We start from the raw sequence: 57,671 nt of genomic DNA, 5'->3' as shown, positions 1-57,671 counted from the left end.
GTAGGGTTTTTCCCAAGCATATAGCCAGAAAGTAAAGACATAAAGATATCTGGTGTAAATCCAACCACAGAGATAATACCTACCACAGTTCCGGTCAAATTTTTCGGTGTTTTTGCTTCTTCAATAATGGCAAAATACAGTCCTCGTAAGGAATAGGTTCCAATCACCATCATAAAAAATGTAGCCATAGAGAATCCAATCGCTTGATGTTCAAACCAACCAAAACCTAAAATCAAGGAGGCTAGTGTCATCAAAGAAAAACTCACCAAACTTAGCTTTGAAGCCATATACTTATCGGCAATCCAACCAATAGTAATAGCGGCAATAGGACGCATCCATTGCACTGTTACGCCAAAATAAGAAGCTTCTTGTAAATTAAAACCCCAAACATCTTTGGCATAAGTAGCATAAGTTCCTGTTAGTTTGTAAGCAGAATATGCACAGACAATAATCAAAGAATGGAATATAATTTTAGGTTTTGTCAGCAACGAAAAAACCTGTCGAGCATCAAAATGTACTGACGTTTTTGTGTCATTCTCACGAACGTGGGAATCCATTTCTTTCTGATGAGTAGATTCCCGATTACTCGGGAATGACAAAGAATCATGTGTAGAATTAGGAATAGCTTTCCACACAAAAACAGCAACTAAGAGCGCAATAAAAGTCATGAATCCAATAATATATTGCATGGTCACAACTTTGTCAGCATGTGTTACTGTCGACATATCTTCTGGAAAAAAGAGCAATGGAATAAAAGAACCAAACGTGGCTATTAGTGCAGCAAAAGCACCCCGTCCGCCATCCAGAAGACCAAAAGAAATTCCTTGTGTATGCGTGTCTCCCCAATCGCGAGTAGCTTTGATCAAAGCTGCCCAAAAGAGTAGAATTGTAGACACTCCCCAAAAACCATATAAAAATTTGAGCGCAAATACAGAGGGAATGGTCATCATCCAAATACCGCCTAATGCTGTACAGAAAATAGAGATGGCAATGAGTTTTCTAGCCTCCCATCTGTCTGCAATAAACCCTCCAAAGAAGTAGGAAATTAAAGCGGTGATTCCGTAAAAAGCTTGGACTTCACCTAACTGAGCATCAGAAACCAAAAAAGCTTCTCGAATAATAGGTTTAAAAACACGAATGAGAATAAAAGGTAATAAGAAGATTGCTTCACCTGCAACAATGAGTGCAAACATGGATAAAGCTTTATTTTGTTTCTTCAAGGAAATACTCATTAAAAGGTCAGTGAATCAATGCTACAAGATATCAATAAATACTTGTAATCATTACAACATTGCTCATTAATTCATTCAGGCATTCTTAATCATTACACCAGCGCTTCCATCAAAATCGTTACTGGATGTTTTGCTATTCGCTCTGTGCCGTCAAAGATTTGATGTCGGCAACTGGTTCCAGCAGCAGCAATAATAGTGTCTTTTGGTGTATTCCTTACTTTAGGAAACAAAGTGTCTTCACCTACTTGCATGCTTACGTTGTAATGCTCTTTTTCATAACCAAAAGATCCGGCCATTCCACAGCAGCCAGTGTTCATGATGGTAGGTTTGTAGTTTTTAGGAATGTTGAGTAATTGGAAACTTGCGTGTGTACTAGATAAGGCTTTTTGATGGCAGTGACCGTGAATTTTAATGGCTCTTTCTTGAGTAGTAAATAAATTTACATTAATCTTTCCTAGTTCAAATTCTTTACTTAAAAATTCTTCAATGGTAAATGTATTTTTTGCAATTTGCTGCGCAGCATCTTTATCGTTGGCCAAACGTAAATATTCATCTCTAAATGTTAAAATAGCCGAAGGTTCTACACCAAGTAAAGGCGTTTCTTCTGAGATTAACGTACTAAAATGACTTACGTTTTCGTTAGCCAATTCTTTGGCTTCTTTTAAAAATCCTTTCGAAATAAAACTACGACCACTTTCTTTATGTTGAGTGAATTCAACTTTGTACCCTAGTCGCTCTAACAAGATAACAGCATCCTTACCAATTCCCACATCGTAATAATTGGTAAACTCGTCACAAAACAAGTATATAGTTTTTTGATGTTGAGATGGACGTTTTTTTGCAAACCATTTTTCTAATGTAGTAGAAGCTAATTTTGGAACACTTCTTTCTGTTGCTACACCCATGATTCTTTTTACCAAAGATGTATTGAGAACTAGATTAGTAAGAGCAGGAGTAAGGCTTCCTAACTTGTTGTATTTAACGTTGTTTGCAAATAACTTGCTTCGGAAAGAATATCCGTTTTCTTCTTGATATTGATACAAAAATTCAGCTTTTAAAGCAGCCACATCTACATTACTAGGACATTCGCTAGCGCAGGCTTTACAGCTTAAACAGAGATCAAAAACCTCTTTCAGTTCTTGGTGATCGAATTTATTTACCTTTTCAGAATTTGTTAAAAATTCACGTAACGCATTTGCTCTAGCTCTTGTGGTGTCTTTTTCGTCTTTTGTAGCACGGTAACTTGGGCACATTGCTCCTCCAGCTGATGCAGGTTTTCTGCAATCTCCTGATCCGTTGCACTTCTCAGCCAAACGTAAAATACCTTGATTGTCAGAGAAATCTTGAATGGTTTCTATCTCAGGTTCTTGTCTATCGATTTCATAACGTAAACTTTCATCCATAGCAAAAGCCTCAGTTATCTTTCCTTGATTGAATACATTATTAGGATCAAAAGCTTTTTTAATACGTTTTAAAAGTTCATAATTTTTTTGGCCGATCATTAAGGGAATGAATTCAGCACGAACAATTCCATCTCCATGTTCTCCACTAAACGAACCTCCGTATTTTTTAACGAGTTCGGCTGTCTCTGTAGTAATCTTCCTGAATAGATCTACGTCTTCCGATTTTTTCAAATTTAAGATAGGACGTAAATGCAATTCACCAGCTCCAGCATGCGCGTAATACACTGCCCTTTGCTGGTGTTTTTCCATAATTAGAGCAAACTCTTCAATATAGCTAGGAAGATCGTTTAAATCTACTGCAGTATCTTCTATACATGCCACTGCTTTTGGATCTCCAATCATATTTCCTAAGAGGCCTAAACCGGCTTTACGAAGATCAAAAAGGCGTTTGATATCACTTCCAGCTATTTTTGGATGGTGATATCCAAAACCATTATTTTCAAGGTCTTGAATAAGTTTGTCAGCTAATAAATGAGCTTCTTCAATGGTATCAGTAGAGATTTCTAACATCAAAACAGCTTCTGGATCTCCTTTGATGAAGAATCTGTTTTTTGCTTGCTCTCGATTGTTTTTTGTACAGTCTAAAATTACCTTATCCATTAACTCACAAGTATATAAATTGTGATTCATGGCTAAGACAGTAGCTTTTAAACTTTCGTCAACACTTTCAAAATGAGAAGCTACAATAACACTTTCTGAAGGTTGTACAGTGTCTAATTGTAAAGTAATTGCAGTTGAAAAAACAAGTGTTCCTTCACTACCAGATAGTAATTTTGCAACATTGACGGTGTTGTTTTCTCCACCAAAAAGATTAGAATCTAAAAGCTCATCAACAGCATACCCAGTATTTCTTCTATGAATAGAAGCTTTAGGGAATTGTGAGTGTATCTCTTGTTGAATAATCTCTTGAGAGAGTTCTTGATATAAAGACTTGTATATTTTTCCTTCTAGATTGTTTTCGCGAGTTTTTGCTTTGAATTCTTCTGAACTTAGTTTTCCAAAAGAAACTTGACTTCCATCACTAAGAAGGCCTTCAATTTGAAGAACCTTATCTCGTGTAACTCCATACTTAATTGAAGTGCTTCCAGAAGAATTGTTTCCTACCATTCCACCTATCATACATCGATTGGAGGTTGAGGTATTTGGACCAAAAAACAAACCAAAAGGTTTTAGAAATAAATTTAATTCATCACGAATAACACCTGGTTGAACTGTGATAGTCTTGTTGAGTTCATCAAAAGCGAGTATTTGAGTAAAATACTTAGAAACATCTACAACGATTCCTTCTCCAACACATTGACCCGCTAACGATGTTCCTGCTGTTCTGGGAATCAACGTAATTTTATATTGTTGAGCAAAACGAATAAGTTCTTGAATGTCTTCAATTTCTTTTGGATAGGCTACTGCTAATGGAATCTTTCTATAAACAGAAGCATCGGTAGCATACATACTCTTGTGTAATGCATCATAAAAAAGCTCTCCGGTTAAAGTAGATTGTAGACTTTCTAAAATTGTTTTGTCAACCATGTTATTCAATTGGTACGTTTCGCTGAAAACCAGTATCGAAACAGATAAAAGAATCTGTTCCAGCTACTCCAGAAATCAGATGCACTTTATCGTATAAAATTCTCTGCAAATGTTCGTTATCTTTTGCAAAAATCAAAATAAAAATGGCATAGTTTCCAGATACATAATTACATTCAACAATTTCACTAATCTTGTGAAGTTCTTTCATGACACTTTTTGCAAAACGAGCTTCACGTAATCTGATACCAGTATAGGACTTAGTCTTGTACCCCAGTTTTTTTTCGTCTAAAATGAATTCTGCTTTTTTAATAACTCCTTCTTGAGTTAATTTTTTGATTCTTTGATGCACTAAAGAATTAGAAACATTTAATTCTTCAGCAATTTGTGAGTAAGCTTTTCTAGCATCAGCCCTTAGATGTGAAAGAAGTTGTGTATCGATATAATCAAATTGACTTTCCATAAAACAGATTTTAAATAGGTTGAAACAAAAATACCGTTTTTAAGATTAATAAAAATTAAATTGACATAAAATAAATGTATATGTGATTAAAGTGGTTGTTTAATAATGATTATAAAATCAAATCAATTTATTTTTGCAACGTAAATTATTTTAATTTAGAATGACAACAACACAACTTTTTGACAAATTGTGGAATGAATACACCCAACGTACTCCTTCTGCAGAAAAAATTAAGAATCTATTTCTTAAGGAAGGCAACTCGGTTTACAATGATCATGTTGCTTTTAGAACATTTAATGACCCTCGTGTAAATATTGATGTTTTAGCAACTCCTTTTTTAGAAGCTGGATATGTAGAATGTGGAGAATACCATTTTGAAAAAAAGAAATTGTATGCAAAACACTTTGAACATAACACAGATAGAAATGCTCCAAGAGTTTTTATTAGTCAATTATTAGTAGAAGAGTTTTCTACATCGCTACAAAGAGAAGTAGAAAATATGATTGATAGTATTGATCTAGAAAATTTGAACCCTAGTGAATTGGTTTTTAAAGGGCGTTTGTGGGAAACTCCAAGTTATAAAACTTACAATGAGTTGTTAGAAGAAACAGAATATGCAGCTTGGTTGTATGTAAATGGTTTTTGCTCAAACCATTTTACTGTTGATGTGAATAGATTGGACACATTTTCTTCTTTAGAAGAAGTGAATGAATTCCTAAAAATGAATAGTTATAAAATGAATACATCTGGAGGAGAGATCAAAGGAACTCCAGAACAAATGCTAGAGCAATCGAGTGTATTGGCAGACAAAATTCCTGTTGAATTCCAAGAGTTAACAAAAGAAATAACTTCTTGTTATTATGAGTTTGCTTACCGACATCCGATGATTACAGGAGAATTATATTCAGGATTTATTGCTGGTTCAGCAGATAAAATATTTGAAAGCACAGATATGAAATTGCAAGAAGTATAATACTTCAGAAAAAGGAAATTTAGTTTAAGCGTCATTTCAAACTTTAAGGGGGAGTAGAAATGATGCTTTTTTATTTTCTGAATTTACATTTGAACATTTCTTTCTTCAGGAAATGGAGCTGGAATTTCTTCAGTGTCTTCATCTAACATTTCACGAAGATTGATTTCTATACCTCTTGAAATTGTAGAGATAGGAACATCATTAGCAGTTCCTTCAAAAGGATTTTCTCCAACACGCGGAATTCTTTCCATCAAATGGAATGCCCAGGAAACACAAATACAAAAAGGAATAGTTAGCCAAACAAAATGATTTGCAATCCAAGGGTAACTTACAAGAAAATTATCACCTATTTCTGCAAACTCACTAATAATTCCAAAAGGCATCAATATTAAAAACAAATTGGTAAGATAATAAGCTAAGCTACTAAACTGTCTTGGATAGGGGAAATTTTTGATTCTTTCAGATTTCCCTTGGTGTGTAAACAATTCTTCCAATACATTCTCTAATTCTAAAAAGGCAAAACCCCAAATAAAACCTTTGTCTTTTAATTTCTTAATATGAGCAGATTGTAAATATAAAAGTGCAGTTTGCTTATTGCCTTTGCTTAAAACATATTCCTTTTCTTCAGCACTTAAGTACATACTTAAATTATCTTCTAAGCTTGAAATTCTTTCAGGAATATGGAGCATTTTAGACCATTCTCTATTGGTACGATGTTTCATTGCTGTTTCCCAACTTTTGCGTTGTCGCATGGCATAGCGAAGAGCAGTTAGCCATGCTATATGTCTGTAGATAAGAATTCTTTTTTCTTCTTTTAACTCATCTTCAGACATGGGATTTTCTGCATGTTCATTACTTATCATATCTTGAACTTTCATTCCCCAAGTTCTAGAGGAATTTACAATGGCTCCCCAGATTTTTCTAGCCTCCCAAATACGATCATATGCCGAATTATTAAGGAATCCAACCATAAAAGCCAAGGCAGTACCTATCAAAGCAACTGGAGTCCATGGAATACTTAAAAAAGTGAAATTAAAAATCTCGTATAGAGAAGTTATAATAGTTGCATAGATAAAAAAAAGAATAATCTCCTGACGAGACCATTTTAACATATCAGAACTTGAATACCTGTTTTTGGTGAACATAGAGTGTGGTTATATATTCAAAAATAATGGTTTTCTTTTTAAATGTAAGATTTACAAACAGATAAACAAATCACGTTAAATAGTTATACAGATATATAGGATGAATGTGATTTTAATATATTTGTTAGAACCAAATTCTAAATTCCCAATGAAAAATTTTCTGACTGTATTTTTGTTGTTGATGATAACGTTCTCATTGTCAGCACAAAAAGTAGATTTACGTTATTATATTCCAGGAGACGAGAGATACAATACCAACATTCCAACACCTAAAGAAGTTATTGGTCATGAAGTAGGAGAATGGCATATTACTCATGATAAGCTTGTAGAGTATATGAAAGCCTTAGCAGCTGCTTCTGATAGAATTACCATAGAAGATCGAGGAAAGACCTTTGAAGGTAGGCCTATTCTATTATTAACTATTACTGCACCAGAAAATCATCAGCGATTAGAAGAGATACGCAAAAGACATATTGCAGCAACAGATGATTCTTCTATAGATGTGACGAATGATCCGATTGTAGTGTATCAAGGTTTTTCAATTCACGGAAATGAGCCAAGTGGTTCTAATGCAGCTTTAGCAGCGGCTTACTACTTAGCAGCTTCGTCGAAATCCTCTACGGAAAATTTACTAAAGAATACAGTAATTCTTTTTGATCCATCTTTTAATCCAGATGGTCTACAACGTTTTGCTTATTGGGCAAATACAAACAAAAGCAAGAATATTAATCCAGACCCTAATGATCGTGAATATACAGAGGTTTGGCCAAGAGGAAGAACCAATCACTATTGGTTTGATATGAACAGAGATTGGTTGCCAGTACAACTGCCAGAATCAAGAGCTAGAATTGCAACTTTTCATAAGTGGTTACCAAATATCTTAACAGATCATCATGAAATGGGATCAAATTCTACTTTTTTCTTTCAACCAGGAATTCCTAGTAGAACACATCCATTAACACCTCAAATGAATCAGGATTTAACCAGAGAGATTGCAACATTTCATGCCAAAGCATTAGACAAAATAGGATCTCAATATTATTCTGAAGAAAGTTTTGATGATTTTTATTACGGGAAAGGTTCTACATTTCCTGATATCAATGGAAGTATTGGAATTTTATTTGAGCAAGGAAGCTCAAGAGGTCATGCACAAGAAACTAGTAATGGATTGCTAACATTTCCATTCACTATTAGAAATCAGTATACAGCAGCTATGTCTACATTGGAAGCTGCAAAGAATATGCGTGTAAAGATTTTAAAATATCAACAAGATTTTTACAAAAAGGCAAGGAGTGAAGCTTCAAAAGCAAAAGCAATTGTTTTTGGTGATTCTAAAGATGCTGCCAAAACATACCATTTAGCGGAAGTTCTGAAAAGGCATAATGTGAAGATTCATGAGTTGAAATCTGACTTTACTGCCAACGGAAAACGATTCAAAAAAGGATATGGCTATGTAGTTCCTATGAACCAAAAAAATCAACGATTGGTGAAAGCAATGTTTGATGTAAGAACTAAATTCCAAGATAGTTTGTTCTATGATGTTTCTGCATGGACATTTAATCACTCTTTTGGAGTTGATTATGCCGGAAATGTAAGCATGAACAAAGCTGGAGCAGAGGTGAAGAAGTTAGAGTTTAAAAAAGGAAACGTAAGTGTTAAGAGCGATCTAGGGTATTTGATGCCTTGGAATGAATACTACACACCAAAAGCACTGAATGCAATTCTGCAAAAAGGACTTCGCGCCAAAGTTTCAATGAAGAATTTTAAAAATGGTGGAACAGCTTACGAGTATGGAACTATTTTTATTCCTGTTCAAAATCAAAAATTAAATTCTAATGAATTATATAGATTCTTAAGTAAAGTAGCTGATGAATCTCATTTGCAAATAAACGGTGTTAGTACCGGATTGAATGATGGAATTGATTTAGGAAGTAATAATTTTAGAAACATCAGAAAACCTAAAGTAGCTATGCTGGTTGGTGGAAATATCTTTGGAAACGATGCTGGAGAAATTTGGCATTTGTTTGATCAACGCTATGATATGCACGTAACTAAATTAGATATGAGTTATTTTAATCGTGTAGATTTAAGTAAATATACCACTATCATTGCTCCAAATAGTTATAGCATGAGTAAAGCATCTGCTGATAAATTAAAAACTTGGGTTAGAAATGGTGGAGTTCTTATTGGATACAGAAATGCTGCGAATTGGTTGAATAGTCAAAAATTCATGAAATTAGAGTTGGAAAAAGCAAAAATAGATACGGTAAAGAACGTGTCTTTCGAAGATAGATCAAAACAAAGTGGAGCTCAAGTAATTGGAGGCGCTATTTTTCAAGCAAATATAGATCGTTCACATCCAGTTAATTTTGGATATAAAAACGATAAGATTGCAATGTTTAGAAATACTACAGTATTTATCAAACCTGATAAGAAAAGTTATAATAATCCAATTCAGTATACGAGCAACCCATTATTAAGCGGTTATATCTCTAAAGAAAATTCCAAAGTAATTAAGAATACGCTTCCTTTTAAAGTACAAAGAATGGGTAGAGGTAGAGTAATGATTTTTACAGACAATACGAACTTTAGAGCTTTCTGGTACGGAACGAATAAGTTACTCATGAATGCTGTTTTCTTTGGAAATCAAATGTAATTGAAAGAGTAAGAAATAAAGAATAAAGATATTCCGCGAACATTCAACATTTTTGAAATGGACGCGGAATTTTTTATGTAACAAATTCAGTTCTAAAACGTCTTTTAAGTGTACTAACCAACAAATAAGCTATGAGTTTTTTACGTGTATTATTAGCAATTCTATTCCCGCCTTTATCAGTTATAGACAAAGGTTGTGGCTCTTTTTTCATTGTTTTTTTACTAACACTATGTGCTTGGGTTCCAGGAGTAATAGGTGCTTTGGTAATTTTGAATAATCCGAAGAGATAAAAAGTTATACAATGATCAGTTAACATTGTTCATTGTTCACTTCAAATGGTTAACTGATTTGCTCTCCGTTTTTTATTTCTCTTGAAGCTTGTAGTAAAACCACATGTCCTTCATGATTGTATACTCCCAAAACAAGACATTCACTCATGAAATTGGCAATTTGACGAGGCTTAAAATTTACAATAGAAGTCACTTGTCTGTTTAGTAACTCTTCTTTTGTATATAAATCAGTGATTTGAGCGCTCGATTTTTTAATACCCAAATCTCCAAAATCAATTTTTAATTGATATGCAGGCTTACGAGCTTTCGGGAAATCATTTACTTCAATAATCGTCCCTACTCGAATATCTACCTTAAGAAAGTCTTCAAATGTAATTTCCTCAGTCATTATTTACTTAATTTTTTTACAACCCACAAAGGACCTATTAATAAGAATTGCAAGTCTTTGATAAAGGAAGGTTTTTTTCCTTCAACTTTATGACCGTAAAATTGACCAATCCATGCTACAACAAAAATGAGAATAGAAGCATAAAGTAAGTTTACATTATTACCTAGCCAATAATTTCCAATAATTGCTAAAAGGATAAAGAAAATCATCTGAGCAAAGTACCAGAAACCTAAGCGCAAATAAAAAATAGAAATTAAAATCCCTACAACTACGGCCCAATTCTCAAGAAGCGGGTTGTACAATCCAAAAGTATCTTCTAAAAAACCAGTTGGAATACTCATTAGCAAACCAATAACACTAAAGAATATTGCAGGAACACAGATGTAATGAATAAGTTGATTGGTATGATTTTGATGACTTACAGCATATTCATCAAACCATTCTTGAGCAGTTTTCATTTTGCGGAAATTTGGTTTCTAAAGATAGAAATTATTTCCAACCTTTTCGAATCAATAAATGTTCTATGTGTGCGTAATGGTGATTGCAATGCCAAGCATAAATACCAATATTTACAAGTAAAAGAACAGCTTCTTTGCTTTCAGGATGTATAAATGTTTTTTTTAGGTCGCTATCAGATAAACCTCTTAATAAATAAACCAATTTGGCATGTACAGCTTTTAGGTGTAAAATAGACATGTTTATAGGCCCTGTTTTGGTATCAAATAATTCGGCCCAATCAGCTTCATTGTAAGCTTTAATTAAAGGGTTTTCTTCGGTTAATGCCCATTTGAAACGAATGTAACTATTATGATGACTATCTGCGCAATGATGAACAACTTGTCTAACCGTCCAGCCACCATCTCTGTAAGGAGTTTCAAGTTGTTCTTCGGATAAATCTTTTACAAGGTTTTCTAATCTAAGGGGAAAATCTTCTAAAGTTTGAATCCATTTTTGTTTGATGTCTTCTGTAATTTCCTCTGGAGAAGTGAAATGACCAATAGGATATCTTAAGTCTGTCATTTTAGTTTTTAGTTAGTCGTTCTATTTGTCGTTTTGAACTTCTGTTTTCTGGGTTAATAGCTATCGCTTTTCTGTAGTACTCTAAAGCTTTTACAGTATCTTTTTCTCTTCTATAAGCATCACCCATACTGTCATATGTATTTGAGCTTTTTGGATACAGAGCAATATTTATTTTGAATACTTCTTTAGCTTCTTCTAATTTATTTTCTCTTAGATAGTTGTAACCTAGACTATTTAAATATCTTTCTCTTATTGTACGATCTAGAGAATCTCTTTTTTGAATGGCTAAATATCCTTCTAAAGCCTTATCATACTCCTTGTTTTTGAAATATTCGGCAGGAGTTTTTTGTCCTTCTTCTAGTTTTGAAAAACTAAATTTCTTTCCCTCATGTTCTCTTTTTGGAGCAAGTTCGATGTGCATTTTTGGTTTTGAAACAAAAACCAATTTTTCATTCATCTCTTTTAGATAGAAAGAACTGTCGTTTGCTTTAATAGGAGTCATTTCTTGATCACGCCATTTTACCTTCATTATGCCATCAGTAAAAGTAATATCAATAGCTTCATCTGAATTAAATAAATACCTACCCTCGGTGGCTTTTATAAAGTCTGGGGAGTTTTTTGAATTCCCACAGGATATTAAAAGGAATATACTTAAAAGGTAAAATAAGCGTTTCATATGTAAGGTTTAGTTGTTAAAAGTAAACTTTTGTTTGTAAAAAGAAAAGTCGTTTCACAAAGTGAGACGACTTTTTAGTTGGTTTTGTTACAATTGAATTTAAATCAATTGTTATAGAGTGAATTGAATTTAAGTAGAATTCATCTGGAGATGACTATTCTACTTTTTTTCTTAAGAGTTTTTGTCTAACACACAAGGTAATATGACTCCGTTTTCAGAGTTAAGATTTACAATGTTTTCAGAAGATCCTCTAAACATTCCAGCTCCAAATGATCTACCATTAAAAAAGAGATTATATCCAACAAGATGAATGTCTTCTTTTCCTTGTAGTGTAAACTTTTGTTGATTTATATAGGGTTGAACCATATAGTTTTTCCATTCATTCTTTACAATGTTTTCCCAAAACTCTTTAGAACATTTATCCTTGATGTACATATCAACTCCATTTCCACCACTGTTAGGTTTTAAAATCCAGTTTTCTGTTGTATTTATGAGGAATTCACGATCCTTTGCATCATGAATGGTATAAGATGGAGTTAGATAATTCTTTAAAAACATATAATCATCAATATTTGCATAGCTTCCCATCACTTCTTCATTAAATAAAAGAGCGAGAACTCTTTTGTCATGTATTAGAATAAGAGTTCTTACATCATTAATACATCTTCCGCTTTTAATAATGGCTCTTAATACATCTTTCTCGAAATTTTTTAACTCATCACGATCTATATTTAAGAAAAACTGACGAGCAATTTGGTCACCAGCCATAACTTGGCCTTCTTCGAACTTGAGATCTTCAGGACTAACACAAATCATTTTTACTCCCTTTTTATCTAATTCTGTTTTGAGATAATCGAGCTCTATTCCCATTTTGTCTTTTTGAATAAAAAAGATAGGTTCTTCAATATCATACCTACTTGTGAGTTCTTTTAAAAATTCATTCTGCTCAGGAATTGAACTCCAGTTTTCATTAACATTTGAAGCGAGATTGTCAACAGTAGAATTCAAATAATTGCTTAACATCCATCCATTAATGGGATATCTACAGTCAATTTCACATATTCTAGCTTGGCCAGTTGTGTCATAAATAAAATCTGGACGATACATTCCAAGTTCAAATGGTGTTCCTTCAGTCATTGAAAGGATTTCTTGAAAATCATCATCCAACTGATAGACTTCTTGAATCCTAGCATCTCTATAGTAGTTATAAGCTACCATGACCATGATTGAATTTAGAATACTACATAAACGTTTAGTATCTTCTAAATACTGCAGATTAATTAGAACAGGAGAGTTTACAAATATATCTTTCTCTTTATAGGGAACTTTATTTGCATATTTTTTTAGCCCATTTAGTAAATCTTTATGGGGAATTTCTTGTTGAGAAATAGTAAGGACGGGTATCTTTTTTGTTTTTTGTTCAGTCATAATTATTTAGTAGACAATTTTTTCAAGCCAGTATGTTTTTAATTAGTTGATTCTCTAATGTGTTTATTAACTATGGTTTAACTATAAATTAAATTAACGTATTAATAAAAATTTTTCTTGATTAGAGATTTGTTTTAAAAATAAAAACATAGATGGAAGTTTATATAGGTGTTTTTACCTGTTTTATAAGAAAGTAATGTTAACTGTTTATAAAAATAAACTATTTGTTTTTTGTAGGGTCTAAAAATAAAAGTTAAAAGAAATCAGATGAATTTAAAAACAATATTACCTTATTTTTTAGTTTCAATACTTACAATTAGTTGTAGTTCTACTTCTGAAGAAATTATAGATGATAGTATAGATGACTCAGATTTAATTGTAAATGCAAGATCAAATATATTATTAGTTATTGCAGACGATTTAGGTAAGGATGCAATGCCTAATTATTCGGAAGGTACCATTAAACCTAATATGCCAACTTTACAAAGCCTGATTTCAGCAGGAATTACATTTGATAATTTATGGTCTTACCCAGTTTGTACTCCTACTAGAGCTTCTATTTTAACGGGTAAATACGGATTTAAAACAGGGGTTTTGGAAGTAGGGGATGTGATTTCTACTACTGAGACTTCATTACAACAGTATATAGATAATCAAACAGGTAATGAATACGCTACAGCAATTATTGGTAAATGGCATTTGTCTAATACTATTGCTGATCCAATTACTATGGGAATTGATTATTATGCGGGCATTTTAAATGGAGGAGTTCAATCTTATACTAATTGGAATTTAGTAGAAAACGGACAATCGAATAATTCAACAGAATATACAACAACAAAATTTACAGACTTAGCAATTGATTGGGTTGGAAATCAAAGTAAGCCTTGGTTTTTATGGCTTGCATTTAACGCACCACATACGCCATTCCATTTAGCTCCAACTAATTTGCATTCTCAAGGAAACCTACCAACTGACCAAGCTTCTATAGATGCAAACCCTATGCCTTATTTTATGTCTGCTATTGAAGCTATGGATAGTGAATTAGGAAGATTCCTGAACAGTCTTCCCAGTGAAGAACGAGCAAATACAATTATCATTTTTATTGGAGATAATGGTACGCCAAATCAAGTTGCACAATCTCCTTATGCTGCTATGAGAGCAAAAGGATCTATCTATCAAGGAGGAGTGAATGTTCCTATGGTTATTTCCGGAGTAGGAGTAAATAGATTTTCGAGTAGAGAATCTGCTTTGGTTCATACGACAGATTTATTTGCTACAATCGCTAACATTGCTGGAGTTTCTGTTGGAGAAATTGAAAATAGTGCTAGCTTTTATGATCTATTAAACGATGAAGATGCCAGTCAACGAGAGTTTGTATACACAGAGCGTTCGAATAACGGAGTTAGTTATGCAATTAGAAATGCTGATTATAAGTTAATTGTTCATGAAAATGGAACTCAAGAATTCTATCATTTAACAATGGATGCTTATGAAACTAACAATCTTATAGGAACAAACTTGAGTAATGAGGCAATAATGGCAAAAACAGCTTTAGAAGCCGAAGCAGCTATTATTAGGCAGTAATTGGTTATCGTTCTATAATAGTAGTTGGAGAGTCTTTTTCACCTACATAAAATACTAATATTTCGGCTGCAGAATTTCCAGTATTTTTCCCAAAATGTCTCTCATTGGAAACTTCAACCAAAACATCGCCTGCTTTGATTATTTTTTCATTTCCATCTTTATCAGTAATAGTTAATTCCCCCTTAGTTAAGATACCAGTTGTAATCACCGGATGAATATGCCAAGGAAGTTGAGCTCCTGAAGGAATGACAATTTTAGAAATAGTAACTTTTGTTTGTCCGTTCAATACCGGAAGTGGATTCCCATTCCAACTTTTAGTAGTTTCTAATAGAATTGTTTTCTCTATTTTTTGAGGAGTATTTTCTTGACAAGAAAAAAATAGAGTAGAGGTGATCAAAAGGATTGAAAAAGATTTCTTAAGCATAAGAGTTTAAATTATTAATGAGACAAAGTTAAAAAGAAAGCCCTTAGATATTTTCTAAGGGCTTTCTGCTATAAAGTAAATTTTGATAATTTATTTAACGTTCATTAATTCAACGTCAAAAATCAATGTCGCATTAGGAGGAATAACACCACCAGCACCTCTTTCTCCATAAGCTAGATTAGAAGGTATTACTAAACGAGCTTTATCACCAACTTTTAATAATTGAATTCCTTCATCCCATCCAGCAATTACCTGTCCAACTCCAATAGCAAAATCTATTGGTTGTTTTCTTTTGTATGAAGAATCAAATACGGTTCCATCTAATAGTTGACCTTTGTAATGAACAGAAACCATAGCTCCTTTAGTGGCTTTTTTTCCTTCACCATTTTGAAGAATTTTATAACGTAAACCGCTAGGAGTTTCATCATATCCTGCAGCTACTTGATCCAATAATTCTTGTTGTTTTCTGATCTCTTCTGCTTCTCGTTCAGCTCTAGCTCCTTCAAAAGTTCTAAAAGCTTCAACAGCATTCCATTGTGCTGCTTTATCGCCAACTCGTATAATTTCTACAGACATTTCATCTCCCTGCGTTACAGCATCAACTACATCTTGACCTTCTATAACACTTCCAAAAACAGTGTGCTTTCCATCAAGCCATGGAGTAGCAACATGTGTGATAAAAAATTGAGATCCGTTAGTTCCTGGACCTGCATTTGCCATTGATAATTTCCCTGGAGCATCATGCTTAAGATCTGAATGAATTTCATCATCAAATTGGTATCCTGGGTTTCCCGTTCCTGTTCCTTGTGGACATCCTCCTTGAATCATAAAATCTGGGATCACACGGTGGAATTTTAATCCATTGTAATATGGAGTTCCTTGAGGTTTTGCAGAGTTCTCTAAGTTTCCTTCTGCTAAGGCAACAAAATTTCCAACTGTTCCTGGTGTTTTTTCATGTTCTAAGCTTACTAAAATATCTCCTTTTGGAGTTGCAAACTTTGCGTAAATTCCGTTATTCATGAGTGTTTATTTTCTTGATTTATAGTTTCTGGGTGGTTTCCAGAATTAATTATTTTTAGCGTTTAACATTGAAAAACTATAGGTTAATCCAACGTTGATGTTTGATGAATTTACATTTCCATAAGGAGCAATTATTTGTCCTCCAGAAACCTGTAATGAGAAATCGTCATTAAGATGATAATTTAAACCTACAATTGGTCTTACCAAAATACCTTCTCCGGCATCAACTCTTCCTCCTCCAGCTACTCCTAAACCAACTTCAAAAAATGAAGAAAGTTTTTGATTAAAGAATCTATTGGTTTTAATACCTAAACCAAACAGCCCGTGTGCGTAGCCTCCAGATCTTCCTTCGTATGCGAAAGAAGCTTCTCCAGAAAAGTAGAATCTGCGAGTAACATCATAATTGATTTTTATAGCAATAAGTTGTAAATCACTATCAGGAATACCAAATTTAGCTACATCATAATAGGTTTGATTTTGTACTCCTATTTGCATTCCTTGTGCTTTTATTTTTGCAGCTTCTTCTAAAGAAAAAGGATCTACGGTTCCGCCGCTTAACCCATAATATTTGAAACTAAACCCTGCTGTGTATGCTTCAAAAGTTGCACCAATAGATCTATGGTAACCTCCATGGAGACTCAATCCAAATTTTTCTGTAAACTTTATGTCTGCACCAATACTTGGATACATAGTTAATCCATCTTCAGGATAGATTCTTCCTCCAGCCGCACCAATTCCAAACTTTCCGAAAAAATTGACATGTTTGGTTTCAACAAAATTCTTACCTGCACCAATAAATAAATCCATAAATCCAGAGATTAGCCCTTGATACATAGCATCTGTATGTACATAAATAAATGTATTTGAATTCAGATAACGTTGGTATTCAAAGCCAACAATGGATAATGTGTTGTTAATAGGTTCAAAACTTTCTGTAGCATCTTTTCTTGAAAGCCCAATTGGAAAGAAATAATCAAAAGTAACTTGTTGTACACTTTTAACGCCTGTTTTTTTCCAAAACTCATCTTTTGAATTGTTATTTAAAACGAATTCTTTTTGAGAATTTTTATAGTCGGTTTTTTGCAGTGTACTAGGAATTTCTAAGAAAAAAGAAAAATTATCATTTTTAATGATTCCTGTAAAAAAGTTGACTTGACTGTATTGTATTCCAAATGAATAGTTGTTTTTTTTGTATTGTAATCCAATGCTAGGGTATAAAATTCCTCCACCATTGACCAATGTTCTAAATCCGCCACCACCACCAAAGTGAACATTAGCATCAAAATAAAGGTTCTTATATAGTTTGGTATTTACTCCTAAGTTAACTCCCAAAGTAAATAAACCTCCTTGATCACCTGTTACAGCTGCATGCATTGCTGCGCCAGTATATAACCATTTATTTAGAGGAACATTGTAATTCAAACCAACAAGACCCATTTTAGGTTCTAATTGATAATTAACTTTATCAGTTGGCATTCCTACCAAGGTGTAAGTTAGTCTAATCTTATTATCAAGTTTAGTTGTGTTGAGAGTAGAAGAATCTTCTGTTTGAGAAAAAACTTGATAGCTTATAAAAACAAAAAGAAGTAATAGAATAGATTTTTTCATAATTATTCGAATTCACTGGTGAAATGCAATTTTACACTTGGATATTTTTGTTGTGTCATTTGAATAGTAAAAGAGGAATCTGCTAAAAATACCAGTTGTCCTTGTTTATCTTTTGCAAGATAACGCTGTTTTACTCTTTTAAACTCTTTAAATTCTTCATTCTTTTGATCATCGGGTTGAACCCAACATGCTTTGTGAACATGAATGTTTTCATAGGTGCATTTCGCTCCGTATTCGTGCTCTAAACGGTATTGAATTACTTCATACTGAAGTGCTCCAACAGTTCCAATAATTTTTCTACCATTCATGTCTAAGGTAAACAATTGTGCAACACCTTCATCCATTAATTGGTCCAATCCTTTATAAAGTTGTTTAGCTTTCATAGGATCTGCGTTGTTCACATATCTAAAGTGCTCTGGAGAAAAACTAGGAATTCCTTTAAAGTTTAAAACCTCTCCTTCTGTTAAGGTGTCACCAATTTTAAAGTTTCCAGTATCGTGTAATCCTACAATATCACCAGGGAAAGATTCTTCAACGATCTCTTTTTTCTCGGCGAAAAATGCATTAGGACTCGAGAATTTTAATTTTTTATTGTTGCGAACATGCAAGTAAGGAGTATTTCTTTTGAAAGTCCCTGAAACAATCTTCACAAAAGCCAAACGATCTCGGTGTTTTGGATCCATATTGGCGTGGATTTTAAAAACAAAACCTGTTAACTTATTTTCTTTGGAATCTACCAAGCGTTCTTCTGCTTTTTTAGGTTGTGGATTTGGAGCAATATCAATAAAGCAATCAAGTAATTCTTTCACTCCGAAGTTGTTTAAGGCTGAGCCAAAAAATACTGGCTGTAATTTTCCTTCTACATATTCTTGTTGATCGAACTTTGGATATACTTCATATACCAATTCTAATTCTTCACGAAGTGTTTCTGCGGCAGTTTCTCCAACAACTTCATCTAGTTTTGGATTGTCTACATCATCAAACTCAATTCCTTCAGAAATGGTTTGCTTATTTTCTCCTGAAAAAATGTTCAACTTCTTTCCATATATGTCATAAATTCCTTGAAAATCATATCCCATTCCAATGGGAAAACTCATAGGTGTAACACGTAAACCTAATTTTTGTTCCACTTCATCTAATAAATCGAAAGCATCTTTTCCTTCTCGGTCTAGTTTGTTGATGAATACAATCATAGGAATGTTTCGCATTCTACAAACTTCAACAAGTTTTTCCGTTTGCTCTTCAACTCCTTTTGCAACATCAATTACTACAATAACACTATCTACAGCTGTTAGAGTTCTAAAAGTATCTTCGGCAAAATCTTTGTGTCCAGGTGTATCTAGAATATTTATTTTCCTGTCTTTGTAGATAAAGGCTAATACTGAAGTTGCAACAGAAATTCCACGTTGACGCTCTATTTCCATGAAGTCAGAAGTAGCTCCTTTTTTAATTTTATTATTCTTTACTGCTCCAGCTTCTTGAATAGCTCCACCAAACAATAATAATTTCTCTGTTAGTGTAGTCTTTCCAGCATCGGGGTGAGAGATAATTCCGAATGTTCTTCTACGTTGTATTTCTTCTAAAAAACTCATCTACAAAAATTGATGTGCAAAGGTAACTTTAAATGGAAAATGAGCAAAATAGGAAAGAATCTATTTCTTTTTATTTCTAGTATCTAGATCATAAACATAACTTCCTCCATTAATTTCTTGAATAGATGCTGTTATTTTGGAGTTAGTTTTTGTTTTTATTTCTTTCCAACAAGAAAAAAGTAATTCTCTAAATAGTTGTTCAATTTGGCTCTGAAAGTTGAATTTATAATCGAAATCATATAAGTCATTTATCCAATTTGAATCTTTGATTTGAAACAAGTCTAATAGCTGTTGAATTTGACTTTCTGCATATTCTGCATTAAGAGGAAACTCTTTTTTGATATGATCAAATGTTAATGAAAAGAGTTGCCAAGGAAAGAGCTGATATCTCATTTCAATATGAGAAGAAGGAGGGTTTTTTTGTAGTTGTTTGAAAAAAGTAGACAAATCTGTTTCTATAGTTCTTAACATGAGCTTTTTGTAAATTTCCTCAGTCAAATCCCAAAACTCATCAATCTCCACAAGTTGAATTCCTTTCGTTTCCTTCTGGATTTGGGTAACTTCCTCTTTAGATTCATTTAATAGATTTATCAGATTAAAAGAAAAAGGATCAATATGAGTGTTCTCTCTAATAATCTTAGTTAATTTTTCTAAAGAAGCTATAAACAGTTTCATGATTTGTTATTTAACAACACTAGCTTTTATAAACACATCTTTTACAGGCCACTCTTTTTTGTCAGTTTCCAGTTTAGCAATTTTTTCCATTGTACTTATTCCTTCTATGATTTCTCCAAAAATTGTATGTTCTCCATCTAAATGGTGACTTCCTCTTTTATCCTGAATCATATAAAATTCAAAAGGTGAAGATAATTTTTTAGGATTGTTATCCCATTGTCTTGCAGCAGCTAAAGATCCATATTTATGCTTATGGTATTTTTTCATTTCTGATGGAATCCTATAGTTGTATTTGATTCTTTTTTTACGAGTAATTGGATGGTCAGAATTTCCTCCTTGTACAATAAATCCAGGAACAATTCTATGAAAGCATGTTGTGCTAAAGTATCCTGTTTTGGTTAAAAAAATAAAGCTAGCTCTATGTAAAGGAGTATCTTTATATAATCTGATTTTGATATTTCCCAATCTAGTTTCGAAAAGAACAATAGTTTCTGGATTTAATTTCCCGTATGCTTTCAAAAAGGCAACAGTATTTTTATTATTGATAGAATCTGCTTCTTGTTCTTTTTTCTTTTCTACAATTATTTTTTTGGGTTTAGATTCTACAGTTTTTACTTCAGGAAGTTGATGCTTAGGTTTAGAATCTTCTGATTTGCATTGGGCAAATACACAAAGCATTAGAATAAGAACTGTAAAATTTCTCATGAAAATATTTTAATTCAACAAATTTAAGAAACTCCATTTTGTTTCATCGGTAAAAGATTGAGGATAGTATAAATTCTATTAGAGTATTTTACGCCCGAGGCTTTCGAAAAAATACTATTTCTTGTTATAGGCTAAGTAATTTCACTAAATCAACACAAACATTTTGTAGATACTTGTTTTATGCAGATTTACGCAATTTTTAATGCGTAAATCTGTATTGATCGTATAAAGGAATATTTAACTTTGGTAAAAAAGCAATGTCAAAAGAAAGGACTGACCCTCCAACGTCAAAAATGTGAAAGTTGCTAAAGACATTAAAAATTGCAAATGAGGAATCCAAAAATCAAAAGAGTAGGAAAGAATTATTAAAAAAAATATGAAATGAAAAAATCATACAAATTATTAATGTCAATTTTATTTGTAACACTTTTTAGTTGCGAAAGTGATTCTGGAAAGAATTCACAACTACTAAATGAGTTGTCTCAAAACCAAATAGAAGTTGCAAGATGGTCTTTTTACAATTCTAACACGAATGTAATTAGCCCTAAAAATACAACTGTAAAGTTTTCTGTGATACCATTAAATTCCTCAGAAATCCAATACGTAAGTACCGATATAGTAGAAAAAACTTTTCTTAAGAAAGACCTAGATGCTGGTTTAATAAAAGCAATAGCTACTTATCATTATGATAACGGTTCAGAAAAAATTGAGGATGAAGATATTTTTGCTTTCTCTGTGTATGATGTTAAAAGTAAAAATCAAATCGTTCATAGATTCTTTTTAAAAGAAGGTGATGAGTTTATTCTTAAAAAAGAACTAAAAGAAACATTTATAAATACAGAAAGCCAAAATTTTTTAATTTGGAAATATAAAAATGAAGATTATTCTATAGGGAATATTAAAGTTAGTAGACTTTTTAATATGGATGATAATTCTATAGCCGAGAGAAGAAGGAATACTAGAAATGAATTTAAGTTGTTTGTTTTAAGACATAAATATCCAAACGCAGATTTACTTCAGAAAAATGAAGATTTTGCTTACGAAGAAGTTGGTTTAGAGAACTGCCTTAGTGGTTGTGCTGAAACTGGAAATGGAACTTGTGATGGAGGATGGTATTGTGATACTGGTGGCTTTTGGAGTGAATCTGAGAGTTCTCAAGAACAATCGTATAGTCAATCTTTGATTTCACAAACTGAAGCTGAAACGTTATTTGATCTTAACTTAGATAGGAGATTAAGAGATGAGTTTTTAAAAAGTAGCTCTTTAGGTCAGAAACACGTAGATTATTACTACGCAATTTCTGAATTTGTTTTGACTTCAGATTACGAAATTTCAACTTTTGTAAAAATGATTTCGGTTTTACCTTCTGTAAATCAAGCGATTAATAGTCTTTTAGATGGCGATAATATTGATGATATTTTAATTACTTCGCAAATGAATTCTGAGATAACTTCTATTATTAATGATTATAAGGCTATGTCTGATAATCCAGATTTTAATTATATTTTAGATGATTTAAAAAGCGATATAGATATTATGACAAATCTAGATAAAGGGGAACTAATTTTAGCTTTTGAATAATATTTTGATATTTTTTAGATGAAAAAATACAAACTTCTATTAATTATTATTTTACTAATTCACGTTTCTTGTAGTAATCGATCAAGAAATAAAGAATTGGTAGGTGAATACAAAAGCAAGAAGTTAGATTTAACTGAAAAAATTAAATATAAGACTACCAAAAATATCGAAGGTTTTACGTTAAGCTTGAAAGAAGATAATCTCTTTGAGTACAATACTTGTGGTATTTTAGTAGATGGGAGTTGGGAAGTTTTAAATGATAGTTTAGTATTAAATGCAACGGCATTAAGATTTGCAAATGACTCTATTAATAAAATTAGAAAGCCTAAAGAGAGAAAAGACTTTTTAATTTTTAAAATTGAAGGTGAGTCTCTCATTGGTTTTGTTGATGGTCTTAGTGGTTTGGTAATTAATAAATTAGAAAGATTCGAAAAATAACGTAACTGCAACCCATTTAAAATAGCAGGAAAATCAACATATAAAAATTTGTTCTTTTCTGCTATTTTTGTTTTAACCTAAATATTGTCTTTTCACATGAATCGTTGTAACATCTTTAATGGAGTATAGAGTTAATGGTAAATATTCGGCTTTTGTCATAATTGGATTTATCCTGTTTACAATAATAGGTACAATTAGTCATGAGTATGGTCATATTGTTGTGGCCAAATCTTTAGGATATAAGACTACTCTGCATTATGGGAGTATGAATTATAAAGATTCTGATTTATATAAAAAACTTGGTGAAATTTATAATGAGAATAAAATTGCAATAGAAAACAAGTCTTTTTTTGACAAAAAGGCTGAATATGAAAAAGGAATTAAGAAAATTAAATCTGACCGACTATTTATTGCAATTGGAGGAGTTCTACAAACTATATTAACAGGAACAATAGGTTTAATAATCTTATGTTATCGAAGAAGGAAAATAGAAAAAGATAGACTGAGGTTAATTGACTGGCTAGCTATATTTCTCTCACTATTTTGGCTAAGGCAAGTTTTTAACATTGTTATTTCGATAACTAATGAGATTTTTTCACCGAATGGTAATTATTTTGGAGGAGATGAAAAAAAGATTGCTGAATTATTAGGTTTGTGGGATGGTACTGTTGCCTGTGCTTTAGGAATAATCGGAGTAGCTATATTTCTATTTATCGTGTTTAAAGTTATCTCTAGACCATTGAGATTAACATTTATATTAAGTGGTCTGATAGGTGGGGTGCTAGGATTTATATTATGGATGAAAATTTTAGGACCTTTAATATTACCTTAAAGAAATGAAATCTATCAACTCTGATTTCATTTTCTTATTTTTGTTAGGTAAAAAATATTAATGGAAGAATTAGTTGTTTTGGTAGATGAGCAAGATAATCAACTTGGACTCATGCCAAAGATGGAAGCACATGAAAAGGCTGTTTTACACAGAGCATTTTCTGTATTTGTATTTAATGATCAAGGAGAATTAATGTTGCAGCAAAGAGCAGCTGAGAAATATCATTCTCCGTTATTATGGACAAATACTTGTTGTTCGCATCAACGAGATGGTGAAAGTTCATTAGAAGCTGGGAAAAGAAGATTGCAAGAAGAGATGGGATTTACTTGCGATTTAGAAGAAATTTTTTGGTTTGTATACAAAGCTCCTTTTGATAATGGTTTAACGGAACACGAGTTGGATCATGTGATGGTAGGAAGATATAATAGTGATCCAAAAATTAATAAAGAAGAAGTAGAATCCTATAAATGGATGTCGTTAGAAGCTGTTAAAAAAGATATTGAAAACAATCCTGAGATTTACACAGCTTGGTTTAAAATCATATTTAAAGAGTCTTATTCAAAATTAGTTAATGCCTAGAATTACTGGATATAGAAAAGCGCATTTTAATGCTGCTCATAGATTGTATAGGTCAGATTGGTCTGATGAAAAAAACCTAGCAGTTTTTGGAAAGTGTAGTAACCCACATTATCATGGGCATAATTATGAGATTATAGTTGCTGTAACAGGCGAGATAGACTCAGAGACAGGTTATGTGTATGATTTAGGAAAACTAAAACGCTTAATTCGTTCTGAAATTGAAGATGCTTTTGATCATAAGAATCTAAATATTGAAGTAGAGGAGTTTAAAACCTTAAACCCTACAGCAGAAAATATATGTGTAGTTTCTTATCAGAAATTAAGAAAGCACTTGCCAGATTCTTTAGAGCTAGAAGTAACTTTATACGAAACTCCAAGAAATTTCGTGCGTTACTCTGGCGAATGATTTAATTCTTATTGTCTGTTTTTTAATTCTTTTTCAATTAATTTTAGAAGACTACTTACATAAAACTTTCCACCTGCATATCGGCTGATTTTATAGGTCCTATACAAGTATGCTTGACGCATTAATACTTTAAATTTTTCATCCTTTTTTAGTTGTTCGAAATTTTTAGGAACAAAACCAATTGTGATATAATGCGTTTTTCCTTCACTCTGTCTTTTGTAAGGATATTTTAAATTATAGCTTGGGAACTTTTCAGTAGAGATGAGAGTAGAATCTGAATTTATCGTAAAATTATTTTGTAAATATTCAGAGAAAAAAACCTCTAAATCAGGATAAAAAGGGTTCTTTTTGCTAATTCTTGGAAAGAAATTTTCATATGCAATTTGAATCCCTTTTCTAATAGAGTCATTTTTAATAATAGCAAAGCCTTCTTCTTTAATTGCATCATAAGTAGATCTGACAGGATATACATACTCGTCTTTAGCCAACCAATAAAAATCAAAACTCATAGTATCTTTATAAGAGAGATCATTCTCAATATAATTCAATATTCTAAAATGACTTCTGTCCCCCAACTTTAGCGAATGGTAGTCGCTATTAATATCAGACAACATTCCAGATAGATCTTCGTAAATATGTTCAAGAAATTTTAATTCTTGTTCTTCTTTTTTAAGGTTAGTATTCCAATTACTTACTTGTAATGCTAATAAAATACCAACAACAACTAAAGCTATTTCACCAATAGCATATTTCAAATATTTACTAGTGTTTCCTTCTGATATAAGAGATTTTCTTATTGTTCTAAAGAATTTAATCATTGTCCTTTTTTTTATGCTTTTGATAACCAATAAACAAACGTACTCCTAGTCTAGCAAAGAGTATAATTGCAATTACCATTACGATGTCAAATCCGTCCATTTATTTGTCACTATTTAGTCGTTCTTTAATTTTTTTTAATAAATCATTTGCGCCTTTTCTATATAGTTCAACAAAAAGCTTATGATTTTTGCCTGCAAGAATATCATTTGCAGCTACCATTTTTCGATACTCTTCACTTTCAGTAAAAAATACAATCATCTCTTTAGAATAAACTCCTAAGGTCCAATCAACAAACCAATCTTTAGTTTTGAAGAACTCTATGTTTTTGAAAACTTCTTCTTTGATAAAAGCATTGCTATCTTTTATAAGAACATCAAAAGTTGTATAAAATTGAGTGATATTAGTAATGAGGGTATCTGTTTTGATTTGATGATCGTTTGAAAAATCTTTTAACAATTCATATCCTTTTTTTTGAATGACAAAAGGTTGATAAATGGTCACCAAACTTCTACACTCAGGACAATCTTTATAATTATTTCTGTTTAGTTTTTTCTGTATAATTAAATCGCTTTTTTTCTTAATAGTGTCATAAAAACGTATAATCCTATTGGAAGCAATGGTGTCTCTTTCTAAGTCTAGAGATACAGTCTTGAGAATACTTTTTAACTGCGTATTGGTTTTTCTTACTTCGTTCCAATTATTAACTTGTAGAGCTAATAATATACCAATCATTACCAAAGTAATTTCTCCAATGGCATAAAGTAAGTAATTGCTAACTTTATTTTGTTGGATTAATTTTTGGCGAACTCTCCTGAATATTTTAAGCATTGTTGTTTACTTGATTAGTTATTAGTTAGTTTGAATTCTTCGATTTTTGTTACAAATAGCTTAGCCACCATTTATCTTTATTGTTAGCTTTATAGTTCATGTATTTTTTACAAATAGGATATAAAAGTAGAACAATTCCAATCCAAACTAAGTAAACTATCCATAAACTAAATCCATAACCAGCCAACTTTCCTTGAGCAAATACATCATTAGTAATTATCATGTTTTTCCAATCGTTTCCTGCCAATGCAGCTCCAAGCATTGCAAAGGCATGAATGAAAAATATGTGAATAACATAATAGAAGAAAGGAACTCTTCCAAAAACCAAAAGAAAATCTGTAAGTTTATTTTTCACCTTTTCTATACCTATAAGGAATAAAAATGCTGGTCCTAAAGTGATGAGAAGGAACAATAACGATGGAGGGTACTTACTTAGTTTAAAAAACGACATTATTGTTTTTGCTACTGTATCTTGAGTTTCCCACATTATTTGATCGCCATAAATATTGGACATTCTTAGAATTAAAAACAAAGCGATAGATCCTAAACCTAAATACAGTAACCACTTTTTTCGTAACTCTGCACTGTAATTTTTTTGATAGAAAGTGCCAAAACAGTAGCCTAATGTAATAACTCCAAGCCATGGTAAAATAGGGTAAGAGAACCAAATTGTTCTAGATTCACTTATAGAAAAACCATTCATTTGATGTAAGATGTACCAAACAATTGACTCAAAACTTTGTCCTTCTTTAACTATAGAATCAAATAAGTTGTGTCCGAAAATTAATAACAATCCAATAAGAATTAGAGCTTTCTTAGGAAGATGTATAAGTATTCCTAATAAAACCATACACAATCCAATAGCCCATATAACTTGTAAGTTGATAAAACCGAAAGAAATATCAAACCACCACAAGAAATTATTGATAAAAATTTCAACAAAGATCAGCCAAAACCCTCGCGTGATTAAAAATTTTGAAAGTTCCTTTTTAGTCCTTTTTTGTCCGTATAAAAAAGCAGAAGTTCCCGCTAAAAAAATAAATACAGGAGCGCAAAAATGAGTAATGAATCTAGTAAAGAACAATAGGGGAGTTGCGGTATTAAGATCTTCAGGGTTTACAGAATAAAAAGCATTTAAATGAAAATAATCTCTAGTGTGATCTAAAGCCATAATTACCATGACTAGACCTCTAAGGATGTCAATAGATTCTATCCTAGTTGATTTCGTTATTCCCATAAATTAAATTGATATTTAGTACTTTACTGTTACTCTCAAAGTTAATTACTTTTTTTAAATAGTAATTTTAACATAATAACTCCTAAATTTGCAGCTTAAATTAGTTAGATGAAACAATTTTTAAAATTCAATCCTATTTTAAAAGAAAAAATTTGGGGAGGTGAAAAACTAATTACTTTACTCGATAAGAAATCTCAAAGAAAAGATGTTGGAGAAAGTTGGGAACTTTCTGATGTTGAGGGAGATATATCTATTGTTGCTAATGGAGATTTAAAAGGAAAAGATTTAAAGCAACTCATTCAAGAGTATAAAGATGATTTAGTAGGAGAGAAGGTTTATAATCAATTTAGAGATAAGTTTCCACTACTAATTAAGTTTATAGATGCAAAAGAAGCTTTAAGTATTCAACTTCACCCTCATGACGATCTTGCAATGAAACGTCATAACTCCTTTGGAAAAACTGAAATGTGGTATGTGATGCAGGCAGATAATCAAGCAAATTTGATTGTTGGCTTTCAAAAAGACGTAACAAAACAAGAATATCTGGAACATTTAGAGAGTAAATCACTGACTAAGATTCTAAATATAGATGAAGTTCAAAAAGGAGATGTTTATTTTATTCCTACAGGAAGAGTTCATGCGATTGGAGCAGGTGTGATGTTGGCAGAAATCCAACAGACTTCTGATATTACTTATAGAGTTTACGATTGGGATAGGCAAGATTCTGAAGGAAATTACAGAGAATTACATACCGAAGAAGCTATTGACGCAATTGATTATACGTCGAAACAAACTTATAAGACCAGTTATCAAAAAACAGCCAACAAACCTGTTGAAATTGTCTCATGCCCTTATTTTACGACTAACATTCTATCTATAAGTAATAAACTTTCAGTGAATCATTTGAACAAAGATTCTTTTGTAATTTATATGTGTGTTGAAGGAAATGTTACTTTTCGCTTCGAAGATCAACAAGAAGAACTAAAAATGGGTGAAACATTATTGGTGCCAGCATCTATGAAGGAATTTGAGATTGATGCTACTTTAGCTTCAGAATTATTGGAAGTTTATATAAAATAAAACAGACTCGGTGATATCCGAGCCTGTTTCCAAACAAACCAAAATCATCTTAAACAAATTAAGAAGTTTTTATTTTTTACTTATAAAGAAGTAAAAAACTTACGCTGTAAAAGTAGTTATAAGTCTCTCCTTACAAGAACAAACTCCTCAGTAGAAGCGTTAAAGTTTTGCCGAATTCAATATTTTAAGGCATCAAAATTAAGAATGCATAAATATGTATCTTTGAGGATCATAATTGATAAGATATTTTATGAAGATTATAGCAATGATTCCAGCGCGATATAGTGCTACACGTTTTCCAGGAAAGTTGATGAAAGATTTAGGAGGAAAGCCTGTGATTGTTAGAACATATGAAGCAACTAAAAAAACGATGCTTTTTGACGAGGTTTACGTTGTGACCGATTCTGAGATTATATACGAGACAGTATCTAAAAATGGAGGAAAAGCAATTATGAGTCAGAAAGAACATGATTGCGGATCTGATAGAATTGCAGAGGCCGTTGAACATATGAATGTAGATATTGTAATTAATGTACAAGGAGATGAGCCTTTTATAGATGAAGTTTCTTTGCGAAAATTAATTCAAGTATTTGGTGAAGATCAAAATAAGGGAATAGATCTAGCTTCATTAAAAGTGCAAATTAAGAATGAAGAGGAAATACAAAATCCAAATAATGTAAAAGTTATTGTAGATCAAGAAGATTTTGCCATGTATTTTTCTCGAAGCCCAATCCCTTTTGTACGAAACAAAGAAATAGAAGTAAAGCATTATAAGCATATTGGAGTATATGCATTTCGAAAACAGGCGTTAACAGATTTTTATTATACTGAAAAAACACCTTTAGAATTAGCAGAAAGCATTGAAGGAATTCGCTATTTAGAAGTAGGTAAGAGAATCAAAATGGTCGAAACAGAAAGCTCTGTAATAGGTATAGATACTCCTGAAGATTTAGAAAAAGCAAAAGAAATATTAAAAAGAAATGCATAGTCAAATCAAGATCATAGCTTTTGATGCAGATGATACTCTTTGGGTAAACGAAACTTACTTTAGAGAAGCCGAAAAGAAATTTGCACAATTACTTTCTCAATATGAAACAGAAAACAAGATAGACCAAGAACTCTTTCAACTAGAGATACAAAACCTTTCTTTGTATGGTTATGGGGTGAAAGGGTTTATGTTGTCTATGGTTGAGTGTGCTTTAAAACTGTCGAATTATACAATTTCACAGAAAGTCATTGAGAGAATCCTCGACATTGGAAAGGAAATGTTAGAAAAACCAATTGAATTATTAGATGGAGTTGAAAATGTCTTACAGCAGCTACATGGGAAGTATAGATTGATTGTTGCAACCAAAGGAGATTTATTAGATCAAGAAAGAAAACTTGAAAAATCAGGATTGTTACAATATTTTCATCATATAGAAGTGATGAGTGAAAAGAAAGCTCCTGATTATCGTAAATTAATCAAACATTTAGATATAGAGCCTCAAGAACTTTTAATGGTAGGAAATTCTCTAAAGTCGGATGTATTACCATTAGTTGAAATTGGCGCATCTGCCATTCATGTTCCTTTTCATACTACTTGGGCTCATGAAGAGGTTTCTGTCCAAGATGCAGCTAATTCAGATTATAAAATAGCACAATCAATTAAAGAAATTCCTTCCTTATTATAGTATTAATAGATAGAAAATTGGATAAAATAGGCTAACTTTGTCACCTAAATTTGAATGATATGGCAAGTATTAAGAACTTAAAAAAAGATATCAACTATGTATTAGGAGATATTATTGATGAAGCAATATTTAAAGCAGGAGACCCTAAAAAAACTGAAGCTTTTATTGATGAAACCATTGCTACATTTGATGAATTAATTGCTAAAGTAAATGCAAAGGATGTAGAGAATAAAAAAGCTCACTTTAAATCAATTGGTAACGAGTTAGAGTCTAAAGCTGTAAAATTATTAGAAAAAGTAGATAAACTATAAATTAACTTTTTTTTATACTTATAGAAAACCACATTGAATCTCAATGTGGTTTTTATTTTTTATTTTTACTGCACATACGAAAACGATTTCGTCTTCGTTATATTAATAAACTTAAAAAGATCCCCATGGCTAGAGCAATGTACGAGTACACTAAAACTGTCTTAAAGAAGGTAAGTTTTAGTTCTGACTTATTTTGCAAAGAATTAGAAAAAGCGTTAGAAAGATTATTACCACATGAAATTAAAGAACTCACCATATGGGTAAAAGAGTTCACAGTAAACAAGCCCGATTTATCAGCCTGTTTAGCAATTATAAGAGAATAAAAAAAGGAAGCATTTAGCTTCCTTTTTTTATTCTCTTTTGTCTTTAATTCTTCTTTGTTTTTTTAGCTTATCAAATAAATGTCTTTTAAAGCTTATCTCAGCTATTTTTAGCTTCAAAATTTTCTTGTAAGGAAGAATATTTTTTAATTTTTTAAAATATTCTTTATTAATAGTTTGAATTTTATCTTGAATTTCATTGAAAGCAACTACCATAATTTTTGAATCACTTTCAGATAAATTGGTAATTTCTTCTTTATTTTTTATAAGTTTCCAAAACTTGCTTCTTTCCTGCTTTCTTAATTCAGAGATTTGTTTTTCATGAGCATTATATACAGGCCAAAATTTTTCAGCTTCTTTCTCATTAAAATTTAACTGATCTGTTATGTAAGCAATTTTATATTGTCTTATTTTGTCTTGATCTGGTCTCTTTATTCTTTTCTTTTGTGCAAAAGTATTCGCACATAAAAAAAGTAAAAGTATTGGAATTATGGTTCTAATGTTTTTCATAATTAATTGATTTTATCAAACAACCCTTGTGTTTCTTCAATTAAGATATATGTGTCGTTTTCGTCTATGTATTTTTCAATATTATCACTTTCAAATGTATTTTCAAAAACAAAAGAGTTTTCTAATTCAGCTCCGTCTTCAAATGCATTCACTATATCGTCTGTAAGAATTGTTTCAATATTTTCATCAATCCAAGTAGATATTTCATCAGAGGTAGGATCAACAGTAATTTCTCTATCAAAATATATGTATGTTGCAAATAGTAAAATTATGGCAGCCGCTGCCGTGCTTGAAAATTTAGCAATTCTAGTTCTTAATGGAATTACCTTTCCTTTTTTAGGTAGTTCTACATTCTCTAAAATTCGATCTTCTAAAGAAACAAAATAATCAGAAGGAGTTTCAAAACCAGTATGTTTAGGAAATGATTTTTCTTTCAAATTCATTGAAAAAACATCTTCAACTTGATCAAAATACCCTTGAGGAACTTCAAATCCTGAATCCTTAGGAAGTTTTGATAACCAATCTTCTGTATGTTTGCTGTTGTTTTCCATTTCTGTTTATTAAGACAAATTTTTCTTAAAAAAGTTTAATTTGCCCTTGACTTAATATAGTTTTCTATCTTTTTAACTGCATGAAAATAAGAGGCTTTTAATGCTCCTACTGAGGTTTCTAAAATTTTAGAAATCTCATCATATTTCATGTTGTCATAGTATTTCATGTTAAAAACCAGTTGCTGTTTCTCTGGTAAAGTTGCTATTGCTTTTTGTAAAATCAACTGGATTTCATCACCTGTAAACCAATCATCTGAGCTTAAATTAGCAACTAGTTCTTGTTTGATTTCACTAATATCAACACTTCGTTGTTTAGCTCTTTTATTCAAAAACGTAATCGATTCGTTTGTAGCAATTCTATACATCCAAGAATATAATTTACTGTCTTGTTTGAAATTGTCTATTCCACGAAAAACTTTAATAAAGGTATTTTGTAAAACATCATCAGCATCATCATGAGAAATCACAATCTTTCGGATGTGCCAATATAAGCGCTCCTTGTATTCATTGATTAATACACGAAAAGCTTGCTCTTTGGTTTGAACATCTTGAAGTTGTTCAACTAAAGTTATTTCATCTACCAAATTAACTAGTTTTCTTCTTAGACCTAGTAAATATAGGAAGGTTTAACCAATAGTTGATTTTTGAAATTGGATTGTTAGAAGATTTCGGTATGCTAATCCAAAACTATCTTTTTAAACGACGAGATCTTGAGTATCCAAACAATCTATTTTGTACAATAGTTTCAGAGACTCCTTCTGGTAACATTTTTTCCCAACCTTCTTCTCCTTCAGAAATCATTCTTAATACTTTACGTGAGAAAATGTGAAGTATTTTTTTGTCGAAATCTTTAATATCTACTAGCTTTCCGTTGTTTTTAAAGAACTTGTATAGTTCTTTCATACGTGGATGAACTTTTAAGTTTTCACTGGTGATATATTCTCCAGATTCATCATCCTTGTACGGATACATGTATACTTTTAAATCTCTGTAGAATAATTTTCCAAAAGCCTCAAGAATTCCACCACTTAAGTGACGATAGTATTTCTCATCAAATATTTGGATCAGATTATAGACTCCCATGGCTAGAGCCATACGAGCTTTAGTAAATTCACTGAAATATTCAACTAGTTTAAAGTATTCTTGGAAATTGGTAATCATTACATTTTGTCCTAAAGAACATAGCAATTCTGCTCTGTCTAAGAAATCTCTTTCATTAATTTCTCCTTCAGCACGTAAATTACTAAGGGTGATTTCAAAAATAATTTGAGAATTATCAGGGTCTACCTTGCTTTCGTCAAAGAATAATTGTTTGGCATTTTCAAACATATCCATATTAACCTTTGTTACTGGTCTGAAACTACCACGCAAGGCCAAAATATTTTTCTTATACAAAACTTGAGCAGGAAGTAAGTTGTTACCATCTGGTCCAAACATTACGGCATTAGTCATTTCATTCTTAACTAACTGTAAACTCATTAATCGGTTATCTACATACATAAATCTTGGTCCAGAGAAATTAATCATGTCAATTTCTAGCTGGTCTTTATGTAAGTTATCATAAAATGATTTTAAAAGCTCTTTTGGATTGTCGTTCAGATAAAATGCTCCATAAATCAAGTTAACACCTAAAATACCTAATGTTTCTTGTTGCAATCTAGCATCTGTTTCTTTGAAACGAAGATGTAAAACAATTTCATTATAATCTTCTAAAGGATCTAGTTGAAAACGAATTCCTACCCAACCGTGCCCTTTGAATTTTTTAGAAAAATCAATTGTAGCCACAGTATTTGCATAACTAAAGAACAATTTATCTGGATGTTTTCTTCTGCTAAGCCTGTCTTCAATTAAGTCAACTTCATGACGAAGCATTCTTATCAATCTAGGTTCAGTAACATAACGTCCATCTTCTTCAATTCCATAAATAGCATCAGAGAAATCTTTATCATAAGCACTCATAGCTTTTGCTATGGTTCCAGAAGCACCACCAGCTCTAAAGAAATTACGTACTGTTTCCTGGCCTGCACCAATTTCTGCAAAGGTTCCGTAGATATCTGTGTTTAAATTAATTCGTAGTGCTTTTGTTTTTGTAGCTGGAACACTACTTATTTTCTGATCTCCTTTTAAAGAAATAGCCATTTTACTAGGTTTAACTTGAAAAACAAATGTACTAAATTTAAAAATCAACCTTTAATTTTTATGCTATTTTTGTGATATATGAAGATTACTTTTTTAGGAACAGGAACTTCGCAAGGAATTCCCATGATTGCAAACAATGATCCAGTTTGTTTGTCAACCGACATAAGAGATAAAAGATTACGCTCATCAATAATGATAGAATGGGAAGGAGCGAGGTATATTGTAGATTGTGGACCAGATTTTCGTCAACAGATGTTACGAGAGAATGTGCAATCTATTAATGGAGTTTTGTTTACGCATGAGCATTCAGATCATACAGCAGGATTGGATGATTTAAGGCCTTATTGCTATCAAATGGGAGAAGTACCTATTTATGCTAAAAAAAGAGTGATAGACAATTTAAAAATTCGTTTTGCCTATATTTTTGAAACAGAAAATAGATATGAAGGAGCTCCTAAGCTTGAAGAGAATGTTATTTCAGAAGCCCCTTTTACTTTGAAAGGTCTAGAGGTTAGGCCTATTGAGGTCATGCATGGGAAACTTCCAATAACTGCCTACAGATTTGGGAATGCAGCTTATATAACTGATTTAAAAACTATTTCTGAAGCAGAAAAAGAAAAGCTAAAAAATCTTGATATACTTATTGTGAATGCATTGCGTATAGAGGAACATCCTACGCATTTAAATCTAGAACAAGCAATTGCATTTGTTGAGGAAATTAAACCTAAAAAAGCTTATTTCTCTCACATCAGTCATAAGCTAGGATTTCATGCTGAGGTAGAAAAACTATTGCCAGAAAACGTGTTCTTAAGCTATGATGGATTACAAATTGATTTATAAGCGTTCTTCAATCCATTTTTTAAAGCTAAAGAAATTTTGAGGAGCTACTCCGTGACCTACAGGATATTCAGAGTAATCGTTCTGTAACCCTAAAGAAGTTAAAAAGGGCGAAGCTTTTCTAGCGTCATCTACAGGAATTACTTGATCTACATAACCATGAGAGATATAATAATCAGTGCTAAACTTATTTTCTATTTCAGCAGGTAAAAGATCATGATTGATATAGCCGCTCAAGGCAACTACATGTTGAACTTTATTGGGAAAGTTAAAACTTACTGCATAACTCAAAATAGCTCCTTGACTAAAGCCTAATAAGAAGGTTTTCTGAGGATTTGTATTGTATTTAGATTGAAGTTCATCAATTAAGTCCGCAATTTTTACCATAGAATCTCTAGCTTGAACTAGGTCTGAGAATTTATTATTCTCTTCATCTATACTAAGTGCATACCAAGCATACCCTCCAAAGCCCATTTCGTATGGAGCTCGTACACTTACAATTAATAATTCTTCAGGTAGTTCATCAGCGAAAGAAAATAAATCTAATTCGTTACTTCCATAACCGTGCAGTAATACTAATAAAGCTGGTGAACTACTGTCAGTTTTAGGTGTTCTAACAACGTAGTGTAAAGAAGAGTTGCTCATTTAGTTAAGAACCAATTTTTTGTTAGCATAAATTCCATAGGCTTTTCCTTTTAACTCTTTTCCGTTAAAGGCAGAGTTTTTAGAGGAAGAAAGAATGTCTTTTTCAGAGAAAGTATATATTATTTCAGGGTTAAATAAAGTTAAATTTGCCTCTTGATCTTTAGCTATAAAAGAATTTTTTTGATTGAAAATCTTTCTAGGGTTTACTGTAAGGGCTTTTATGGTTGTTTCAATATCTAGCTGAGAATTTACAGCTCCAAATAAGCTTTCCATACCAATAGTTCCGTTTTTAGCCAAGCTAAATTCTAACTTTTTATTTTCTATATCTATTGGATTATGATCAGAAGTAATCACATCTATTATTCCATCTTTAACTCCTTTAATAAGAGCTCTTGTGTCTTTTTTTGTACGAAGAGGAGGTGTTACTTTTACATTGCTATCAAAACCTTCTAATTCTTCATCGGTAAGAAGTAAGTGATGAGCAGTAACACTACAAGTTACCTGAAGTCCTTTTTTCTTTGCTTCTTTAATAAGCTGTACAGATTTGGCTGAAGAAATAGTAGGGATATGTAATCTGCCTCCTGTGTATTCTAGTAAGAAAAGATCTCTTGCAACTTGAATTTCTTCTGCTAGAGCTGGAGCTCCTTTTAAACCAAGTCTAGTGCTGTTTATTCCTTCATTAACAATTCCTTCACCCGTGATGGCTTTGTTTTTAGGGAAGCTCAATACTAAACCGTCAAAGTTTTGAGCGTATAAAAGAGCGATTTTTAATAAATTATCATTGGAAATAGATTTATTATAATCTCCAAAAGCGACAGCTCCAGATTGTTGCATGTCATACATTTCTGCTAATTCATTTCCTTCGCATCCTTTGGTTAATGCTCCAATAGGAACCAATTTAGTAGCAGAATTAGCTGCTTTGTTGATTAAAAACTCAACATCAGATTTTGAATCTATTACTGGATTAGTGTTGGGGTTAACAGCTATAGTAGTGAAGCCGCTTTTAGCTGCAACGGTAATTCCGTGAGCAATAGTTTCTCTCTCTTCATATCCTGGTTCTCCCAAGCTAACACTGGTGTCAAACCATCCGCAAGAAACATGTAGGTTGTCTAATTGAATAACTTTATAGTTGGATTCCGGCTTTATAGAATTGGCAATTTTGGCAATCTTCCCGTTAACGATTAAAATGTCTTTTGTTTGTTGATGATGTGGGCTTGAAGCATCTATAATCGTAGCCGATTTTAAAAGCGTGGTCATGTTCTGAAGAATTTTAAAATTAAAATTTCCAGCAGCAAAGATACGATTGCAATTGCCAAAAACAACTTCCATAGCCATTGAACTTCATTTTTTTGATTGATTTTTGTAAAAAAACCTTCAATAGAGTCATAAATTGTTAGGTTAGACAGCTTGCTTTTTAATTCGTTTTTAGTGTAATACAAAAGAGAACTTTCTTCTTTGTTTACGTTGTAAGCAATGGTAGTTAGCGATTTTTCGTCTAAAGTGATTGTATAGAAACCAGGTGTCTTTGGTTGCTCATTTGTAAGAAGTCTTACTTTGTTGGAAAAAGATTGCTGCAAAGGAATAAAAGAGCTGTTTGTATTGGAAATTTTTAAGATTTGATCTTTGCTAAGCTTTTGATTCACTTCTATAACATTCTCTTTTTGTAGGATGTAGTAGGGTTTAGATGTTTGAAGACTTTGTTGACCTATATTGTAAAGAGTAGGAACAATTAATGGCGAATTGCTAAAATTTGTAATCTCAATGTTTAAGGGAGATGAAAACCAATAAACTTTAGTGTAAGAATTGTCAACTTCTTGTAAGAAAGCCGTTTTATTTTCAAAAGATATGATCTTGTCACCTTTTAAAGAACTAGAGTAGCTTCTAGATACTGATGGATATTGAAAATTTGTTACTTTTTTAGAAAAAACGTTGGTATATAATGGATGATCGTAATTGATGTTAGTAATTTTTAGAGAATCTGATTTGATATTATTAATGGATCCGTTAGCAAATTTTCTAAAAAAAGTATTGTATGACGCTATTTCAGACTTTTCATTTGGGATGATTAAAAGGTGGCCACCATCTTTTAGAAATTGTACTAAAGAGTTCTGAAGAGCATTTGTGATATTTTCAAGTTGATTTAAGATAATCAATTGTTGATTTGGAATAGAGTTGAAATTTACATTTTGTAATGTGGAATTTGAAAAATTAAAATCACTTTCTGTGAAAACTCTACGAAGCGAATTTGAGGTTTCTCCTATGCTGAGAATATTAATTTTTTCTTGAGAATTAATGCTGAAAAAAAATGTATTATCAAATAAAAAAATATCGTTAAAAGTTACTTGTATTTTTCCATTGAATTTCGTAGTTTTAGGAATTGAGAACTCAATATTTTTTGTATTGTTTTCTTCGATAGAGAAGGAGCGTTTATTGATGAGTTGTTCATCATTGTACAAAGCGATAGGAATGTTGTTTTTTTCTTCACCTTGATTTCTTACAGTAACAGAAATTTTAATTTCTTCAGAATTGTTGTTTGAAATGTAAATACTATCTATTGAAACATTGTTTTTTTGATTTTGATCTATTTTTATAAAAGAAAAAAGGCTATTTACATTTGTAAACTTATCTTTTTTATTTTTTCTATGTATTTGAAAATCAGAAATTAAAACAATATTATATAAAGTTTTAGTTGTATTTTTTATTTTATTCTCAAATTCTAGTATTTTTTGTTCAATGTTGCTGAATTTTGATGATACTTTGATGTTTTTTAATAATTCACTAAGCTGATTTTTATTAATATCCTCATAAATATGATCATTTGTTGCTAAAGTATACGTGTCAAAGTCTGATGCATTTTCTATAATTTCTTGAGCAGCTAACATTAATTCATTACCATTATTTCCATTGGTGTTTAAACTCATAGAGTTGTCTAGGTAAATTAAATTATGATTTTTTTCATTAAATTTTTTAGAACTAAAATATGGTTGTGAGAAAACAAAAAGTAACGCTAAAAGTCCTAGTATTCTTGTGGTTAAAATTAACCACTTTTTCACTCGCGAACTCTTCCTTGTTTCTAGGCTAATTTTTTTTAAAAATGCTACATTGGTAAATGCAATTTTTTTAAACTTCTGCAATTGAAATAGGTGTACTAAAATTGGTATAATTAATAGCAGAAGTAAATAGAATATTTCGGGATGTTTAAATTGCATATACTATTCCTGTAAATTAATACTTTGCAGCTTTACCATTTGCAGAACTATTTCTAATGAATTCTCGTAAATCATCATTAGATTTCTTAAGATCTTCATTACGCAAGTACATCATATGACCACTTCTATATCCCTTAAACTCAAATCTATCTTTCATTCTTCCGCTTGGATCTATTTGCCACATGGTATATTTTGCATTAAAATATGTGGTCGCTCCATCATAATAGCCAGATTGTATCAATACTTTTAAATACGGATTCTGAGCCATTGCTTGGCGTAGACCTTCTCTTACATTATTATTTCTTCGATCCCAAGGATTTACTGGTCCAAAAACATTGTATTTAACATCAGTTTTAAAATTTAGATGCTCTCGTATGTAGTAATTAATAGCCGGAGTGAAAGAATGTAGCCAAGAGGTTAGTTCTGAGTTATAATCTGGGCTATCTCCAGCAATTCTCTTATCTAAACCATTGTATCTTGAATCTAATCTTCCTATTGTCATACCGTTTTTATCTCTCAAAAGTTCTTTCCAGAAATAGCTTTTTGGAATATCTAAATTATGTTGTAAAACCACTTTCTTTTGAATTCCTGAGAAATAAGAAATTCGTTCGGCAACTTTGTTTCTCTCTTCTTTTGATATAAAGCCACCCTTTGCCATTGCTGGGATTAGCTCATTAATAGCATAAGATTCGGCAAGAGGTAATACTTCAAGTAAATCTTTGTTCTGTAGTTCTGCAGGAAGCATTTTGTGATACCAAGCTGCCGCTGTATAATACGGAAGATTTATTGCAGATTCTACTGCGCTTCCTGTTCTTAGTACTAAGTAATCTGCAGGAGAAACCATAATTACACCATTTAAATACATCCATTGACTGTTTTGTAATTCTGCAGCCAAGCCCATTACTCTTGTGCCGCCATAACTTTCTCCAATGATGTATTTAGGAGATTGCCATCTATTATTTCTAGTGATGAATGTGTTGAGCCAACCTGCTAAGTATTTGACATCGGCATTAATTCCAAAAAATTTCGATTTGTCTACTTTTTCTCCTTTTTTCACAACAGGTCTTGAATATCCAGTATTTACTGGGTTTACATATACAATGTCTGCGACATCTAATATAGAGTTTGGATTGTCTTTTACACCATAGGGCTGTATAGGATATCCTTCATCATCAATATTCAGAACCTTAGGACCAGTATAAGCAATATGCATCCAAACAGATGCAGAACCAGGTCCGCCGTTGAAAGACATAATAATTGGTCTCTTGTTTCCGTTTTTCACATTGGTTCTCCTGTAGTAAGTATAATATAAAGAAGCTATAACTTCACCGTTGTCATTCCATACGGGCTGCATACCAGTAACAGCTTTATAGGTTACTTTTTTCCCTCTAATAATCACTTCATTGCTTGTGACTACTGTAGTGTCTACAGGGATTCTGTTGTCTTGAGCATTAATATGGATAGCTAGGATTAAAGCTAGAAAAAGTAGAATTTTTTTCATGAGAAAGTAAATTAAGGACGTCTAATTTAGCGGAAAAAAATGACTTATGTATAAGAGAAATGTTAATTAAACAATAGAGTGAATATTGATTAAAATTTTTCAAAAACTCCTAAGCCAAAAAGAGCAAAATCATATTTAACAGGATCGGTTGAATCAAAGGATCGTAAAGATGAGTCCAGTTCTTGCAATGCTTTCCAATCGTTTTGTTTTCTTTTCAGCAATTGAAGTTTTCTAGCAACGTTTCCAGAATGAACATCTAAAGGGCATGATAGCTTTGACGGCGAATGAGATTTCCAGAGTCCGAAATCTACACCTGTTTTGTCTTGACGAACCATCCATCTTAGGAACATGTGAATTCTTTTAGCTGCTGAATTTTTTAAGGGATTAGAAATATGTTTTTCTGTCCTTGTTTGGTGTGGAAGTTCAAAAAAAATAGATTTAAAATTAGCAATTGAATTTTGGTAGTTTTCTTCTTGTATCTCAGGAAGTAAAAGAAACTCTAAACCTTTATGTTTCTTATAGATATTTTGCAAAGATTTGATGAAACATGTAAGGTCTATTGCATTAAAAGTACGATGAACAAACCCACAATTACTTAGATCTTTTTCACTGTGGTTTAAAACAAAGTCATAAGGCGCATAATCCATGATCTCCATCAACCGTTTTGCGTTTTTGATAATCATTTTTCTATTTCCCCAAGCAATTGTTGCAGATAGAAATCCTGAAATTTCGATATCTTCTTTTTTAGAAAATAAATGAGGAATTTGAATAGGATCTGAATCAATAAAGGACAAGGTGTTGTATTTCTCAACCTTAGCATCTAAAAAATCTTTTAACTCACTTTTACTGAACGACATTTTTAGCAAGAATAAAAAGTAAAACTAAAATACCGTTATATGCTGAATGTATAAGTATAGCCCAAGGAAGGCCTAAACGAACTCTAATGAAACCAAAAACAAGGCCCAAAACTAACTGAGGAGAAATTAGTATAGGTGAAAAGAGGATAATAAAAGTGTCTAACTGATAATTGAAAAGATGAATAAACCCAAAAGCAATTGAAAATAAGTAAAATGCTATTCTAAAGACCTTTGGATTTTCTAAGAAACGAATATTAATAGTAGGGAATACTATTTTCCAATTAGAAAAAGGTATTGGTTTCATGTATAACTTTAAAGGGGATTTAAAGAGTACTAAAGGTGCTCTAAATATAGCTTCTTCAATCAAGGGAGCCATTACAGCAACAATTAGAAAAATCTTGTAATTAGAGAGCTCTTTTAAATCGTCAAAGGCGTGATAATCGTTTTCTATAAGGCCAGAACTATATATAATTCCAATAATAATAGACAAGAAAAAAGAAATGGTAAAACACGTTATCAAGAGAATGATAAATACCTTAAGCTTGTAGAGTAAGTTTGTATTGGGATCACTCTCTAATACAGGGTTCTTAAGGAATTTAAATAAGTCGGTAAGCGTGTTCATTAGATAATCACTCCATCTTTCATTGTTAATTTTCTGTCAGCCATATCAGCTAATTCTTCATTGTGTGTTACAATAATAAATGTTTGATTGAATTTATCTCTAAGCTCAAAGAATAACTTATGAAGATTTTCAGCAGAGGCAGAGTCTAAATTCCCACTGGGTTCATCTGCTAAAATAATTGAAGGATTGTTAATCAAAGCTCTAGCAACTGCCACTCTTTGTTGTTCTCCACCAGAAAGTTCATTGGGTTTGTGATGAAAACGATTTTCTAGACCTAAAAATGTGAGAATTTCTTTAGCAGATTTTTCAGTTTCTAATTTGTCTTTTTTTCCAATAAATGCAGGAATACATACATTTTCTAATGCTGTAAACTCTGGTAATAATTGATGGAATTGAAAAATGTATCCAATGTGTTGATTTCTAAAAGAAGAAACTTGTTTATCGGATAAGGATTTTAACGATACGTTATTAATACTAAGTTCAAAGTCTTGTTCTTTAATTGGCTTGTCAAGAGTTCCAAGAATTTGTAGAAGAGTAGTTTTTCCAGCACCTGATGGTCCTACAATGGCAACAATTTCACCTTTTTGTATCTCAAGGTTTACACCTTTTAATACTTCTACTTCTCCGTAATATTTATGTATGTTCTTTGCAATAACCATCCTTGAGCACTTAATGATAACGAAAGTATTAAAAAGTGCTCAAATGAAGATTATTTTAGAATATGTTTTTTACTTTATTGTAATCGATGAAGTAAACTAATCGTAAAGAAAAGATATGTTGATTAGGTTCATTGAACAGATTGTCTAGATTGGTAAAGAAATCTTGTCCTGTTTGATCGTTTACACTAAAGATACTATTTCGATAGAAAGCAATTAACTGACTTCCCGGAGCGAATTGCCAAAAATAGTTCAAGTCTAGGTTCCAACTATTAAAATTAATATCATGATTGGTGTTGTAAGTAGAACTTGGATTTAAGTAACCATCTGTTCCTAAATTGTAATATTGTGATTCATATCTTACATCAGACCAGTTGTGTCTAAAGGTCAAACTTAAAGACGATTTGATACTAAAATTATATTTGGCTGATACTGTATTATTAAAAGTTTTACGATCTCTTTGTCCAAAGACTTGACCTCCTGTATCTTCTCCAACCCAACCTTGATCATTGTAATTTTGGTTGAACCCTAATCCGTAAGAGAATGATAATTGATTGCTAAATCGGTATCTAGGTGAAACATTAAATCCATAAGCATCTCTTGGGTGGTTTAAGTAAGATGATTTGAAGAAATTAGCGCTGTACGAGAATTTCTTTCTTCTGTCAGAATTAAACCAGCTATTGAATGTAATTCTTGTAGGTCTAACAAAGAATACTCCAGAAGTACTTCCTTGTCTAGGCTCAAAGAAATCATACTGACGACCAATATTTCCATTCACATTAGCACCAAAGTTTACTTGATTCCTAGTGTTAAACCAACCATTAATTCCGATGTTATTTCCAGTATAAGTTCCTGGAGTATGTAAGTAATTAATATTCCACCAAGTGTTAATTCCGTAATTATTGAACTTTCCTTTAGGTTGTAAGATTCTATAAGAGACATTTCCATAAAAAGTTTGTTCGTTGTTACTGAATAATACTCCTAAGTCATTTGGATTGTAATCTTTGTCTTCAAAATTATAACCTGTTTCCCAACGCCAGTTACCAGCAGCTTTTGCAATGCTTGTATCAAAAGTACGACCTGTGACAGTAGTTCCGTTTTCCATCACACTACTTTGTTTGTAGGAACCATCAACAAAATACTTACTGTTTTTGGTTCTCACGTGCCAAAGAAGTCCAGTAACATTTGCATCTCTAAAACGACCATCTCTAGTTACATTTGTATTGATTAATGTGATAGAAGAGTTTTGGTTAAAAGCTTGATCTGCAACCATAATATTATAGTTTGTAAAAGGTTCAGTAACTCGTTTCCTAGTATCGCCAGTAACATTGTTACGAATGGTTGCCTCTGTTTTTTCAGTAATCGCATTGAAGAATCCTATACCCAAACCTCCTTTAGTTCTTCCTGATATTTTTACAGCATTCAACATTTTCACACCATCTGGATTATCAATTACTTCTTCATCTGCTCCTAATTCATTATAAACATTTGAAAATTCTGTAGGTCTACTTCCGATTCTTCTAGAAAAGAATAATCTCCCTTTTCCAAAAAGTTCAGTTCCTTCAATAAAGAATTGTCTTTGTTCATTAAATACTTGTTCAAAAGGCCCTAGATTCAAACTTACATCATCAAAACCAACTTGTCCAAAATCAGGAATTAAGGTAGCATCTAAAGTAAAATTCTCTGTAACTCCATATTGAACATCCATACCTACGCTTCCAGAGCTTTCAGAATTTCCATCATAAGTGTCTACAGTTCCTGATGTATAAGGGTAAAACGCCAAACGAGTTGGAGGTTTGATGTCTTTAAAATCTTCTACTAAACCATCATACTGTGTCCAAATACCTTTTGTATTGTCAATCCAGTTCCAAGTATGTTGTGCATTTTCATTTTGAATTCTCCTATGGAAATTAAATCCCCAAGATTGTACAGGAACATTAGCAAAACGTAAGGCTCTGTATGGAATTTTCATTTCTACGCTCCATCCTGTTCCGTTTACTTTTACATCACTTTCCCATACAGCATTCCAACTAAAGTCTTCATTACCTTGAGAAATTTTTGACTCTGCCTGAGACCCTGTACTCATAACAACAAATTCAAAAGCATTTTGACCGTCGTCATTAGGGTTGATGGTTACTAAAAAGAAATCTGATTGACCAAAATTATCTCTATTGGTAAATTCCATAGGAATTTTAGAAGGATCTGGATCAGACATATTTGCAGAAATGTAAATAGCATCATTATCATAGATAACTTTTACTTCTGTTTTATGAGATTCTGGTGCCTTCTGACCATTGTCTGGCCTTAAAACAACAAAATCTTTTGCTATTTCAGCTCCTTTCCATGCTTCGTCATCTAAAACGCCGTCAATTTTTGGAGATTTGGTTACTCTTGTGGTTTTAATTCTTTTTCGATTGCTGTTAATTTCTTCTTGAGCAAATAAACAACTGCATGTTATAAAAAGGATAACAAATAAGGATTTTACTTTGAACATTTTGGTTGATTATAGTTTTTATGGTTGCTAATGTATTTATGTTCTTTGTGCGAGAAACATAAAAATCTGTTAATTACCCTAAGGACATTGTTAATTTTACATCGTTACAAATAAACTTGTCTTTTAAGTAAATTTTAAGATTTCTATAACACTAAAGTAGACTGATGGTGTGTCTTGAGAAAATGAAATGACATGAACTGTATAACAGATGTAGTGAATTGTTATAAAATGATTTTGACCAGAAAGCTATGTATATATTTTATATCAATGATTATGATTTTTTCTCATTGGAATTTGTATTTTTGTGAGCGTTTTTAAACATTGATCATAGATGAACTTACACGAATATCAAGGAAAAGAAATTTTAAACAGTTTTGGCGTAAGAATCCAACGCGGAATTGTAGCTAGCAATCAAAAAGATGCTGTAGATGCAGCTAAACAATTAACTACAGAAACAGGTACTAGCTGGTATGTAGTTAAGGCTCAAATCCACGCTGGTGGAAGAGGAAAAGGAGGAGGAGTTAAACTTGCAAAAAGTTTAGAAGAGGTTGAAACAATTTCTAATGATATTATTGGAATGATGTTAAAAACACCACAAACTCCTGCTGAAGGAAAATTAGTAAATCAAGTTTTAATTGCTGAAGATGTGTATTACCCTGGAGATTCAGAACCAGAAGAATATTATATGTCAGTTTTATTAAATAGAGCTACGGGTAGAAATATGATTATGTATTCTACTGAAGGAGGAATGGATATTGAAGCTGTAGCCGAAGAGACTCCACATTTAATATTTACGGAAGAAATAGATCCTACAATGGGATTACTACCTTTTCAAGCACGTAAGATAGCTTTCAACTTAGGATTGTCTGGTGGTGCCTTCAAAGAGATGGTAAAATTTGTTTCTGCATTGTATACAGCTTATGTAAAATCTGATTCTTCTTTGTTTGAAATTAATCCAGTATTAAAAACATCTGATGATAAGATTTTAGCTGTAGATGCGAAGGTTACTTTAGATGAAAATGCATTGTTCCGTCACAAAGACTATGCAGAATTACGTGATTTAAGAGAAGAAAATCCAATTGAAGTTGAAGCGAAGGCTGCAGGATTGAACTATGTAGATTTAGATGGAAATGTTGGGTGTATGGTAAACGGAGCTGGTTTGGCAATGGGAACTATGGATTTAATTAAGCAAGCTGGAGGTGACCCTGCTAACTTCTTAGATGTAGGAGGTACTGCAGATGCTCAACGTGTAGAAACTGCTTTTGGAATCATTTTAAAAGACCCTAATGTAAAAGCTATTCTAGTAAATATCTTTGGAGGTATTGTACGTTGTGATCGTGTTGCACAAGGTGTTGTAGATGCTTATAAGAATATGGGAGACAAGATCAACGTACCTATCATTTGTAGGTTACAAGGAACCAACGCAAAAGAAGCTAAGGAATTAATTGACAATAGTGGAATGGAAATTATTTCTGCTACAGAATTCCAAGAAGCTGCTGATAAAGTACAAGAAGTATTAGCAAGTTAGATTGTTAAATACAAGATTTATAAAAACAAGAAAACGCCGCTCTTTCGAGCGGCGTTTTTTATTGTATTTTCTTTATGTTTAAGGTTTTACTGTTTCTTCACCTTTGTCTACTTTAATACGTTCTGGACGATTAGCTAATTCCCATGCTGTATGGAATACCAAACGAGATCTGTTTTCTAATAAATCATAGTTGATTTTATCTGGAGTATCTGATACTCTGTGATAATCATCGTGAGTACCGTTAAAATAGAAAATAATAGGAATGTTGTTCTTTGCAAAGTTGTAATGATCTGAACGGTAGTAAAAACGATTTGGATCATTCTCGTCATTATACGTATAATCCAATTCAATTTTCATGAATTCATCGTTTACCTTTTCAGAAAGGTCATGTAACTCTGTACTTAACTTATCACTTCCAATTAAGTAAATATAATTACGATCTCCTTCACGTTTAGGATCAATTCGTCCAATCATATCAATATTTAAGTTTGCAACTGTATTTTCTAAAGGAACTAAAGGCTCATAATCTGTATAGTATCTAGAGCCTAACAAGCCTTTTTCTTCACCAGTTACATTTAAGAAGATGATAGAACGTTTTGGACCATGTCCAGCATCTGCAGCCTTTTTAAAGGCTTCAGCAATTTCTAAAATAGAAACAGTACCAGAACCATCGTCATCAGCACCATTATAAACTTCTCCTTTTTCATTCACACCAACGTGATCTAAGTGAGAAGAGATTACAATATATTCGTCTGGTTTTTCTGAACCTTTAATAATAGCAGCTACATTCTCCGATGGTTTAGGAGTAGTAGAAGTTTGGAAGTCCATTTCAAATTTGGTTTTAATGGTAGCAGGCTTTGTAGACTTGCTAATATTTTTCACCAATGCTTTCCCCATTTTTTCACTAATTAGGAAAAAGTACATGTTAGCTTCAGCGTCTTTTTTACGTGGTAAAGATAATCTACTACTGTGTCCACTTTCTTCACGTTGTTTAAAGAATGCAGCATAACGCTTGAATAAATCATCGTTTACAAAGAATAAGGCTTTTGCACCATTTTCTTTTGCAGCATCTCTCTTTGAAGACATAGCTTGACGTCCGTTAGACCACTTTGAAGCTTTCTTATCTCCAGTAATTACATTATTACCTGATTTATCTTTAGGCTCCCCATTTTTTACGACAACTATTTTTCCGGCTACATTAAGATCTGTGTAATCAGAATATTTTTCATCATCAATTCCATATCCGGCAAAAACAATCTCTGTTGCATCTACTTTTCCAGATTCGGCAGAACTTAAAGAGATGAAATCATCGTAATAATTGAATGATTTTCCGTTAGCACTAATATTAACTTTAGGAGTACTTACTTCATTTAAAGGAACATTCTGAAAATAGTTTCCTTCAATAACTGGTCCGATACCTAACTTTTCGTATTCTTTTTTAAGGTATTCTACGGCTTTCTTTTGTCCAGGTTCACCAGTATCTCTACCTTCAAATTCATCTGAAGCATAAATATATAGGTGCTCTTTTAACTCGTCTTGGGTAATAGTGCTAGCATACTTAATGACATCTTCTTTGGTAGCTTCTTTTTGACAAGAAAAAAAGATCATTAAGGCACTAAATAGTAATAGTGTTTTTTTCATTTTAATTAGTTGTTCATTTTAATAACATACGATATTACAAAAAAGAAAGGAGAGGCCTCTGTAAATGAGTCATCTTTTAACATTTATTAACAGTTTTAAGAAAATAAAGATTTTCCTATGAAATTTAATCTTTTAAAGAAATCTCTTTCGTAAAATCAACAATACTACCATCTGAGGTCATTCCTTGAATAACTACTTTCAAGTGATGGATGTTTTCAGGAATTTCAACTTTTAACTTATAAGGAATGTTTGTGAGCTGAATATTCGGTTGCCAATAAAGAGTTGCATGCTTTTTATATTCTTTGCTATAAGAATCATATAAATAATTGGGAGCTTCGTAAGGAACTGATTTAGAAAAACCTTTTTTTGTCAAAAACTCATAACGGAAAGAGGAATCATTTTTAGTGTTCTTATAACCAAAAACGCTTTCGTTTGTTAGATAGATGTTAATAGATCCAAATGGATTTTTACCTCCGTCTCCAATTCCAGAACGATTGATTTTTATGCTTTTTACTTGATCTAAAGTGATTTCTTTTAATATTTCAAACTGACTCGCTCTAATCAAGGTTCTATTCACATAAACATTCATCATGTTGCCAGGGCTTCCGCCACCAACACCAAAGTTATTGCGTCCTAAAATTGTTTGATGTTTTGTTCTAGTAGAAAAAATATAAATGCTTCCAGCATTATTTATCACTCTTATACCGCCACGAGTTCCTAAATAAGAAAGAACATCTCTGTATTTAGTAATTTGATCTTTAGTGATTTTAAAAGATTCATTAAAAGTAGACTTATCCATAGGATTTATAAAGGTGTCTTCTTCTTCCTTTTTTGAATTTCCTTTAACTATAACTTCTTTTAAAACCTCACTATCATCTACAAAAGGAGATTGAACAATATTATTTACCTCTGTTAATGTTTTCTTTTTTATTTGAATAATAGTATCGTGAGTATTTTCTTCTTCAAAAATTTCGAATGAGATTTGTCTTCTGTTGCCTTTCCCTTTTTCTGCAGAGAGAATTACTTTATCACCAACATCTACATTCAGATCCTTTAGTAAGAAATGCCCTAAGTTGTCTGTATTTGTGTACCCAATTTGATTGTCTGTAAAGAAATCCACTTTGGTATTTGAGAGTCCATTTCCTTTTCTGTCTAAGAGCTTCCCTTTAACAGTAAAACCTGAAGTAAAATCGTTTTTAATTGTTATAGTGTCTTCTAATATTTGTTTCCATTTATCCTTTTCTCTTGTATAGGTAAGAAGATGTGTGTTTATTCTAGAGATACTTTCTTGAGATTTAAAGTAATTGAAGTAATCATTTTGTGTAAGTATGTTTTTCAAGTAGAAATCGGATCTGAAATTATTCTTTTTGACCAGTTCGTTTTCTTCGGGAAGAATAGAAACAGATAAAAACATTTGTGAGTTTGGTAACCAATTCCTCAATTCAAATTCAACGCTATCTATTGAAACTCGTTTTGCTTGAATCAATACATCTTCTTTGTTTGAAGAGATTCCATAATCGTTAAAGAAATGTCTTTCAGCAATTGGAGAGAAGCCATCAAAAAGAGTAATGGTATTTAAGCCTTTTAAAAGTTTTTGTTTTGGAAAACTGAAGAAAACCTGTCCTTCTTTTAAATTTATAGGACTAGAAATTGCAATGTTTCCTTTCGAGTGAATTATAACAAAGGGTTTGTTTTTAGGAATAAAATCTTTGGATTTAAAATAGAAAAGTATTGCATCTTCTTTTTCAACAACATTTATAAGGACACCTGAACTTTTAATTTTAGGTAATTCAAATTTCCTATACTCAGAATCTTCAGTAATTTCTGCAACATATTTCATATTAGCTACAGGTCGAAATCTAAATTTTCCAATTCCTGAAATATCTGTTTTAAAAACTCCAACAATCTTATCGTTTTCATCTTTAATTTTTCCGTTAACGGCAATGCCTTCTCCATTTACATCTATTGTTTTTACTCCTATGAAGGTATTTGTATTCTGAATTAAAATGCCAGATTCAGGAAAAAAAGAGACGGTTTTTAAAGGGCTATCTATCTTGTTTTCTTTCTTGCTATTGTAAATTTTTAATTCATATAAATCATTAGCATCAAAGTTTTTACTCCAACTACTCACCATTTTATAATAAATAGAAGAAGATGTATAAGATGTAGGAATTTGAATAAAGAAATTAGAGATTCCATTCTGAAATCGTAAGTCGTTTTTAGCAATTAACCTTCCTTGTTGATTGTATACTAGTAAGCTAGCTTTTTTAGTTTGAAGAAAAAGTTTTTTTGTTTTTGTATCTGTTACAAATGCTTGAAACCAAGCTTTTTCACTTGGATAATAAGCTTCTTTATTAAATCTAAGATGAAAATCTTCTTGAGAATATTTATAATGGTTATTATATCCTTGTACAACATTGGTTTGAGAAAAACTATACAGAGCTGTAAGCATTAAAAAACACAAACTGAAAAAAGACTTATATATGATATGATTCAAGTTTTTCATACTTGAATAAAAATATTATAATAAATAAGGATATCCTAATTTATAGATTTTCTTTTAGCACTTTAATCTCATCACGTAATTGTGCAGCTACAATAAAATCTAGTGCTTTGGCAGCTTCTTCCATTTGTTTACGTTTATCTCTGATTCTTTTTTCTATTTCAGATTTTGGAAGGTATTCTAAATCTTGTTCAGCAACTTTTTGAATGGCATTGTTGTATTGATAAGAAGCGACTGCTTGCCTAGATAGGGTTTCGTCAATTTTTTTATTGATTTGTTTCGGAGTTATATTATTTGCGGTATTGTAAGCAATTTGCTTTTCTCTTCTTCTATTTGTTTCATCAATAGTTAATTGCATACTTCGCGTAATCTTATCAGCATACATAATGGCTCTACCATTAATATTTCTTGCGGCTCTCCCCACAGTTTGGGTTAACGATCTATGTGAACGTAAAAAACCTTCTTTATCAGCATCTAAAATAGCGACCAAAGAAACCTCAGGTAAATCTAAACCTTCTCTTAGCAAGTTAACACCTACCAAAACATCAAAAAGTCCTTTTCTAAGATCTTGCATTATTTCTACTCGCTCTAAGGTGTCAACATCAGAATGGATATAACGACAACGCACTTGAATTCTAGTCAAGTATTTGGTCAATTCTTCAGCCATTCTTTTAGTTAATGTAGTGACTAGAGTACGCTCATCTTTTTCAACACGAATCTGAATTTCTTCAATCAGATCATCAATTTGATTTAAACTGGGTCTGATTTCAATTTCTGGATCCAACAATCCCGTAGGTCGTATAACTTGTTCAACAAAAACACCTTCTGTGTTTTGTAATTCGTAATCAGCAGGAGTGGCGCTTACATAAATGGTTTGGTTTTGGAGCGCTTCAAATTCTTCAAATTTTAACGGACGATTATCCATTGCAGCGGGTAAGCGAAAACCGTATTCCACAAGATTTTCTTTTCTACTTCTGTCTCCACCATACATGGCGTGAGTCTGAGGAATGGTTACATGACTCTCATCAATAACCATTAAATAATCATCAGGGAAATAGTCTAACAAACAGAAAGGACGAGTTCCAGCATCTCTACCATCCAAATAACGAGAGTAATTCTCAATTCCAGAACAATAACCTAATTCACGGATCATTTCCAAATCAAACTCAGTACGTTCTTTTAAACGTTTTGCTTCTAAATGTTTTCCAATCTCTTTAAAATAATCATACTGCTTCATCAAATCATCCTGAATTTCATGAATAGCATTTTGAAGCACATCAGGTGAAGTCACAAAAAGGTTTGCTGGATAAATGGTTAGGGTTTCAAATCGTTCTATGACTTGATTTGAAACAATATCAATAGATTCTATTTCTTCTATTTCATCACCAAAGAAATGAACGCGGTACCCATTTTCTCCATAAGATGGAAAGATAGTTACAACATCACCTTTTACCTTGAATGTTCCGCTCTTAATCTCTACATCTGTTCTTGAGTACAAACTTGTAACCAATTGGTGTAAAAATTTTGTACGAGAAATAATCTGACCTACTTCAATAGGAATAACATTCTTTTTAAATTCAATAGGATTTCCGATTCCGTACAAACAAGATACAGAAGCTACTACCAATACATCTCTTCTTCCAGAAAGTAAGGAAGATGTTGTGCTTAAACGAAGTCGTTCTATATCGTCATTTATTGACAGATCTTTTTCAATATAAGTTCCAGTTACAGGGATATAAGCTTCAGGTTGATAATAATCATAATAAGAAACAAAATATTCTATCGCATTATCAGGGAAAAACTGCTTAAACTCAGAGTATAACTGAGCTGCCAAGGTTTTGTTATGAGCTAAAACCAAAGTAGGTCTATTAATCTTTTCCACAACATTGGCTACTGTAAATGTTTTTCCGGAACCCGTTACTCCCAAAAGTGTTTGATACTTCTCTTGTGATAAGATTCCTTCTGAAAGTTGTTTGATAGCTTCTGGTTGATCACCAGTGGGTTTGAACTCCGATTTTAGCTTAAAATCCATCCCATAAAAATACAAAGCTTTTTCATTTTATGGGATGGAAAATCGAAAATAAAAATGAGGAATTTTTATCTTCTTAATAGCGCAAAATTTTGTGTTTCTACTCTTACTTTTCCATTTCTATCTATAAGTTCTACACGAACCCAGTAATCATTTGAGATAACTACTTGACCATTATATCTCCCGTTCCAACCTGGTTGATCTATGGTGAAGTCGGCAATAAATTTTCCATATCTATCAAAAACGGATATTTTGCTTCTTGGAAAGAAATCGGTGTTTACTCCTTTTACATTCCAAGTGTCATTAATACCATCATCATTTGGTGTAAAGAACTTCGGAAGTTCTATCACGGCAACTTCCAACTCTGCTTCGCCGCATCCATTTTTATCACGTACTAAAATTGTATAAATGCCTCCTGGTAAATTTCCAAAGAATGGCTCGTCTTGATATGAGTAAACAAAGTTTCCATCTATATCTAATAAAGCAAACTCATAGTTGCCAAGACCTAAATTTCCATTGTTATTATTGATGAGGATAGAGTTATCATTATCTCCATCATCAATAATTACATCTTCTTCTGTTATGGTGGCCAAACCAGATGTAATAACTACGATATCTCTTGTTCTGGAACAATTTGAGCCATCTAATTTAGTAGCAGTTACAGAATAAATTCCTGGTTTAGTAGCATTCATGGTCTCTCCAAGAACAGTGTTTCCATCAGCATCAATCCAGAAGTAATCATAAGTATCTGCTGGGTTTTCTACACCAAGTGAAAGATTCATGTCTTCAATACAAATATATTGCGGTGATGTAACTTCAAATTCTGGAAGCGAATTTACAATTAGTTGAAAAGCTAATGCTGTATTAAAACAACCTGTATTGTTGTTTTCTACTCTTACATAGATATCTTGCATATTGGCAATAGTATTATTGTAAGGAGAGGAGATTGGATTTATTTCAGAATTCGCATCTTCTAAGGTTTCATAAAAAGTAACAGAAAAATCAATAGTACTTTGATTTACTCCTAATATACTTGTTGTCTGAGTGTCAAGATTTATATCTTGAACAAATCCATTTGTATCATCACCGTCCAACATATTATCACAAAATTCGAGATTATCTACTCTATTGATAATTGGATTTGTATTGACAATGATATCAAAAGAATTATCTGTATTAAAGCAAAGCGTAGTTAGATTTTGAACCCTTACGTAAATTGTTTGCTGAAAAGCAACAGTATTGTTGAAAGGACTAGTAAGAGGGTTTATTCCTAAATCTGCATCTTCTTGTGTAGTATGATAACTTACGCTAAAGTTATTAGGGTCTTGAGCACCTAAAACAATTGGTGTTTGTTGTTCTAAATCTATATTCTGTGCAAAACCATTGATTCCTAAATTATCTGCTTCAACACAAAGTTCAATATTTTCTAATGTTCCTACATTTGGTAAGGGATCAACGGTTAGCCTAATAGAATTTGTAGTTAGCCCACAACTGTTTCCAGTCCTGCCTAAGGATACTCTGTATTGATAATTGTTATATGATAACGGAATACTAGTAAGAATTAATGTATTAGAATTTACACCTGAATAGACTTCATTATTTTGCAAATCTGTCCAACTATTTCCATCAGTACTAAATTCCCATTGAAACTGATCAGCACTAGAGTCAATTGTAATGGTTGAAATAGAACGTTCACAAAAAGTTACATCTGAAAATGGATTATTAATAACCAAGGGTGCACCTATAGTGTAATTTTGGCTAGGTACTGTAAAACCATCTATAGTATTTAACGCTTTACCATTTGCATCAACTTGAAGAGGAGAATTTCCAATTAATCCATCATTATCTACATCTGTAAATCCCGCTTCTATTACATCTAGACATAAGTCATTATCACTATCCAGTTCGGTTGCATTAATCAAATTATCGTTATCTGCGTTACCAATGATATAGTTTAATTCAAAACTATCTGGTAACGTTTCTAAAGCATCTATTAATCCATTACTTCCGCTAGAAGTATCTGCATTGTCAATCACTCCGTCTAAATTGTTGTCAGGAAGATTATGATTGGCTTCAAAGAGATCAAAGATTCCATCGTTGTCTGAATCAAGATCTAAATAATCAGGAACTCCATCAGAATCTGTATCGGCAGGATTTAAACCAATTCCATTAAAAATATCATCCAAGCCATCGTTATCAGAATCATTATCACTTAAGGAAATTAGGCTTCCAGTCATTTCTATCAAATCAGGAATTCCGTCATTATCTGAATCTAGATCGAAGGAATCTTCATTACCATCTCCATCTGAATCCAATGCAAAACAAGTTAAACTTATGTTTCCTTGAAATGTAGATTGATTTGTAGTATTTACTAATTGATGTCTAAAAATTACGTAATCAATTTTACTAGCAACAAATTGAAAAGGAGTGTTGCCATTAGGAGTTGGGTTGTATCGAAAGCGAATTTCTGATGTGGAGAAGTTTGTAATACCTGCTTCAAATACACCATCAAAATCAGTGTCTACCAAGATAGTATTATCGGGATCTAATAGCGTAATATTTTGTTCAGACGGACCAATGATAATGCTAAAAGTTTCTCCATCCACAGAATTATGAACATATCCTGTTGTCTCTTGAAATTTGATGTTTACAGATTGTTGAAAATCAATTCGGTAACTTAATTCGGCTTCAATTGCTGAATTAACCAAGGTTGTGAAATTACCGTCTGAATCTGTAGTGATAGTATTTGTATTTCCAGAAGTACTACTTGATGTAATAGCTCCATTAGCAAATGTAGTATTAGTTGTTCCGTCTTGGAAATTGAGTATTGGGTTTGAAGTATCAGTTAGATTTAATTGAACATTTCCTAAAGATTCATCGCAATTGAGAACTCCATCGTTGTCAATATCAATATCTAAATTGTCTATGATTTGATCATTATCGAAATCATCAGGACAAACACTAACACGAACAGCAGGAGAATCAAAGGTTAGTCCTGAGCAAGTAATTGTACCCACAAGTTTATAGCCTCCAGGCTCCAAAGGTTTAAATGTAGAGGTGGTTTCACCGGTTGGAACAAAACCGTTTCCATTGTCATAATACCATTCAATTAAATCAAAAACATCTGTATTAAAAGCTTCAAGAGTAATGTTTGGAATACAATTTCCTGCAGCAGTGAGATCTAAATTAAAATCGATTTCTGGTGGTGTAGGGAACCCTGAGTAAAAACTTCCGGAAGTAGCAACTCCATTATAATTAAAATAGGCACAATACAATTCGCCACTACTTAGTACAGAGACATTGTTGTTTAATCCCAATACTTTATAAGTTACATAATCAGGGTTTCCATCTACATCAAAAGGGCCTGTTGTATTATAATTTGCAATAGGCTGTTCGTTAATGGTAACATCTGAACCTTTGTTAGTTACAATGGTAATTCCACCGTTATAAATGTTATTTCCTATATTTCTAATGTTGGCAATGCTGTTTAAATCACCGCGATTATTACAACTAAGCGGGGGTACAAAAAACATTCCTTGATTGGCTTCACTATTTCCATTTCCACCAACACCTTGATAGGCAAATACATTTTTTGAAGTATTTACATACATGTTTCCATTTGTATTGTAGTAATTTCCTTCAATCAAATGCCATTCACCTGCATTGATTGTGGCTATAGAGCTTCCTCCGTTGATAGAAATAGAAGTGTTGTCTTCATGCGCAACAAGTAAGATGTTTTCAAAGTTGTTACTTCCATCACCACGAACAAAAATATATTCGTTACCAACCTTTGAGAAATCTACAATTTGATCAATTCCATAGTCTCTACCATTTCCATTGTGAAAACTTCCATTTGCTGATCCAGAATTTACTACTATGGGTCTGTCAGACTCTATTAATGTACCAATTAAACCATCTCTATTTATAGTGCTTTCATTACTGTTCGTTGCAACAATATAACTTTCTCCTTCATTTAAAGTAACGGTAATAGGGAAGGTTCCTGTGTAGTTTTTGATTGAAATTCCTGGAGGGAGATCATCAATAACAACAGTAGTGTTATTCTCTGTAGCCATGAAAGAAAAGAAATTCAAATAATTGCTTTGAGGATTTTCATTGGTAAATGAACCTGTACGGAAAATGGTTCCTAAAGCGGCTATTCCTTTGCTTACCAAAGCACCTGCTTGGGCGTTATTTCCAGCTCTCATCCGAACAGATACATAAATAACATCTTCAGATTCTATAATGTACCCTTTATTACTAATTACAGTACTTGTTTGAGTAGAAGGCTGGAATAATTGACTATTGACTGTCCCTATAAAAATCTCTTCCGGAGTTGTATTAGTTACGGTTCCAGTTATAATACTAGATTGTGGTTGACCTATTGGTCTTACAGTATAAGTTACATTGAGGTTGTTTGGGGTTGAAATGTAAATATATTGATCCTGTGGTTGTGCATTTCCAAACTCTGCATAAGTTAACGGGGGGATATAGTGCTTCTTACTTAATTGACCTGATGCAATCTGTAATATTAGGAGACAAAAAAGTAGTGCACAAGAATATTTGGGGGGACTATTTCTCATGACGCTTACGAAGTTATGAGAACAAGGTACTCGTGTCAATTCCCAAAAAAGATGAAATTTTCAAGTCCCCAATTCAAGGGAGCTGTTCACTAAAAATGGTGATATTACTGATTCCTCAATAGTGAAAAATTACCTTTCCGTTCTCGGAGAATACCATTTCTATCAATTAATCTGATAGAGAACCAATAATCATCAGATGGAAGTGTCTTTCCATTGAAAGTACCATTCCATCCAGGGTTATCAATGTTAATTTCTGCCATTACTTTTCCAAACCTATTAAAGATGTGTATTTGCGAAGTAGGGAAGAAGCTAGAGTTAGCTCCTTTGATAGCCCATGTATCGTTAATACCATCGTTGTTAGGAGTAAAGAATTTAGGAAACTCTACAACTGATACA

General features: G+C 32.1%; 51 protein-coding genes (1 of these 51 running past the window's edge). 16 read left to right on the top strand and 35 right to left on the bottom strand.

Features of this window, described 5'->3' with window-relative positions; translation table 11 throughout:
- The 3 genes from AAON49_RS08435 to AAON49_RS08425 all read right to left on the bottom strand — a co-directional run.
- On the bottom strand, positions 1-1,193 hold the 5' portion of the coding sequence (locus AAON49_RS08435; protein ID WP_349554078.1) for an MFS transporter. The gene continues 100 nt to the left of window position 1, outside the view; the window shows 1,193 of its 1,293 coding nt (coding positions 1-1,193); it begins with the start codon at positions 1,191-1,193; its stop codon lies beyond the left edge, outside the window.
- A gap of 131 nt (positions 1,194-1,324) precedes the next feature.
- Positions 1,325-4,222, bottom strand: a complete 2,898-nt coding sequence (locus tag AAON49_RS08430; protein WP_349554077.1) for an FAD-binding and (Fe-S)-binding domain-containing protein — start codon at positions 4,220-4,222, stop codon at positions 1,325-1,327.
- A 1-nt stretch (position 4,223) separates the two neighbouring features.
- Positions 4,224-4,682: an Lrp/AsnC family transcriptional regulator gene (locus tag AAON49_RS08425; RefSeq protein WP_349554076.1), complete on the bottom strand. Its 459-nt coding sequence runs from the start codon at positions 4,680-4,682 to the stop codon at positions 4,224-4,226.
- A gap of 160 nt (positions 4,683-4,842) precedes the next feature.
- On the opposite strand from AAON49_RS08425, the gene AAON49_RS08420 reads away from it, so the two are divergent.
- Positions 4,843-5,655, top strand: coding sequence for a DUF1338 domain-containing protein (locus AAON49_RS08420; protein ID WP_349554075.1), 813 nt, complete (start codon positions 4,843-4,845; stop codon positions 5,653-5,655).
- 83 nt (positions 5,656-5,738) lie between these two features.
- Here AAON49_RS08420 and AAON49_RS08415 read toward each other — a convergent pair whose 3' ends face one another.
- Positions 5,739-6,800, bottom strand: coding sequence for a bestrophin family protein (locus AAON49_RS08415; RefSeq protein WP_349554074.1), 1,062 nt, complete (start codon positions 6,798-6,800; stop codon positions 5,739-5,741).
- A gap of 148 nt (positions 6,801-6,948) precedes the next feature.
- On the opposite strand from AAON49_RS08415, the gene AAON49_RS08410 reads away from it, so the two are divergent.
- Together AAON49_RS08410 and AAON49_RS08405 are read left to right on the top strand one after the other, a co-directional pair.
- Positions 6,949-9,456, top strand: a complete 2,508-nt coding sequence (locus AAON49_RS08410; protein WP_349554073.1) for a M14 family metallopeptidase — start codon at positions 6,949-6,951, stop codon at positions 9,454-9,456.
- A gap of 131 nt (positions 9,457-9,587) precedes the next feature.
- Positions 9,588-9,746, top strand: coding sequence for a YqaE/Pmp3 family membrane protein (locus tag AAON49_RS08405; RefSeq protein ID WP_349554072.1), 159 nt, complete (start codon positions 9,588-9,590; stop codon positions 9,744-9,746).
- 49 nt (positions 9,747-9,795) lie between these two features.
- On the opposite strand, the gene AAON49_RS08400 is transcribed toward AAON49_RS08405, so the two are convergent.
- The 5 genes from AAON49_RS08400 to AAON49_RS08380 form a co-directional block, all read right to left on the bottom strand.
- Complete coding sequence (locus AAON49_RS08400) at positions 9,796-10,134, bottom strand: tRNA-binding protein (protein WP_349554071.1); 339 nt, start codon at positions 10,132-10,134, stop codon at positions 9,796-9,798.
- Positions 10,134-10,592 carry an Mpo1 family 2-hydroxy fatty acid dioxygenase gene (locus AAON49_RS08395; protein WP_349554070.1) on the bottom strand — a complete coding sequence of 153 codons (459 nt, stop codon included), beginning with the start codon at positions 10,590-10,592 and terminating at the stop codon, positions 10,134-10,136. Before AAON49_RS08395 ends, AAON49_RS08400 begins: the two co-directional genes overlap by 1 nt.
- Positions 10,593-10,623: 31 nt before the next feature.
- Positions 10,624-11,154, bottom strand: a complete 531-nt coding sequence (locus tag AAON49_RS08390; RefSeq protein WP_349554069.1) for a YfiT family bacillithiol transferase — start codon at positions 11,152-11,154, stop codon at positions 10,624-10,626.
- A gap of 1 nt (position 11,155) precedes the next feature.
- Entirely contained in the window at positions 11,156-11,830 is a 675-nt protein-coding gene (locus tag AAON49_RS08385) for a tetratricopeptide repeat protein (RefSeq protein ID WP_349554068.1), read from the bottom strand.
- A 171-nt stretch (positions 11,831-12,001) separates the two neighbouring features.
- A complete protein-coding gene (locus AAON49_RS08380) occupies positions 12,002-13,258 on the bottom strand; it encodes a hypothetical protein (protein WP_349554067.1) in 1,257 nt (418 codons plus the stop codon).
- 267 nt (positions 13,259-13,525) lie between these two features.
- Between AAON49_RS08380 and AAON49_RS08375 the strand changes: the two genes are divergently transcribed.
- Positions 13,526-14,845, top strand: a complete 1,320-nt coding sequence (locus AAON49_RS08375) for a sulfatase-like hydrolase/transferase (RefSeq protein ID WP_349554066.1) — start codon at positions 13,526-13,528, stop codon at positions 14,843-14,845.
- Positions 14,846-14,849: 4 nt separating this feature from the next.
- Here the strand turns inward: AAON49_RS08375 and AAON49_RS08370 are convergent, their stop codons facing one another.
- From AAON49_RS08370 to AAON49_RS08345, 6 genes are all read right to left on the bottom strand, one after another.
- Entirely contained in the window at positions 14,850-15,269 is a 420-nt protein-coding gene (locus AAON49_RS08370; protein WP_349554065.1) for a cupin domain-containing protein, read from the bottom strand.
- Positions 15,270-15,359: 90 nt separating this feature from the next.
- Positions 15,360-16,289, bottom strand: a complete 930-nt coding sequence (locus AAON49_RS08365) for a peptidylprolyl isomerase (RefSeq protein ID WP_349554064.1) — start codon at positions 16,287-16,289, stop codon at positions 15,360-15,362.
- 45 nt (positions 16,290-16,334) lie between these two features.
- Positions 16,335-17,897, bottom strand: a complete 1,563-nt coding sequence (locus AAON49_RS08360) for a hypothetical protein (RefSeq protein WP_349554063.1) — start codon at positions 17,895-17,897, stop codon at positions 16,335-16,337.
- A gap of 2 nt (positions 17,898-17,899) precedes the next feature.
- Positions 17,900-19,489 carry a peptide chain release factor 3 gene (locus tag AAON49_RS08355; protein WP_349554062.1) on the bottom strand — a complete coding sequence of 530 codons (1,590 nt, stop codon included), beginning with the start codon at positions 19,487-19,489 and terminating at the stop codon, positions 17,900-17,902.
- Between the two features lie 60 nt (positions 19,490-19,549).
- Positions 19,550-20,164, bottom strand: coding sequence for a hypothetical protein (locus AAON49_RS08350; RefSeq protein WP_349554061.1), 615 nt, complete (start codon positions 20,162-20,164; stop codon positions 19,550-19,552).
- A gap of 6 nt (positions 20,165-20,170) precedes the next feature.
- The gene (locus AAON49_RS08345) at positions 20,171-20,869 is read right to left on the bottom strand and encodes a peptidylprolyl isomerase (RefSeq protein WP_349554060.1); all 699 of its coding nucleotides are present in this window, start codon (positions 20,867-20,869) and stop codon (positions 20,171-20,173) included.
- Positions 20,870-21,250: 381 nt separating this feature from the next.
- Between AAON49_RS08345 and AAON49_RS08340 the strand changes: the two genes are divergently transcribed.
- From AAON49_RS08340 to AAON49_RS08320, 5 genes are all read left to right on the top strand, one after another.
- Positions 21,251-22,450, top strand: coding sequence for a hypothetical protein (locus tag AAON49_RS08340; RefSeq protein ID WP_349554059.1), 1,200 nt, complete (start codon positions 21,251-21,253; stop codon positions 22,448-22,450).
- A gap of 18 nt (positions 22,451-22,468) precedes the next feature.
- Positions 22,469-22,888: a hypothetical protein gene (locus tag AAON49_RS08335; RefSeq protein ID WP_349554058.1), complete on the top strand. Its 420-nt coding sequence runs from the start codon at positions 22,469-22,471 to the stop codon at positions 22,886-22,888.
- Between the two features lie 118 nt (positions 22,889-23,006).
- Complete coding sequence (locus AAON49_RS08330; RefSeq protein ID WP_349554057.1) at positions 23,007-23,720, top strand: hypothetical protein; 714 nt, start codon at positions 23,007-23,009, stop codon at positions 23,718-23,720.
- 60 nt (positions 23,721-23,780) lie between these two features.
- Positions 23,781-24,299 (top strand): isopentenyl-diphosphate Delta-isomerase, encoded by a 519-nt coding sequence (gene idi / locus AAON49_RS08325; RefSeq protein WP_349554056.1) that lies wholly within the window; start codon positions 23,781-23,783, stop codon positions 24,297-24,299.
- Complete coding sequence (locus tag AAON49_RS08320) at positions 24,292-24,705, top strand: 6-pyruvoyl trahydropterin synthase family protein (RefSeq protein ID WP_349554055.1); 414 nt, start codon at positions 24,292-24,294, stop codon at positions 24,703-24,705. Before idi ends, AAON49_RS08320 begins: the two co-directional genes overlap by 8 nt.
- A gap of 8 nt (positions 24,706-24,713) precedes the next feature.
- Here the strand turns inward: AAON49_RS08320 and AAON49_RS08315 are convergent, their stop codons facing one another.
- The 3 genes from AAON49_RS08315 to AAON49_RS08305 all read right to left on the bottom strand — a co-directional run bounded on the left by AAON49_RS08315 (position 24,714) and on the right by AAON49_RS08305 (position 27,589).
- Positions 24,714-25,523, bottom strand: a complete 810-nt coding sequence (locus AAON49_RS08315) for a DUF6090 family protein (protein ID WP_349554054.1) — start codon at positions 25,521-25,523, stop codon at positions 24,714-24,716.
- 100 nt (positions 25,524-25,623) lie between these two features.
- Positions 25,624-26,352: a DUF6090 family protein gene (locus AAON49_RS08310; protein ID WP_349554053.1), complete on the bottom strand. Its 729-nt coding sequence runs from the start codon at positions 26,350-26,352 to the stop codon at positions 25,624-25,626.
- Positions 26,353-26,401: 49 nt separating this feature from the next.
- Positions 26,402-27,589 carry an acetyltransferase domain-containing protein gene (locus AAON49_RS08305; RefSeq protein ID WP_349554052.1) on the bottom strand — a complete coding sequence of 396 codons (1,188 nt, stop codon included), beginning with the start codon at positions 27,587-27,589 and terminating at the stop codon, positions 26,402-26,404.
- 108 nt (positions 27,590-27,697) lie between these two features.
- Between AAON49_RS08305 and AAON49_RS08300 the strand changes: the two genes are divergently transcribed.
- From AAON49_RS08300 to AAON49_RS08280, 5 genes are all read left to right on the top strand, one after another.
- On the top strand, positions 27,698-28,669 hold the full coding sequence (locus tag AAON49_RS08300; protein WP_349554051.1) for a type I phosphomannose isomerase catalytic subunit: 972 nt from the start codon (positions 27,698-27,700) through the stop codon (positions 28,667-28,669).
- Between the two features lie 250 nt (positions 28,670-28,919).
- Positions 28,920-29,657, top strand: coding sequence for a 3-deoxy-manno-octulosonate cytidylyltransferase (gene kdsB / locus AAON49_RS08295; RefSeq protein WP_349554050.1), 738 nt, complete (start codon positions 28,920-28,922; stop codon positions 29,655-29,657).
- The gene (locus tag AAON49_RS08290; RefSeq protein ID WP_349554049.1) at positions 29,650-30,342 is read left to right on the top strand and encodes an HAD family hydrolase; all 693 of its coding nucleotides are present in this window, start codon (positions 29,650-29,652) and stop codon (positions 30,340-30,342) included. Before kdsB ends, AAON49_RS08290 begins: the two co-directional genes overlap by 8 nt.
- A 59-nt stretch (positions 30,343-30,401) precedes the next feature.
- Positions 30,402-30,653 (top strand): hypothetical protein, encoded by a 252-nt coding sequence (locus tag AAON49_RS08285; RefSeq protein ID WP_349554048.1) that lies wholly within the window; start codon positions 30,402-30,404, stop codon positions 30,651-30,653.
- A gap of 125 nt (positions 30,654-30,778) precedes the next feature.
- Complete coding sequence (locus tag AAON49_RS08280) at positions 30,779-30,976, top strand: hypothetical protein (RefSeq protein ID WP_349554047.1); 198 nt, start codon at positions 30,779-30,781, stop codon at positions 30,974-30,976.
- Positions 30,977-31,003: 27 nt separating this feature from the next.
- Here the strand turns inward: AAON49_RS08280 and AAON49_RS08275 are convergent, their stop codons facing one another.
- The 4 genes from AAON49_RS08275 to AAON49_RS08260 all read right to left on the bottom strand — a co-directional run bounded on the left by AAON49_RS08275 (position 31,004) and on the right by AAON49_RS08260 (position 34,173).
- The gene (locus AAON49_RS08275; RefSeq protein WP_349554046.1) at positions 31,004-31,483 is read right to left on the bottom strand and encodes a hypothetical protein; all 480 of its coding nucleotides are present in this window, start codon (positions 31,481-31,483) and stop codon (positions 31,004-31,006) included.
- Between the two features lie 2 nt (positions 31,484-31,485).
- Complete coding sequence (locus AAON49_RS08270) at positions 31,486-32,034, bottom strand: hypothetical protein (RefSeq protein WP_349554045.1); 549 nt, start codon at positions 32,032-32,034, stop codon at positions 31,486-31,488.
- Between the two features lie 35 nt (positions 32,035-32,069).
- Positions 32,070-32,618 (bottom strand): RNA polymerase sigma factor, encoded by a 549-nt coding sequence (locus tag AAON49_RS08265; RefSeq protein WP_349554044.1) that lies wholly within the window; start codon positions 32,616-32,618, stop codon positions 32,070-32,072.
- 103 nt (positions 32,619-32,721) lie between these two features.
- Positions 32,722-34,173: a TonB-dependent receptor gene (locus AAON49_RS08260; protein ID WP_349554043.1), complete on the bottom strand. Its 1,452-nt coding sequence runs from the start codon at positions 34,171-34,173 to the stop codon at positions 32,722-32,724.
- Between the two features lie 78 nt (positions 34,174-34,251).
- On the opposite strand from AAON49_RS08260, the gene AAON49_RS08255 reads away from it, so the two are divergent.
- The gene (locus AAON49_RS08255) at positions 34,252-35,013 is read left to right on the top strand and encodes an MBL fold metallo-hydrolase (RefSeq protein WP_349554042.1); all 762 of its coding nucleotides are present in this window, start codon (positions 34,252-34,254) and stop codon (positions 35,011-35,013) included.
- Here AAON49_RS08255 and AAON49_RS08250 read toward each other — a convergent pair.
- The 8 genes from AAON49_RS08250 to AAON49_RS08215 all read right to left on the bottom strand — a co-directional run bounded on the left by AAON49_RS08250 (position 35,008) and on the right by AAON49_RS08215 (position 44,994).
- Positions 35,008-35,655, bottom strand: a complete 648-nt coding sequence (locus AAON49_RS08250; RefSeq protein WP_349554041.1) for an alpha/beta hydrolase — start codon at positions 35,653-35,655, stop codon at positions 35,008-35,010. The two genes, AAON49_RS08255 and AAON49_RS08250, sit on opposite strands and share 6 nt — an antisense overlap.
- Positions 35,656-36,912: a dihydroorotase gene (locus tag AAON49_RS08245; protein WP_349554040.1), complete on the bottom strand. Its 1,257-nt coding sequence runs from the start codon at positions 36,910-36,912 to the stop codon at positions 35,656-35,658. It lies immediately after the preceding gene.
- The gene (locus tag AAON49_RS08240) at positions 36,909-38,864 is read right to left on the bottom strand and encodes a BatA domain-containing protein (RefSeq protein ID WP_349554039.1); all 1,956 of its coding nucleotides are present in this window, start codon (positions 38,862-38,864) and stop codon (positions 36,909-36,911) included. The genes AAON49_RS08245 and AAON49_RS08240 overlap by 4 nt, the downstream gene beginning before the upstream one ends.
- Positions 38,865-38,880: 16 nt before the next feature.
- Positions 38,881-40,365 (bottom strand): S10 family peptidase, encoded by a 1,485-nt coding sequence (locus tag AAON49_RS08235; protein WP_349554038.1) that lies wholly within the window; start codon positions 40,363-40,365, stop codon positions 38,881-38,883.
- Between the two features lie 89 nt (positions 40,366-40,454).
- Positions 40,455-41,222: a TIGR02757 family protein gene (locus tag AAON49_RS08230; RefSeq protein ID WP_349554037.1), complete on the bottom strand. Its 768-nt coding sequence runs from the start codon at positions 41,220-41,222 to the stop codon at positions 40,455-40,457.
- Complete coding sequence (locus AAON49_RS08225; protein ID WP_349554036.1) at positions 41,209-41,844, bottom strand: CPBP family glutamic-type intramembrane protease; 636 nt, start codon at positions 41,842-41,844, stop codon at positions 41,209-41,211. The genes AAON49_RS08230 and AAON49_RS08225 overlap by 14 nt, the downstream gene beginning before the upstream one ends.
- Positions 41,844-42,503 carry an ABC transporter ATP-binding protein gene (locus tag AAON49_RS08220; protein WP_349554035.1) on the bottom strand — a complete coding sequence of 220 codons (660 nt, stop codon included), beginning with the start codon at positions 42,501-42,503 and terminating at the stop codon, positions 41,844-41,846. Before AAON49_RS08220 ends, AAON49_RS08225 begins: the two co-directional genes overlap by 1 nt.
- 55 nt (positions 42,504-42,558) lie before the next feature.
- On the bottom strand, positions 42,559-44,994 hold the full coding sequence (locus AAON49_RS08215) for a DUF5916 domain-containing protein (RefSeq protein ID WP_349554034.1): 2,436 nt from the start codon (positions 44,992-44,994) through the stop codon (positions 42,559-42,561).
- A 331-nt stretch (positions 44,995-45,325) separates the two neighbouring features.
- On the opposite strand from AAON49_RS08215, the gene sucC reads away from it, so the two are divergent.
- Complete coding sequence (gene sucC / locus AAON49_RS08210) at positions 45,326-46,522, top strand: ADP-forming succinate--CoA ligase subunit beta (protein ID WP_349554033.1); 1,197 nt, start codon at positions 45,326-45,328, stop codon at positions 46,520-46,522.
- Between the two features lie 78 nt (positions 46,523-46,600).
- Here the strand turns inward: sucC and AAON49_RS08205 are convergent, their stop codons facing one another.
- From AAON49_RS08205 to AAON49_RS08185, 5 genes are all read right to left on the bottom strand, one after another.
- Positions 46,601-48,163, bottom strand: a complete 1,563-nt coding sequence (locus tag AAON49_RS08205) for a M28 family peptidase (protein WP_349554032.1) — start codon at positions 48,161-48,163, stop codon at positions 46,601-46,603.
- Between the two features lie 124 nt (positions 48,164-48,287).
- The gene (locus AAON49_RS08200) at positions 48,288-50,669 is read right to left on the bottom strand and encodes a hypothetical protein (RefSeq protein ID WP_349554031.1); all 2,382 of its coding nucleotides are present in this window, start codon (positions 50,667-50,669) and stop codon (positions 48,288-48,290) included.
- 40 nt (positions 50,670-50,709) lie between these two features.
- Positions 50,710-52,698: an excinuclease ABC subunit UvrB gene (uvrB, locus tag AAON49_RS08195; RefSeq protein WP_349554030.1), complete on the bottom strand. Its 1,989-nt coding sequence runs from the start codon at positions 52,696-52,698 to the stop codon at positions 50,710-50,712.
- 65 nt (positions 52,699-52,763) lie between these two features.
- Entirely contained in the window at positions 52,764-57,275 is a 4,512-nt protein-coding gene (locus AAON49_RS08190; protein WP_349554029.1) for an FIDD domain-containing protein, read from the bottom strand.
- A 104-nt stretch (positions 57,276-57,379) separates the two neighbouring features.
- A partial coding sequence (locus AAON49_RS08185; RefSeq protein WP_349554028.1) for a T9SS type B sorting domain-containing protein occupies positions 57,380-57,671 on the bottom strand: 292 nt, incomplete at its 5' end.

The sequence above is a fragment of the Pseudotenacibaculum sp. MALMAid0570 genome (assembly GCF_040151415.1).
Classification (GTDB): Bacteria; Bacteroidota; Bacteroidia; order Flavobacteriales; family Flavobacteriaceae; genus Polaribacter.
This window is presented reverse-complemented; position numbering and strand designations above follow the sequence as displayed.

Bases quoted from the DNA above. Each gene is read 5' to 3' on its own strand.
- AAON49_RS08360 (WP_349554063.1), bottom strand. From the start codon at position 17,897: ATGAAAAAATCTATTCTATTACTTCTTTTTGTTTTTATAAGCTATCAA.
- AAON49_RS08305 (WP_349554052.1), bottom strand. From the start codon at position 27,589: ATGGGAATAACGAAATCAACTAGGATAGAATCTATTGACATCCTTAGA.
- AAON49_RS08400 (WP_349554071.1), bottom strand. From the start codon at position 10,134: ATGACTGAGGAAATTACATTTGAAGACTTTCTTAAGGTAGATATTCGA.
- AAON49_RS08405 (WP_349554072.1), top strand. From the start codon at position 9,588: ATGAGTTTTTTACGTGTATTATTAGCAATTCTATTCCCGCCTTTATCA.
- sucC (WP_349554033.1), top strand. From the start codon at position 45,326: ATGAACTTACACGAATATCAAGGAAAAGAAATTTTAAACAGTTTTGGC.
- AAON49_RS08310 (WP_349554053.1), bottom strand. From the start codon at position 26,352: ATGCTTAAAATATTCAGGAGAGTTCGCCAAAAATTAATCCAACAAAAT.
- AAON49_RS08410 (WP_349554073.1), top strand. From the start codon at position 6,949: ATGAAAAATTTTCTGACTGTATTTTTGTTGTTGATGATAACGTTCTCA.
- AAON49_RS08215 (WP_349554034.1), bottom strand. From the start codon at position 44,994: ATGTTCAAAGTAAAATCCTTATTTGTTATCCTTTTTATAACATGCAGT.
- AAON49_RS08370 (WP_349554065.1), bottom strand. From the start codon at position 15,269: ATGCTTAAGAAATCTTTTTCAATCCTTTTGATCACCTCTACTCTATTT.
- AAON49_RS08415 (WP_349554074.1), bottom strand. From the start codon at position 6,800: ATGTTCACCAAAAACAGGTATTCAAGTTCTGATATGTTAAAATGGTCT.
- kdsB (WP_349554050.1), top strand. From the start codon at position 28,920: ATGAAGATTATAGCAATGATTCCAGCGCGATATAGTGCTACACGTTTT.
- AAON49_RS08350 (WP_349554061.1), bottom strand. From the start codon at position 20,164: ATGAAACTGTTTATAGCTTCTTTAGAAAAATTAACTAAGATTATTAGA.
- AAON49_RS08270 (WP_349554045.1), bottom strand. From the start codon at position 32,034: ATGGAAAACAACAGCAAACATACAGAAGATTGGTTATCAAAACTTCCT.
- AAON49_RS08390 (WP_349554069.1), bottom strand. From the start codon at position 11,154: ATGACAGACTTAAGATATCCTATTGGTCATTTCACTTCTCCAGAGGAA.
- AAON49_RS08395 (WP_349554070.1), bottom strand. From the start codon at position 10,592: ATGAAAACTGCTCAAGAATGGTTTGATGAATATGCTGTAAGTCATCAA.
- AAON49_RS08420 (WP_349554075.1), top strand. From the start codon at position 4,843: ATGACAACAACACAACTTTTTGACAAATTGTGGAATGAATACACCCAA.
- AAON49_RS08190 (WP_349554029.1), bottom strand. From the start codon at position 57,275: ATGAGAAATAGTCCCCCCAAATATTCTTGTGCACTACTTTTTTGTCTC.
- AAON49_RS08300 (WP_349554051.1), top strand. From the start codon at position 27,698: ATGAAACAATTTTTAAAATTCAATCCTATTTTAAAAGAAAAAATTTGG.
- AAON49_RS08340 (WP_349554059.1), top strand. From the start codon at position 21,251: ATGAAAAAATCATACAAATTATTAATGTCAATTTTATTTGTAACACTT.
- AAON49_RS08200 (WP_349554031.1), bottom strand. From the start codon at position 50,669: ATGAAAAACTTGAATCATATCATATATAAGTCTTTTTTCAGTTTGTGT.
- AAON49_RS08365 (WP_349554064.1), bottom strand. From the start codon at position 16,289: ATGAATAACGGAATTTACGCAAAGTTTGCAACTCCAAAAGGAGATATT.
- AAON49_RS08255 (WP_349554042.1), top strand. From the start codon at position 34,252: ATGAAGATTACTTTTTTAGGAACAGGAACTTCGCAAGGAATTCCCATG.
- AAON49_RS08220 (WP_349554035.1), bottom strand. From the start codon at position 42,503: ATGGTTATTGCAAAGAACATACATAAATATTACGGAGAAGTAGAAGTA.
- AAON49_RS08245 (WP_349554040.1), bottom strand. From the start codon at position 36,912: ATGACCACGCTTTTAAAATCGGCTACGATTATAGATGCTTCAAGCCCA.
- AAON49_RS08375 (WP_349554066.1), top strand. From the start codon at position 13,526: ATGAATTTAAAAACAATATTACCTTATTTTTTAGTTTCAATACTTACA.
- AAON49_RS08275 (WP_349554046.1), bottom strand. From the start codon at position 31,483: ATGAAAAACATTAGAACCATAATTCCAATACTTTTACTTTTTTTATGT.
- AAON49_RS08240 (WP_349554039.1), bottom strand. From the start codon at position 38,864: ATGCAATTTAAACATCCCGAAATATTCTATTTACTTCTGCTATTAATT.
- AAON49_RS08225 (WP_349554036.1), bottom strand. From the start codon at position 41,844: ATGAACACGCTTACCGACTTATTTAAATTCCTTAAGAACCCTGTATTA.
- AAON49_RS08230 (WP_349554037.1), bottom strand. From the start codon at position 41,222: ATGTCGTTCAGTAAAAGTGAGTTAAAAGATTTTTTAGATGCTAAGGTT.
- AAON49_RS08430 (WP_349554077.1), bottom strand. From the start codon at position 4,222: ATGGTTGACAAAACAATTTTAGAAAGTCTACAATCTACTTTAACCGGA.
- uvrB (WP_349554030.1), bottom strand. From the start codon at position 52,698: ATGGATTTTAAGCTAAAATCGGAGTTCAAACCCACTGGTGATCAACCA.
- AAON49_RS08330 (WP_349554057.1), top strand. From the start codon at position 23,007: ATGGAGTATAGAGTTAATGGTAAATATTCGGCTTTTGTCATAATTGGA.
- AAON49_RS08280 (WP_349554047.1), top strand. From the start codon at position 30,779: ATGGCTAGAGCAATGTACGAGTACACTAAAACTGTCTTAAAGAAGGTA.
- AAON49_RS08205 (WP_349554032.1), bottom strand. From the start codon at position 48,163: ATGAAAAAAACACTATTACTATTTAGTGCCTTAATGATCTTTTTTTCT.
- AAON49_RS08380 (WP_349554067.1), bottom strand. From the start codon at position 13,258: ATGACTGAACAAAAAACAAAAAAGATACCCGTCCTTACTATTTCTCAA.
- AAON49_RS08260 (WP_349554043.1), bottom strand. From the start codon at position 34,173: ATGGCTATTTCTTTAAAAGGAGATCAGAAAATAAGTAGTGTTCCAGCT.
- AAON49_RS08385 (WP_349554068.1), bottom strand. From the start codon at position 11,830: ATGAAACGCTTATTTTACCTTTTAAGTATATTCCTTTTAATATCCTGT.
- AAON49_RS08290 (WP_349554049.1), top strand. From the start codon at position 29,650: ATGCATAGTCAAATCAAGATCATAGCTTTTGATGCAGATGATACTCTT.
- AAON49_RS08250 (WP_349554041.1), bottom strand. From the start codon at position 35,655: ATGAGCAACTCTTCTTTACACTACGTTGTTAGAACACCTAAAACTGAC.
- AAON49_RS08285 (WP_349554048.1), top strand. From the start codon at position 30,402: ATGGCAAGTATTAAGAACTTAAAAAAAGATATCAACTATGTATTAGGA.
- AAON49_RS08335 (WP_349554058.1), top strand. From the start codon at position 22,469: ATGAAAAAATACAAACTTCTATTAATTATTATTTTACTAATTCACGTT.
- AAON49_RS08235 (WP_349554038.1), bottom strand. From the start codon at position 40,365: ATGAAAAAAATTCTACTTTTTCTAGCTTTAATCCTAGCTATCCATATT.
- idi (WP_349554056.1), top strand. From the start codon at position 23,781: ATGGAAGAATTAGTTGTTTTGGTAGATGAGCAAGATAATCAACTTGGA.
- AAON49_RS08320 (WP_349554055.1), top strand. From the start codon at position 24,292: ATGCCTAGAATTACTGGATATAGAAAAGCGCATTTTAATGCTGCTCAT.
- AAON49_RS08355 (WP_349554062.1), bottom strand. From the start codon at position 19,489: ATGAGTTTTTTAGAAGAAATACAACGTAGAAGAACATTCGGAATTATC.
- AAON49_RS08315 (WP_349554054.1), bottom strand. From the start codon at position 25,523: ATGATTAAATTCTTTAGAACAATAAGAAAATCTCTTATATCAGAAGGA.
- AAON49_RS08345 (WP_349554060.1), bottom strand. From the start codon at position 20,869: ATGAGAAATTTTACAGTTCTTATTCTAATGCTTTGTGTATTTGCCCAA.
- AAON49_RS08425 (WP_349554076.1), bottom strand. From the start codon at position 4,682: ATGGAAAGTCAATTTGATTATATCGATACACAACTTCTTTCACATCTA.